General features: G+C 46.6%; 40 protein-coding genes (1 of these 40 cut by a window edge). 27 read left to right on the top strand and 13 right to left on the bottom strand.

Translation table 11 applies throughout. The features are described from left to right. Nucleotides 1-983, top strand: the 3' portion of a protein-coding gene (nusA, locus tag BM367_RS05400; protein ID WP_092458711.1) for a transcription termination factor NusA. It extends 271 nt beyond the left edge of the window; only the last 983 of its 1,254 coding nucleotides appear in the window; the start codon falls outside the window, past its left edge; it ends in the stop codon at nt 981-983. 159 nt (nt 984-1,142) lie between these two features. Next, on the top strand, nt 1,143-3,866 hold the full coding sequence (gene infB, locus BM367_RS05395; protein WP_092458709.1) for a translation initiation factor IF-2: 2,724 nt from the start codon (nt 1,143-1,145) through the stop codon (nt 3,864-3,866). Here infB and BM367_RS05390 read toward each other — a convergent pair. Both BM367_RS05390 and BM367_RS12160 read right to left on the bottom strand, forming a co-directional pair. Further along, nucleotides 3,863-5,119, bottom strand: a complete 1,257-nt coding sequence (locus tag BM367_RS05390; protein ID WP_092458707.1) for an MFS transporter — start codon at nt 5,117-5,119, stop codon at nt 3,863-3,865. The two genes, infB and BM367_RS05390, sit on opposite strands and share 4 nt — an antisense overlap. A 43-nt stretch (nt 5,120-5,162) precedes the next feature. Then, nucleotides 5,163-5,300 carry a hypothetical protein gene (locus tag BM367_RS12160; RefSeq protein WP_177224114.1) on the bottom strand — a complete coding sequence of 46 codons (138 nt, stop codon included), beginning with the start codon at nt 5,298-5,300 and terminating at the stop codon, nt 5,163-5,165. On the opposite strand from BM367_RS12160, the gene BM367_RS05385 reads away from it, so the two are divergent. The 4 genes from BM367_RS05385 (at nt 5,299) to BM367_RS05370 (ending at nt 14,864) form a co-directional block, all read left to right on the top strand. Next, nucleotides 5,299-6,708, top strand: coding sequence for a peptidylprolyl isomerase (locus BM367_RS05385; protein ID WP_245759906.1), 1,410 nt, complete (start codon nt 5,299-5,301; stop codon nt 6,706-6,708). The genes BM367_RS12160 and BM367_RS05385 overlap by 2 nt on opposite strands. 12 nt (nt 6,709-6,720) lie before the next feature. Then, complete coding sequence (locus BM367_RS05380; protein ID WP_092458705.1) at nt 6,721-8,574, top strand: amidophosphoribosyltransferase; 1,854 nt, start codon at nt 6,721-6,723, stop codon at nt 8,572-8,574. A gap of 205 nt (nt 8,575-8,779) precedes the next feature. After that, nucleotides 8,780-13,342, top strand: a complete 4,563-nt coding sequence (gene gltB, locus BM367_RS05375) for a glutamate synthase large subunit (protein ID WP_092458703.1) — start codon at nt 8,780-8,782, stop codon at nt 13,340-13,342. 43 nt (nt 13,343-13,385) lie between these two features. Beyond that, a complete protein-coding gene (locus BM367_RS05370) occupies nt 13,386-14,864 on the top strand; it encodes a glutamate synthase subunit beta (RefSeq protein WP_092458701.1) in 1,479 nt (492 codons plus the stop codon). Nucleotides 14,865-14,956: 92 nt separating this feature from the next. Here the strand turns inward: BM367_RS05370 and BM367_RS05365 are convergent, their stop codons facing one another. The 9 genes from BM367_RS05365 to gcvT all read right to left on the bottom strand — a co-directional run bounded on the left by BM367_RS05365 (nt 14,957) and on the right by gcvT (nt 26,226). Further along, nucleotides 14,957-15,463: a DUF2480 family protein gene (locus BM367_RS05365; RefSeq protein ID WP_092458699.1), complete on the bottom strand. Its 507-nt coding sequence runs from the start codon at nt 15,461-15,463 to the stop codon at nt 14,957-14,959. Nucleotides 15,464-15,587: 124 nt separating this feature from the next. After that, on the bottom strand, nt 15,588-17,534 hold the full coding sequence (locus BM367_RS05360) for a M1 family metallopeptidase (RefSeq protein WP_245759905.1): 1,947 nt from the start codon (nt 17,532-17,534) through the stop codon (nt 15,588-15,590). 161 nt (nt 17,535-17,695) lie between these two features. Further along, the gene (locus BM367_RS05355; RefSeq protein WP_092458695.1) at nt 17,696-21,418 is read right to left on the bottom strand and encodes a DEAD/DEAH box helicase; all 3,723 of its coding nucleotides are present in this window, start codon (nt 21,416-21,418) and stop codon (nt 17,696-17,698) included. 71 nt (nt 21,419-21,489) lie between these two features. Next, complete coding sequence (locus BM367_RS05350) at nt 21,490-22,215, bottom strand: 2-phosphosulfolactate phosphatase (RefSeq protein WP_092458693.1); 726 nt, start codon at nt 22,213-22,215, stop codon at nt 21,490-21,492. A gap of 43 nt (nt 22,216-22,258) precedes the next feature. Beyond that, nucleotides 22,259-23,362 (bottom strand): ACR3 family arsenite efflux transporter, encoded by a 1,104-nt coding sequence (gene arsB / locus BM367_RS05345; protein WP_092458691.1) that lies wholly within the window; start codon nt 23,360-23,362, stop codon nt 22,259-22,261. Between the two features lie 5 nt (nt 23,363-23,367). Next, complete coding sequence (locus BM367_RS05340) at nt 23,368-23,811, bottom strand: arsenate reductase ArsC (protein ID WP_092460923.1); 444 nt, start codon at nt 23,809-23,811, stop codon at nt 23,368-23,370. 20 nt (nt 23,812-23,831) lie between these two features. Next, complete coding sequence (locus BM367_RS05335) at nt 23,832-24,674, bottom strand: arsenite methyltransferase (RefSeq protein WP_092458689.1); 843 nt, start codon at nt 24,672-24,674, stop codon at nt 23,832-23,834. Nucleotides 24,675-24,742: 68 nt separating this feature from the next. Next, nucleotides 24,743-25,072 (bottom strand): ArsR/SmtB family transcription factor, encoded by a 330-nt coding sequence (locus tag BM367_RS05330; protein WP_092458687.1) that lies wholly within the window; start codon nt 25,070-25,072, stop codon nt 24,743-24,745. Nucleotides 25,073-25,128: 56 nt separating this feature from the next. Then, nucleotides 25,129-26,226, bottom strand: coding sequence for a glycine cleavage system aminomethyltransferase GcvT (gene gcvT, locus BM367_RS05325; protein WP_092458684.1), 1,098 nt, complete (start codon nt 26,224-26,226; stop codon nt 25,129-25,131). A gap of 103 nt (nt 26,227-26,329) precedes the next feature. Between gcvT and BM367_RS05320 the strand changes: the two genes are divergently transcribed. Beyond that, the gene (locus BM367_RS05320; RefSeq protein ID WP_092458682.1) at nt 26,330-27,469 is read left to right on the top strand and encodes a hypothetical protein; all 1,140 of its coding nucleotides are present in this window, start codon (nt 26,330-26,332) and stop codon (nt 27,467-27,469) included. On the opposite strand, the gene BM367_RS05315 is transcribed toward BM367_RS05320, so the two are convergent. Together BM367_RS05315 and BM367_RS05310 are read right to left on the bottom strand one after the other, a co-directional pair. Beyond that, the gene (locus BM367_RS05315; RefSeq protein WP_092458680.1) at nt 27,466-28,143 is read right to left on the bottom strand and encodes a type 1 glutamine amidotransferase; all 678 of its coding nucleotides are present in this window, start codon (nt 28,141-28,143) and stop codon (nt 27,466-27,468) included. The genes BM367_RS05320 and BM367_RS05315 overlap by 4 nt on opposite strands. Nucleotides 28,144-28,195: 52 nt before the next feature. Further along, nucleotides 28,196-28,672, bottom strand: coding sequence for a heme-binding domain-containing protein (locus BM367_RS05310; protein ID WP_092460922.1), 477 nt, complete (start codon nt 28,670-28,672; stop codon nt 28,196-28,198). Nucleotides 28,673-28,859: 187 nt separating this feature from the next. Between BM367_RS05310 and BM367_RS05305 the strand changes: the two genes are divergently transcribed. From BM367_RS05305 to BM367_RS05200, 20 genes are all read left to right on the top strand, one after another. Beyond that, nucleotides 28,860-31,451 carry a M1 family metallopeptidase gene (locus BM367_RS05305; RefSeq protein ID WP_177224113.1) on the top strand — a complete coding sequence of 864 codons (2,592 nt, stop codon included), beginning with the start codon at nt 28,860-28,862 and terminating at the stop codon, nt 31,449-31,451. Between the two features lie 232 nt (nt 31,452-31,683). Beyond that, nucleotides 31,684-32,856, top strand: coding sequence for a chromate efflux transporter (gene chrA / locus BM367_RS05300; RefSeq protein ID WP_092458678.1), 1,173 nt, complete (start codon nt 31,684-31,686; stop codon nt 32,854-32,856). Between the two features lie 532 nt (nt 32,857-33,388). Beyond that, nucleotides 33,389-33,892, top strand: a complete 504-nt coding sequence (locus tag BM367_RS05290) for a UpxY family transcription antiterminator (RefSeq protein ID WP_092458674.1) — start codon at nt 33,389-33,391, stop codon at nt 33,890-33,892. 232 nt (nt 33,893-34,124) lie between these two features. Beyond that, nucleotides 34,125-34,994, top strand: a complete 870-nt coding sequence (locus tag BM367_RS05285) for a polysaccharide biosynthesis/export family protein (protein ID WP_092458672.1) — start codon at nt 34,125-34,127, stop codon at nt 34,992-34,994. A 10-nt stretch (nt 34,995-35,004) separates the two neighbouring features. Then, the gene (locus BM367_RS05280) at nt 35,005-37,386 is read left to right on the top strand and encodes a GumC family protein (RefSeq protein ID WP_092458670.1); all 2,382 of its coding nucleotides are present in this window, start codon (nt 35,005-35,007) and stop codon (nt 37,384-37,386) included. Between the two features lie 499 nt (nt 37,387-37,885). Beyond that, nucleotides 37,886-39,772 carry an asparagine synthase (glutamine-hydrolyzing) gene (gene asnB, locus BM367_RS05275; RefSeq protein WP_092458668.1) on the top strand — a complete coding sequence of 629 codons (1,887 nt, stop codon included), beginning with the start codon at nt 37,886-37,888 and terminating at the stop codon, nt 39,770-39,772. A 328-nt stretch (nt 39,773-40,100) separates the two neighbouring features. Next, nucleotides 40,101-41,354, top strand: a complete 1,254-nt coding sequence (locus BM367_RS05270; RefSeq protein ID WP_177224111.1) for a glycosyltransferase family 9 protein — start codon at nt 40,101-40,103, stop codon at nt 41,352-41,354. An 82-nt stretch (nt 41,355-41,436) separates the two neighbouring features. Then, nucleotides 41,437-42,927, top strand: a complete 1,491-nt coding sequence (locus BM367_RS05265; RefSeq protein ID WP_092458664.1) for an MOP flippase family protein — start codon at nt 41,437-41,439, stop codon at nt 42,925-42,927. A gap of 19 nt (nt 42,928-42,946) precedes the next feature. Next, a complete protein-coding gene (locus BM367_RS05260; protein ID WP_092458662.1) occupies nt 42,947-43,816 on the top strand; it encodes a class I SAM-dependent methyltransferase in 870 nt (289 codons plus the stop codon). Between the two features lie 193 nt (nt 43,817-44,009). Continuing rightward, on the top strand, nt 44,010-45,227 hold the full coding sequence (locus BM367_RS05255; RefSeq protein WP_092458660.1) for a glycosyltransferase family protein: 1,218 nt from the start codon (nt 44,010-44,012) through the stop codon (nt 45,225-45,227). After that, a complete protein-coding gene (locus BM367_RS05250; protein WP_143103958.1) occupies nt 45,224-46,507 on the top strand; it encodes a glycosyltransferase family protein in 1,284 nt (427 codons plus the stop codon). The genes BM367_RS05255 and BM367_RS05250 overlap by 4 nt, the downstream gene beginning before the upstream one ends. Nucleotides 46,508-46,640: 133 nt before the next feature. After that, nucleotides 46,641-47,957, top strand: coding sequence for a glycosyltransferase family 4 protein (locus BM367_RS05245; protein ID WP_245759904.1), 1,317 nt, complete (start codon nt 46,641-46,643; stop codon nt 47,955-47,957). Further along, on the top strand, nt 47,947-49,071 hold the full coding sequence (locus BM367_RS05240) for a glycosyltransferase family 4 protein (protein ID WP_092458656.1): 1,125 nt from the start codon (nt 47,947-47,949) through the stop codon (nt 49,069-49,071). Before BM367_RS05245 ends, BM367_RS05240 begins: the two co-directional genes overlap by 11 nt. 54 nt (nt 49,072-49,125) lie before the next feature. After that, nucleotides 49,126-49,719, top strand: coding sequence for a class I SAM-dependent methyltransferase (locus tag BM367_RS05235; RefSeq protein WP_092458653.1), 594 nt, complete (start codon nt 49,126-49,128; stop codon nt 49,717-49,719). Between the two features lie 162 nt (nt 49,720-49,881). Further along, nucleotides 49,882-51,348, top strand: coding sequence for a hypothetical protein (locus tag BM367_RS05230; protein WP_092458651.1), 1,467 nt, complete (start codon nt 49,882-49,884; stop codon nt 51,346-51,348). Nucleotides 51,349-51,353: 5 nt separating this feature from the next. Beyond that, the gene (locus BM367_RS05225) at nt 51,354-52,571 is read left to right on the top strand and encodes a glycosyltransferase (protein ID WP_177224110.1); all 1,218 of its coding nucleotides are present in this window, start codon (nt 51,354-51,356) and stop codon (nt 52,569-52,571) included. An 11-nt stretch (nt 52,572-52,582) separates the two neighbouring features. Beyond that, complete coding sequence (locus tag BM367_RS05220) at nt 52,583-53,206, top strand: class I SAM-dependent methyltransferase (RefSeq protein WP_092458647.1); 624 nt, start codon at nt 52,583-52,585, stop codon at nt 53,204-53,206. Nucleotides 53,207-53,624: 418 nt separating this feature from the next. Further along, complete coding sequence (locus BM367_RS05210) at nt 53,625-54,482, top strand: glycosyltransferase family 2 protein (protein WP_092458643.1); 858 nt, start codon at nt 53,625-53,627, stop codon at nt 54,480-54,482. A 219-nt stretch (nt 54,483-54,701) separates the two neighbouring features. Then, complete coding sequence (locus BM367_RS05205; RefSeq protein ID WP_092458641.1) at nt 54,702-56,450, top strand: carbamoyltransferase family protein; 1,749 nt, start codon at nt 54,702-54,704, stop codon at nt 56,448-56,450. A 282-nt stretch (nt 56,451-56,732) separates the two neighbouring features. After that, a complete protein-coding gene (locus BM367_RS05200; protein ID WP_092458639.1) occupies nt 56,733-57,641 on the top strand; it encodes a glycosyltransferase family 2 protein in 909 nt (302 codons plus the stop codon). Nucleotides 57,642-57,671: the final 30 nt, after the last annotated feature.

Here is a 57,671-nt window from a genome sequence, read left to right as displayed (position 1 = left end):
AAGTAGGGGAAGAATTGTATGAAGAAGTAAATATCCAGGATTTTGGCCGGAGGGCTATCCTGGCAGCCAAACAAACGCTTGCCGCCCGCATCAGTGATTTGAAGAAAAATGTGCTGCTGAAAAAATATGCAGAGCGCATCGGAGACATTGTTACGGTAGAAGTATATCAGGTGTGGAAAAAAGAAGTATTGCTGCTCGATGATGAAGGCAATGAATTGATTCTGCCAAAATCAGAGCAGATTCCATCCGATTACTTCAAAAAAGGTGAAACCATCCGGGCGGTGGTGAAAAAGGTGGAAATGAAAAACAATACCCCCTTGATCATCCTTTCACGCACCCATCCTTCATTCTTGGCCAAATTGCTGGAAATAGAGGTGCCTGAGATATTTGATGGGTTGATTGTCATTCGCAAAATTGTGCGTGAACCGGGTGAAAGAGCCAAGGTGGCTGTAGAATCGTATGACGATCGCATTGATCCGGTGGGAGCCTGTGTGGGCATGAAAGGAAGCCGTATTCATGGCATCGTTCGCGAACTCAGAAATGAAAACATTGACATCATCAATTATACCAACAACATTCAGCTCTTCATTCAACGTGCGCTCACGCCGGCCAAGGTTTCCAGAATGGAAGTAGATACGGAAAACAAACGGGCGTCCGTGTATTTGAAACCTGATCAGGTTTCGCTGGCCATTGGCAAAAGAGGCGTAAACATCAGGCTGGCCTGTGAACTTACGGGTTACAACATCGATGTGTATCGCGATAGCGATGGTACCGAAGAATACGATATTGACCTGGATGAATTTGCAGATGAAATTGACGAATGGATCATTGATGAATTAAAGCGCATCGGTTGTGATACAGCCCTGAGTGTGCTTGATTTGTCAGTAGAAGAACTCGTGCGGCGTACTGATCTCGAAGAAGAAACCATCCGGGAGGTGCGACGGATCATCGAAGAGGAATTTAAAAAAGACGAAACAGAATAAGCCGCCCCAAAGCTTTGTGAGCAGCTAAACCTACTCCGGTATTCACCGGGTTTGCCGTATATGATTTTTCCTGGTTGATCCATCAACTGAGGAAAAAATCGTTCATTCGCTATGAGCTTAGTACCTTTGTAAAACTGTTGAAAAACTGAGGATTCACGCATGCCGGAAAAAAGCAATACACCCAGATTATTGGCAGCCGCCAAAGAATTTAATATCGGAAGGGAAACCCTGATCGAATTCCTGACCTCAAAGGGATTCGACATGTCCGACATGTCAGCCAATTCTCGTCTGACGGAAGAAATGTACCTGGCCCTCCAGGAAGAGTTTCAACAGGATAAGGTGAACAAGAAAAAAAGCGAACAAATTGACCTTCCCCGGGGTATTGCTTCAGATATTTTACCAAAGAAAGAAAACCTGGAAACACCGGTCCCTGAAATACAAAGTAAAACCCAGCCAGAGCAGGTTGATGCAGATGCAGAGGTGATAACCACAGAAGCACCCAAACTGGAAGGGCCTAAGATTGTGGGCAAAATTGATCCTGAAATGCTTGCCCCGGCGCCCAAAGCCAAAAAAACAGGCAAAGCTCCGGGCAAGAAAACAAAAGAAGCCGAACAACCCCAGCCCGAACCGATTCCTGAAGTTGAAGAACAAAAAAGTACGCTTCCAGAGCCAACCCCAGCACCTCCTGCACCTGCTTCCGAGCCTGAAAAATCGCCGGAGCCCATTATTGAAAATATTGAAGCAGAACGGCTGACCGGCCCGAAGATTGTCGGAAAAATTGAGCTCCCCGTTGAGCCTGAGCGCAAGGAAAAGGAAAGCCGTTCAACAGCCCATCCGAAGGAAAAAAGGAAGAGAAAAAGAATACCCATCGAGAAGAAAGTTGAGGAAAATACCCGCGACAAAGAAAAGGAAGATAAGTCCAGAAAAGAACGGAAAGACCACCGGCATCGCGATCGCAGGCATCATGTACCGGAAAAGGAAATCATCGATGAGAAAGAGATTCAGGAAAAAATCAAAGATACACTGGCCAAACTAAGCGCAACCTCCCATAGCAAAACTGCCAAATCCAAATATCGTCGGGCCAGAAGAGAAGAACAAAGCCAGCAATCCGCCGAAACATCGGAAAATAAGGTATTGCAGGTAACCGAATTTGTATCGGTGAGCGAACTAGCCAATCTCATGGATGTAAGCTATGCCGATGTCATCAGCAAATGCATGAACCTGGGGCTGATGGTTTCCATTAACCAGCGCCTGGACGCTGAGGTTATTGAGCTGGTAGCCAACGAGTTTGGTTATGAGGTAGAATTCATTGGACTGGATGAACACGAGGCCGAAGCAGAGGAAGAAGAAATCGTAGATGATGAAAAACATCTGGTGCCCCGTCCACCTATTGTTACCATCATGGGGCATGTGGATCACGGTAAAACCTCACTGCTCGACTACATTCGCAATACCAACGTGATTGCAGGTGAGGCGGGTGGCATTACCCAGCATATCGGTGCTTATGAGGTGAGTCTGCCCAACGGCAAAAAAATTACATTTCTGGACACACCCGGTCATGAGGCTTTCACGGCTATGCGTGCCCGCGGTGCTACGGTGGGCGATATTGCGGTGATTGTAATTGCGGCTGATGATGCTGTGATGCCCCAAACCCGGGAAGCTATTTCACATGCCCAGGCAGCAGGCCTGCCCATGATCTTTGCCATCAATAAAATTGATAAAGAAGGGGCCAATCCAGATAAAATCAAGGAACAACTGGCAGCCATGAACCTGCTGGTAGAAGATTGGGGAGGTAAATACCAGAGTCAGGAAATATCCGCCAAACAGGGATTACATGTGGATTTGTTGCTTGAAAAGATTTTGTTGGAAGCAGAGTTGCTTGATCTGAAAGCCAATCCAAACCGTCCGGCCGTGGGCACCGTCATTGAAGCTTCTCTTGACAAAGGAAGAGGATATGTGGCTACCCTGTTGGTACAAAATGGTACCCTTCATCCCGGCGATGTGATTGTGGCCGGAGCACATTACGGTCGGGTCAAGGCTATGTTCAATGAACGGGGACAAAGAATACAGGCTGCCGGCCCCTCTACTCCCGTACAGGTACTTGGGCTGGATGGGGCACCCCAGGCTGGCGAAAAGTTTAAAGTATATGCTGATGAAAGCGAAGCCAAGGAAATTGCTACCCGCCGGGCCCAGATCCTGCGCGAACAGGGCATGCGGGCACGCAAGCATATTACGCTCGACGAAATTGGCCGACGGCTTGCCCTTGGCACATTCAAGGAGTTGAACCTGATTATCAAAGGCGATGTGGATGGTTCCGTAGAAGCACTCAGCGATGCCCTCCAGAAACTTTCCACCGAAGAAATCGTGGTAAATGTGGTTCACAAAGCCGTGGGACAGATTACAGAATCCGACGTACTGTTGGCCAGTGCTTCAGATGCGATTATCGTAGGCTTCCAGGTACGCCCGTCCATGCAGGCTGCCCGCCTGGCTGAAAGAGAAAATATTGAAATCCGCACCTATTCCGTGATTTACGATGCTATTGAGGAAATCAAGAGCGCTATGGAGGGCATGCTGGAGCCCAAGATTGAAGAAAAGGTAACCTGCCGGGTTGAAGTCAAACAAATCTTCAAATTCGAGAAAAATACCGTTGCAGGCTGTCAGGTTCTGGAAGGAAAACTCACCCGTAATACCCGGGTGCATCTGATCCGCGATGGTATTGTGATTTACACGGGTGAGCTGGGTTCACTGAAACGCTTCAAGGAGGATGTAAAAGAAGTGCCCGCAGGCATGGAATGTGGCCTTACCATCAAAAACTACAACGACATCAAGGTGGGCGATATGCTGGAAGGATTTGAAGAAGTGAGTGTCAAACGCACACTCTAACTTGTTTCCGTCTCTTCTTCTGGCCGAACGTCGAGTGTAGCCGCCCGGGCTTCTTTACCCAAGGCCGTAACCACAGACAAACAGATAGCCACACCGATCACCGTCCAGCTCAGTACGGCTGCGTAGTTGTTGCCGTGTTGTTCAGCCAGTCCAGCCTGAATGGGAGCCATTTTTGACATCACCAGATTCCCTATCTGATAGGCAAATCCTGGCAGAATGGCCCGCGCTGACGGGGGAGAAAGCTCATTCAGATGTGCGGGTACAATACCCCATGCACCCTGTACCATAAACTGCATCAGAAAGGCACCCAGGGCAAATCCACCCAGCGTATGGGCATGAACCCAAAGAGGAATCATGGGGATAGCCAGCAAAGCAGCCAGAATGATAGCGCTGCGTCGACCTATTCGTTCAGACAAAGCACCAAAACACATGCCTCCCATCAGCGCACCCATATTCATCCAGATGGCAATCATACCCGTGCTTCCGGGATTGAATTTTTCCTGTACCTGCAGGAAGGTTGGGTACAAATCCTGTGTACCATGTGAAAAGGCATTGAAAAAACTCATCAAAACGATCAGGAAAAGCAGCCTCCCCCAGTATTTGCGGATCACGTTTTTCCATTCTTGCTTCTGTCCCAACCCGGATTTTCTGTGCATGCCTGCCAGCCAGGCGGGAGATTCAGATACTTTTGATCGGATGTAAATGACCAGCAATGCCGGTATAATGCCTACCATAAACATGCCCCGCCAGCCAATGTGAGTAAAGAAAAACGCAAACACCACGGAGGCCAGCAGATAACCCAGCACATAGCCCTCCTGTAGCAGTCCGGAAAAAAAGCCTCTTCCTTTTGCCGGCAGGGATTCCAGCACAAGAGCCGCGCCCACGCCCCATTCCCCACCCATGGCAAAACCAAACAAAGCCCTCAACACCAGCAATGTCGTCAGATTCGGTGCAAAGGCACAGAGAAACTCAATCACCGAATAGCTGATAATATTTATCATCAACACCTGCCTGCGGCCGTAGCGCTCGGCCAGCCAACCGAAAAACAAAGCTCCCAGAGGCCGGAAAGCCAGCGTGAGGAATATACCCTCAGATACCCGTTGCACATCACTATGGAAATCCTGGCTGATGGCTTTCAAACAAAACACGTAGAGAAAAAAATCAAAGGCATCCAGAGCCCATCCCCCCAGACCTGCAAAAAACGTATGTCGCTGATCAGCCGTAAGAGATTGAAATGGTTTCCAAAAAGGCATTTCTCCTGATCTTAGAAAGATTGGCGGTTAATACAGCCCAAAACTAACAGAATCCCGTGATTTTCCGTATGCCGCTGCTATGGCGTGGAATTTTGTTAAATTCGCCGCAGATGATATCCCTTCCGTTAAGCTTACCTACCTTTGCAGCGATGCGGCTTAAGCCCAAATGCATGCGTTTCATGAGAATCAGTTTTCCTGTTCTGGCTATGTTCCAATTGCTGGCTTTTAGCCTCTATGCCCAGCAAAACCTGAGCAGTGCGGAATTACAAAAATTCCCCGTAGCCGATAAAATTGTGGCCGTCATCGGTGACAACATCATTCTTCAGTCTGATATCCAGGCCCAGATTGATCAGCTGCAGCGGGAATCATCCCGGCCACTTCCGCCGGACGCCGGTTGTGCTATCCTGGAACAGATGATTGCCCAGAAAGCTCTGGTTATTCAAGCCCAGCGCGATAGTTTGCCGGTGAGCGATGATGATGTGGAAGGGCAGCTTGAAAATCAAATCCGGGGATTCATCAACATGTATGGTTCCCAGAAAAAACTGGAAGAAGTAGCCGGCATGAGCATCTACCAGATCCGGGAAAAATTCCGTGAACCTATCCGTGAGCGTATTCTGGCAGAGGAGGAAAGGAAAAAAATTGTGGACGCAGTCAAAATCACACCCACAGAAGTACAGGAGTACTTTAACCGGATTCCCAAAGACAGCCTGAAATTTTTCCCTTCCGAAGTGCAGGTAGGCCAGATTGTGATCTATCCCAAAGCCAGTCCAGAAGTAGAACAATACACCCTGCAACAGCTCCAAAACTTTAAAAAACAAATTGAGTCGGGGCAACAAGATTTCGTCACGCTCATGAATTTGTATTCTCAAGACCCTGGTAGCCGGCAGAACAATGGCATTTTTACCATTTCCCGGACTGACAAAAACATTGATCCTAATTTTCTGGCTGCGGCTTTTCGGTTACAGGACGGTGAAATTTCAGACCCGGTAAAATCAAAATTCGGATATCATCTCATTCAAATGGTGCATCGCCAGGGCGACAATGCCGAAGTGCGCGATTTGCTGATGATTCCACCGGTTACCTCTTCCGACATGCGGGCAGCCATGAAGAAATTGGATTCCGTGCGGGCCGAGATCATAGCCGGTAAAATTAGTTTCGGAGAGGCTGCCGTCAAATACAGTGATGATCCGTCGGCCAAACTCTATGCTGGTATGATTACTGCTCCGGATGGATCCACCTATCTAACAGTCGATCAGCTGGATCCGGGCATTGTGCTTACACTTGATTCTCTGAAACCTGGCGATATTTCCCAGCCAGCTGAATTTACGGACCCCTACGGGAAAAAGGCGGTCAGGATCATTTACCTGAAATCCAGAACCCAGCCTCATCAGGAAAACCTGCGGGATGACTATAACAAAATTCAGCAGGAGGCTTTGCAGGAAAAACAGTATGAGGCGTTGGACAAATGGTTCCGGGAAAAAATGCCCACTTTCTACATCTGGGTAGATCCGGATTACCAGCATTGCAAAAATGTGGAGCAATGGGCTGAAGCCAGTCAGCAAGCCAATCATTACCAGCCCGGCGAATAAACCCGGCATCACATGAGTGACGATATCAAACATGAATGCGGATTGGCCTATATCAGATTGCTGAAACCTTTCCGCTATTATCAGCAGAAATATGGCTCGGCATTTTATGGCCTGAATAAGCTCTACCTGCTCATGGAAAAACAGCACAATCGCGGGCAGGACGGCGCAGGCATTGCCACGGTGAAGCTGCATACACCCCCGGGCTATCCTATGTTGCATCGGATTCGCAGCAACGCTCCCCTGCCCATACCCGAGCTGTTTCAAACTATCTTCCGGGAAATCGAAGAAGTATCCCGCTATCAGCCGGATATCCAGGATAACCCTGAACTGCTGAAGGGACATGTGCGATTTATGGGAGAATTGCTCCTGGGTCATTTGCGTTATGGTACGCAAGGGAAAAACCATATTGAACTCTGTCATCCTTTTGTGCGTATCCATGCCCAGCCCGAGCTCAATCTGGCCATGGCAGGTAATTTCAACCTGATCAACACCGACGAGCTGTTTGAATTTGTTGGGGTGCAGCCCGACGAATTGTATCGCCGCTCGGACCTGGCTGCCATGATGGAAGTAGTGTATTATTTCCTCCGTCAGCAGGTTCATACAAAACAGGGAGAATCATCATTGTCCCTCGCCCATATTCTTTGCCAGGCCTTTTCTCTTTTTGACGGAGGCTATACTGCTGCCGGGCTCATTGGAACAGGCGACAGTTTTGTGATTCGTGATCCTTATGGCATTCGGCCAGCCTATTACTACGCTGATGACGAAATTGTGGTGGCCGCTTCAGAACGTGCCGCGATCCGCACCTGTTTTAACCTGGAAGAAGACATGGTCAGGGAGTTGATGCCTGGCAAGGCATTGCTGGTAAGCAGCAACGGCAATGTGGAAGAAAAGCAGATCCTGCCAGCCCGCCAGCGGAGAGCTTGCAGCTTCGAACGCATTTATTTTTCCAGGGGAAATGATGAAAAAATCTATCAGGAGCGGAAAAAATTAGGCTATACTCTCTCTGAGACTGTGCTGAAGGCCATTGACTATGATTTAAAGAATACCATTTTTTCCTTTATTCCCAATACCGCTGAAGTAGCCTTCTATGGCCTGATTCAGGGACTGGAAGATTATCTGAACCGAATCAAGGTACAACGTATCCTGTCCTGGGGCAATCAAATCGATCCGGAAAAACTGAGCGAGCTAATTTCTCGCCGAGTAAGAATTGAAAAAATTGCCATTAAAGACGTAAAACTTCGCACCTTCATCGCTGCCGATCAGGGTCGTACAGAAATGGTGCAGCATGTGTACGATATAACCTATGGCACCGTGCGAAAAGGTGTGGACACGCTGGTGGTGATTGACGATTCCATAGTGCGCGGTACCACCCTGAGGGAGAGTATCATCAAAATGCTTGACAGGCTGCAGCCGCGCCGGATCATTATCGTGTCATCGGCTCCTCAGATCCGTTATCCAGACTGCTATGGCATTGATATGAGCAAACTGGGTGATTTTGTGGCCTTTAGGGCAGCTGTGCAGCTGCTGAAAGAAAATCAAAAGACTTATATTCTGGAAGAAGCTTACAGCTTGTGCAAGCAGCTGCAGCGCAGCAACAGCCTGCATGCCCAGAACGTAGTGAAACAGGTGTACAAACCGTTTACTGTGGAGGAAATTTCTGCCCAGATTGCCCGCCTGATTACACCTCCCGGAACCCGTGCCGAAGTGAGCGTGATTTATCAGTCCATCGAAAACCTCCACCTTTCCTGCCCCAACAACCTGGGCGACTGGTATTTTACCGGCAATTATCCCACGCCGCTTGGCAACCGCGTGGTAAATCAGGCTTTCATGAATTTCATGGAAGGGAAAAACGAAAGAGGATATTAAAAAGCCATCCCAAACTCCCTTTACAGGTAAGTTAACTGCTTACTTCTGGTTAAATATTTTTCTTTAAAAAAGTCGTATTTTTTAAAAATTTCTAAATTTTTTTCTTACCTCATAGAAAATCGATAAAGTTTTTCCTACATGTTGTAATTTTAACAAACAATTTCCATCCGGAAATTTTCAGATTGAGTTGTAAAACGGGAAGTGCATGACAGAAGAACAGTCCAGAATGGATTTATACTCGCCGGAGTTTGAGCATGATGCTTGCGGGATAGGATTTGTAGCCCATATCAAGGGGGTGAAATCGCATCAGATCATAGCAGATGCGCTCACTGTCCTCGAAAATATGGAGCATCGGGGTGCCTGTGGTTGCGAAAACAACACTGGCGATGGTGCGGGTATTTTGATTCAGATGCCCGATGCCTTTTTGCGGGAAGTTGCGATGGATTTGCAAATTCAGTTGCCTCCGTTTGGTGCATATGGGGTGGGTATGACTTTTTTCCCGCGTGATCCCAAAATCAGTCAGGAGTGTAAAGGAATCATTCAGCGTTGTGCTGACCAGCTGGGCATCCCTATTCTGGGCTACCGGCCCGTGCCAACGGATAACAGCATGATTGGCGAAACGGCACGCAGTGCTGAACCGGTTATGGAACAGCTTTTTGTGGGAAGGCCTGCCGGAGTAGAAGATGCTGATGCATTTGAACGGAAGCTTTTTGTGCTGAGAAATTACATCTCGCATACCATCCGGAATACCCTGGGCGATGAGGCTAAACTGTTTTATTTTGCCTCCTTTTCCTACAAAACGCTGGTGTACAAAGGGCAGCTCACTTCTTCCCAGCTTAGAAGCTATTTCCCCGATTTAAGCGACCCTCGGGTGGTTTCGGCCTTTGGGCTGATACATTCCCGCTTTGCCACCAATACCTTTCCATCCTGGAAACTGGCTCAGCCTTTCCGGTACATTGCCCACAACGGTGAAATCAATACGTTAAAGGGAAATCTCAACTGGCTGCGGAGCAACGAAGCCAATATGCGGTCGAAGTATTTCACCCGGGAAGAAATGGAAATGCTTTTACCCATTGTGGAAGAGGGCCTTTCTGATTCCGGGTGTCTCGATAATATGATTGAATTGCTGACGTTGGCCGGTCGCTCACTCCCGCATGTGATGATGATGCTGATTCCCGAAGCCTGGGATGGTCATGAAGAAATGGATCCGCTCAAGAAAGCTTTTTATGAATACCACGCTTCCATCATGGAGCCATGGGACGGTCCGGCTTCCATTTCATTCACCGATGGCCAGATCATAGGGGCTACGCTCGACAGAAACGGGTTAAGGCCTTCGCGTTATGTAGTAACCAGCGACGACCGGGTGATTATGGCCTCTGAAGCTGGGGTATTGCCCGTGGATCCGGAACTTGTAGTAGAAAAGGGACGTTTGCAGCCGGGGAAAATGTTCATTGTGGATTTGCAGAAAGGTCGTATCATCAGTGATGAGGAGCTGAAACGGGATATTTGTTCACGCCAGCCTTACAGTGAGTGGCTGAATAAGTATAAAATTCGCCTGGAAGAACTGCCTGAACCCAGGGTCGTATTTACTGAACTGCAGCACGACGCTATTTTCAAATATCAGCAGGTATTTGGTTATACCAGCGAAGACCTGGAAAAGGTAATTGCCCCCATGGCTACCGAAGGCAAGGAGCCTGTGGGTTCGATGGGATCTGATATACCTCTGGCGGTGCTATCGGATCAACCTCAACACCTGAGCAGTTATTTCAAGCAATTGTTTGCGCAAGTTACCAACCCTCCCATTGATCCGATCCGGGAGCGGCTGGTGATGAGCCTGGCTACTTATGTGGGCAACAGCGGCAATCTGCTGGAAGAAGATCCCATGCATTGCCATACGGTGGCACTCAAGCATCCGGTGTTGACCGACATAGAGCTGGAGAAATTGCGCAGCATTGATACGGGCATGTTTCAGGCCAAGACCCTGCAAACCTATTTTCGTGCCGATGGCAAACCAGGTTCTCTGGAAAAAGGTTTGCAGCGGCTGTGTCGCTATGCGGTAGATGCGGTGGAAGACGGTTTTGAAGTGCTGGTGCTTTCGGATAGGGCGATTGACTCTGAGCATGCTGCTATTCCTTCTCTGCTTGCTGTTTCGGCTGTTCATCATCACCTGATCCGCAAAGGCTACCGCGGCCAGGTGGGCCTGGTAGTAGAAGCCGGCGATATCTGGGAAGTGCATCATTTTGCCTGTCTGCTGGGATTTGGTGCAACGGCCATCAATCCCTATCTGGCTTTTGCTACCATCCGCGATATGAAGGAGTCGGGCAAGCTGCAAACTGAACTTTCAACAGAAGAACTGATTCAGAATTATATCCATGCCGTAAATGAAGGCTTGCTGAAGGTATTTTCCAAAATGGGTATTTCCACCCTGCAATCCTATCAGGGAGCACAGATTTTTGAAATCCTGGGTATCAACCAGTCGGTGGTTGACAAGTATTTCACCGGAGCCATTTCCCGGATTCAGGGCATGGGGCTGGATGATATTGCCCGGGAAACACTGGCCAAACACTGGATGGGATTTTCCAGAAAAGAAATTCCCGTGCAGCGCCTCCTTACCGGAGGAGTTTATCAATGGAAACGAAAAGGCGAATTTCATCTGTTCAATCCGCAAACGGTTCACCTGCTGCAGCACGCCACCCGTACAGGCAGTTATGAGGTGTATAAAAAATATGCCCGGCTGATCAACGATCAGAGCGCAAAAGCCTGTACGTTGCGGAGCCTGTTTACGTTCAAAAAAACCCGACCTTCCATTCCGATTGAAGAAGTAGAGCCTGCAGAAAACATTTATCGCCGGTTTGCCACTGGTGCTATGAGCTTTGGATCGATATCCTACGAAGCCCACACCACTTTGGCCATTGCCATGAACCGGCTGGGAGGAAAAAGCAATACGGGTGAAGGGGGTGAAGATGATTCACGCTATGAGCCATTACCCAATGGCGACAGTGCCCGGTCGGCCATCAAACAGGTGGCTTCGGCCCGATTTGGAGTAACCAGTTATTATCTCACCAACGCCGACGAACTGCAAATCAAAATGGCACAGGGAGCTAAGCCCGGTGAAGGGGGCCAGCTGCCCGGCCACAAGGTGGATGAATGGATTGCTCGGGTGCGCCATTCCACACCGGGTGTGGGATTGATTTCACCTCCCCCGCATCACGATATTTATTCCATCGAAGATTTGGCTCAATTGATTTTTGATTTAAAAAATGCCAATCCCGAGGCCCGAATCAGTGTGAAGCTGGTTTCCAAGGCCGGCGTAGGTACCATTGCAGCTGGTGTAACCAAAGCCCATGCCGATGTGGTGCTGATCTCCGGCCACGATGGTGGAACCGGCGCATCGCCTATCAGCTCAATCCGGCACGCCGGACTGCCCTGGGAACTGGGTCTGGCCGAAACCCATCAAACCTTGGTCAGGAACAAACTGCGTAGCCGGGTCATCGTCCAGACTGACGGGCAGATCCGCACTGGCCGCGATGTGGCTATTGCCGCTCTGCTGGGCGCCGAAGAATGGGGCATTGCCACAGCGGCGCTTGTAGCTGAAGGTTGTATCCTGATGCGCAAATGCCACCTGAATACTTGCCCCGTAGGCGTGGCTACCCAGGATCCCGTGCTACGCGAAAGGTTTACCGGGAAACCGGAGTATGTGGAAAATCTCTTTAAATTCATTACCCAGGAACTCCGGGAAATCATGGCCGAATTGGGCTTCCGTACCGTAGATGAAATGATTGGCCATACCGAATGCCTGGCCGTGCGGGAAGATATCCATCACTGGAAATATAAAAAACTGGATCTTTCTCCCATCCTGCAAAAACCGGATGTTGACGAATCTACCCCTCTGTATTGTTGCGAAAAGCAAGATCATGGCTTGGCTGGCGTGCTCGACTGGAAATTGATAGAAGTGGCCAAGCCGGCTCTGGAGCAAGGTATCGCTGTGCGTGCAGAATTTCTCATCAAAAACACCGATCGCACAACTGGTACCATGCTCTCTCATGAAATTACCAAGAGGTATAAAAAAGAAGGTTTGCCGGAAGACACCATCTGGTTGAAATTCCGTGGGTCGGCCGGGCAGAGCTTTGGGGCTTTTGCTGCGCCGGGCCTCACCCTGGAATTGGAGGGAGAAGCCAACGATTATTTTGGCAAAGGGCTGAGTGGCGCCAAACTAATTCTTTATCCCGACCGGCAAAGCCGTTTTGTGCCTGAGGAAAATATCATTATTGGCAATGTGGCCTTCTATGGTGCTACTTCCGGCGAGGCTTATATCCGCGGCAAAGCTGGAGAACGCTTCTGTGTACGAAACTCCGGGCTGCACGCCGTGGTGGAAGGTGTGGGCGATCATGGCTGTGAATACATGACGGGTGGCCGGGTCGTGATTTTAGGTGAAACAGGACGAAATTTTGCTGCGGGTATGAGTGGTGGTATTGCTTATGTGTATGATGTAAACAACCTGCTGCCACAGCGCTATAACCCGGAGATGGTGGACCTGGATCCAATTGAGGAGGAAGATGAAACTTTGCTCCATCGCCTGATTAGTCGGCATTATGAATATACCCGGAGTAAGGTTGCTGAATTTTTGCTGAACGACTGGGAAAATCAGCTCAGGAATTTCGTAAAGGTATTTCCGAAAGATTACAAAAAAGTTTTGCAACAACAGAAACAAAAGGTTGCCAGTGGCTTGGCAGGTGTAAATCCATCATTGTCCAGACAGAAAGACTAATTGGGATGGTGGTTAATATGGTTTGAATCTCAACAGAGGAAAAATGGGAAAGATTACTGGATTTCTGGAATATACGCGGGAGTTGCCTCCGAAGGCTGATCCGAAAGAGCGGATTCAACACTTCAGGGAATTTGTAGCTCGTTTTACCGAAGAAAAACTCAATGAGCAGGCTGCGCGATGCATGAATTGTGGTATTCCTTTCTGCCACAGCTCGTATGGTTGTCCGCTGGGAAATGTGATTCCGGAATTCAATGATGCTGTATATCGGAAAAATTGGGTGGAAGCATATGAAATCCTCAGCAGTACGAATAATTTTCCGGAATTCACCGGCCGCATCTGTCCGGCTCCCTGTGAAAGTGCCTGCGTGCTGGGCATCAACCAACCTCCGGTAACCATTGAAGAGATTGAAAAACATATCATTGAGATTGCTTACGAAAAAGGCCTGGTAAAGCCCCGCATTCCCCGGGTGCGAACCGGCAAAAAAGTGGCTGTTGTGGGGTCTGGCCCGGCTGGGTTGGCAGCAGCTGCGCAGTTGAATTATGCCGGACATCTGGTTACCGTTTTCGAACGCGACGATGCACCAGGAGGACTATTGCGATATGGCATTCCGGATTTTAAGCTGGAAAAATGGGTGGTGGATCGCCGTATTCGCCTGATGCAGGAAGAGGGGGTCGTGTTTGTGTGCAATGCGCATGTAGGCGTAAATGTGCCCCTCAGTGAATTGCTTGAGGAATATGATGCAATTGTACTGGCGGGAGGTTCAACGGTACCCCGGGATCTGCCTGTACCAGGGCGAGAGCTGAAGGGTATTCACTTTGCCATGGAATTTTTGAAACAACAAAATAAAAGGGTAAGCCGCAAACCCATCCAGGGGGAAGAAATCCTGGCTACAGGCAAAAACGTGATTATCATTGGTGGTGGAGACACGGGATCGGATTGCCTGGGCACTTCCCTGCGGCAGAAAGCGGCTTCCGTTACCCAATTTGAGTTGCTTCCGCAGCCACCGGCAGCCCGCACGCCCTTCATGCCCTGGCCTACTTATCCCATGATATTAAAGACCTCAACTTCACACGAAGAAGGTGGCAAGCGCCAATGGGCTATAGCTACCAAAGCATTTCTGGGCGATGAAAACGGACGGCTGCGAGCTGTGCAGGTTGTGGATCTGAAATGGACCCTGAATGAAGAACAACGCCCGGTGGGTTTTGAGGAAATACCCGATTCGCAACGGGAAATTCCGGCCGAACTGGTGCTGCTGGCAATGGGTTTTGTGCATCCCGAACATACGATATTAGATCAGCTGGGTATTGCTAAAGATGAGCGTGGCAATGTAAAAGCATCTGAAAAAGATTACAGGACTTCTGTGGAAAAAATATTTGCAGCTGGGGATATGCGGCGGGGGCAATCGCTGGTGGTCTGGGCTATTTCTGAAGGTCGTGAGTGTGCCCGCCAGGTAGACGAGTATTTAATGGGATATTCCTTGCTGGAAAGAAAAGATCATTCCTTGCTGGAGCTTTGTGCATAACGAGCTTTGGCCCATAAAGAGGCTTTTTTCATAAGCAGGCTTAGATTTTGTAGTGACTATGACCCGGGTTAGGTGTTTACCTGACCCGCTTTTTATTTTTGTTTGTAGATCGGGATGTGGCTGCAGGCTTCTCCATACATGAGGCTTTTTACATGGGGCAGCAACTTTCGAGTAATAGCCAGATATAAGGGAGGAGGAATCTGTTCATCACCGCAGCCTTTAACCAATACCCGCTGACCTTGAAAATTTTCAACCGGCAATGCCTGAATCCGATCCAGCGCTACTTGCAGCCGAACGGTTGCAAAATCACCATGGTAAATTTCGCGGGCTATTGTTTGCAGATATTTCACCGGAAGCATATAAGCCCAAAGCGGAATGATGGCATCGGCGCTGCAGGTAATCCCAGCATAACGATTCTGAAATGCACTCCAATCTTGCTGCTCAAGAGCCTGCCGGTAGTCCTTTTCACGCAATATCAATCCCTGAAACAGATAATCTTTGATGTCCAGGATCGCAATTTCATCAGGAGAGGGAATATAATCGGCCAGGTCAATGGTAACCAGTCCACTCTGTGCTATTCGGTTGACAATCTCTTCCATACACCATGCTTTTTAAAATTTCGAGCCAACACTGGTGAAATACGAATCTACCAAAATTTTCTGCAGCAGGTAGAAGAAATTAATGCTACCTGCTGCAGAAAATGACGCGAGCATGAATGAAAGGCTATCTTGGCCACTGGTTGTTGCTTCGGTTCACATCCGGAAACTGGTCATCGGGATCCAGCACTACCGAGCGCACCTGGGAGGTAGTCGGATAAAAGAATGTCCATTTCCCGCCACGCTGCCAGATTTCCACCGGCAATTGCAGGAAATGCGACTGGCCATTGCTTTCCTGAATCTGGATAAGCACGGGAAGGGCCATCTGTTGCAGGTTGCTGATGGTAATGTAACAACCTTGTGCCGGATTATTGTTGACATACACGACCGTATCTACCGCCTGATCAAGCGTCCAGGTGGTATAAAACCATTCTTTCCAGAACCAACCCAGGTCTTCTCCGCCTGCATTTTCCATGGTGCGGAAAAAGTCTTCTGGTTGCGGATGTTTAAAGGCCCAGCGCTGGATATAAGTTCGGAAAGCGTAATCAAATCGGTCAGGTCCTAATACCCAGTTGCGCAGGATGTCCAATGCCAGGGCTGTTTTGGAATAATACAATCCATATTCATTCAGGCTCATGGCTTCAGGAGGGGTCATCAAAGGGTCTTGTTCCCGTTGCATTTCACGGGCCATGTACAAGGCAAGCCGCTCATTAGCGTTGTAGTATTCGCCATGGTTAAACATGCGCGTGGAGTATTCATTGATGAACGTATTAAAACCTTCATCCTGCCACATATAGCGACGTTCATTCGACCCTACAATCATGGGGAACCAGTTATGGCCAATTTCATGGGTGATATCATCCCATAACTGACCATTGTGTAAATCATGTCTGCAAAAGATAATGCCCGGATATTCCATGCCCAGGGCCACGCCTGCCACACTCACAGCCGAATTCCAGGGATATTCAAAATAAGCCTTTGAATAAATTTCAATGCTGTGTTTCAAATATTCAGTAGAACGGCCATAGGCATCGCGGCCTGCACTTTCCACCGGATAAGCCGACATGGCTATAGCCTTTCTGCCACTGGGCAGGTTCACCCGGGCTGCATCCCAGATGAAAGCTCTGGAGGCTGCCCAGGATACATCGCGGGTATTGAGCATGCGGAAATGCCAGGTGAGCGTACCAGTGTGCACAGGACGGGTATCGGGTTTCCCTACTTCATCTTCGCGGATGATCATAATGGTGCTATCACTCTGCCGGGCTTTTTGCAGCCTGTCTATTTCGGTGCGGGTTAATACCTGTTCCGGATTCATCAGATCACCCGACCCCACCACAATCATATCGGCTGGAGCGGTGATGTAATAATCAAAATTTCCGTATTCACAGTAAAATTCTCCCAATCCCATGTATGGCAATGTATTCCAGCCCATCACATCATCATACACTTCCATCCGCGGGTACCATTGAGCAATTTCATACACCACGCCGTTTCGGGTGTACAGGCGTCCCATGCGATCGGCTCCATATTCGGGAATAGCAAAATCGTAGTTTACTTGAATGGTAATGCTATCGCCTTTGGGCCTGATGGGCTGATCTAAGCGGATTTGCATGCGTGTGTCGGAAATAATGGGCTGAACCGTTTGCTTTTTACCGTGATAAGTAATGCTAACCTGATGGATATGATATCCACCGCGTTTGAATCCTTTTACATCGAAACGATCGCCTCCGACGGGCGTGGTAGCGGCTCCCCGGGAATCAGGCGAGAAAAGATTCTGATCCAGCTGAAGCCATAGAAATCCGAGGGAATCCGGGCTATTATTGCGATAACGAATGGTTACTTCGCCCCTGATGGTGGTATCTTTTTCACTCAATGTGGCATGAATTTCATAATCAGCCCGGTTTTGCCAGTATTGCGGACCGGGAGAACCATCGGCACTGCGGTACACATTGCCATTATGGGTGTAAAAGAACGGATTAAACAATGCAAGGGGATCGTACGATTGCTGGGCAAAGCTTACCTGGCAGATCAGGATGCCCAACATCCAGAAAGAAAAGTGGCTTAGATGTTTCATAACGAACATGTTAAAAAATCAGGCGCCTAAGCTATTAAGGAATCTTTAATCATGCAAATGAAAATGAAGAGCGGATAAAGCTCATGATTTCCTTTCGGTTAAACCGCAAGTGGGTGGATCTATTTGTTGTTTTCATATCTGGTTTAATCACAAACTGATGATTAGCTGAATAAATACAGCACATCTTCGCGGGTAAGTTTTTTGACAAAGGCTGCATCATCAGCAATGATATCTTTCACCAGTGATTTTTTCTTTTCCTGCAGCACCATGATTTTATCTTCCACGGTGTCTTTGCAGATCAGCCGATAGGCAAAGATTTTTTTATCCTGGCCAATACGATGTGTTCGGTCAATAGCTTGTTGTTCTACAGCCGGATTCCACCATGGATCCACGATATACACATAATCAGCTGCAGTAAGATTCAATCCTACACCGCCTGCTTTCAAAGAAATCAGAAACACGCGGCAATTATCATCTTCCTGAAATTGACGAATGGCTTGTTCTCGTTCGTGTGTAGGTGTGCTTCCATCGAAATAGGCAAAAGGTATATCCAGGCGGATCAGTTGCTGGCGAATCAAATCAAGCATACCCAGAAACTGCGAAAACACCAGCGCTTTGTGATCGCCTACATTTTCTGAGAGTTCACGCATAAGCTCTTCCAGTTTTACCGATACATTCGGATGGGAAGCTTGTTTTAAAATGGCCGGCGAATCGCAAATCTGCCTCAAGAGGGTAAGCCCCTGTAAAATGGTAAATTGAGAACGTTCAATTCCCATCTCATCCACACTGTCCAGGATACGCGATCTGTAGAGCATGCGGTAATGATCGTAGATACTTCTTTGTTCGGATGACATTTCACAATGAAGCACGATCTCTGTTTTTTCCGGCAAATCAGGCGCTACCTGTTCTTTTGTTCTTCGCAGGATAAAAGGATAGATCAGTTTGCGCAAATGTTGTTTGCGTTCGTCATCCTGAAATTTATCAATGGGTATGGCAAATTCGTTTTTGAAAAAATCAATGCTACCCAGCATGCCAGGATTCAGAAAATGCATTTGTGCATATATATCGAATGTATTGTTTTGCATAGGCGTGCCGCTGAGCGCCAGGCGATTTCTGGTTTTCAGCAGCATGGCAGCCTTTGCTACTTTGCTGTGTGGATTTTTGATGGCCTGTGATTCGTCCAGAATCACATAATCAAATTGCAGTTCAAGCAACATTTTGATGTCCATGCGCAAGGTGCCATACGTGCTGATGACCAGATCATAGGCCTGCAAGTCAGATGCATGGCGTGTGCGCAAGGGACCATGATGAATGTGATAGCTTAATTCAGGTGTAAACTTGCGGATTTCATTTTCCCAGTTGTAAATTAAGGTGGTTGGACAAATGACCAGCGTAAAGCATTTGCCTCTTTTGTGTTTCAGATGCAAAATAAAAGTCAATGCCTGCACGGTTTTCCCCAAACCCATATCATCGGCCAAAATACCTCCCCATCCTATACGATCCAGATAATTCAGCCATTGAAAGCCTGCCTGTTGATAAGGCCGTAAAACAGATTGCAGCCTTTCGGGTATGGGTTCCAGCTCATCTTCATCATATTTCAGCAATCTTTTCTTCTTTTCTTCAAGTTCCCACAGCAGTTTATCATCGTCAATGTACTCGTACAATTCATCAATGACTGCAAAATTGTAGGATGATAACTTTAATCCCTGCCGGTGTTCTTCACTCATTTTAAACAGCAGAGCATATTTTTTCATCCATTCGTCGGGCAGCACACCCAGTGTACCATCGGCAAGTGGAATAATGTTTTGATCTTTCAGCAAAGCTTTTTTGATATCGCGTACATCCACTTTTTGATTGCCAAAACTCACTTCCACCTGTGCATCAAACCAGTCAATATTCGATGAAATACGGAGTTGTGTAACCGGTGCATGAGGATTGAACCGGAAGTGCTTTAATTGTTCCATACCCAGTACGGGTACATGATGTTGTTTCAGTTGTTGCAGGAAATACAAAATCCAGCCCTTTCTGGTAAGTTCATTCGATTTCAGATAAAAATAATAATGCTGTGAATGACGGCTGAATTGAGGATGCAGGCTTTGCAGAAAACTGATAAACTGTGCTTCTGCTTCTTTGTTGCGTTTGATTTGAATTAGTTTTCCATCTTGCTGGGATAAGTAAACATTTTGTTCATTCCATTCTATGCGCACACCTGCATAATCAAACAAAGGTTGTATGATGAAAAGTTCATCGAGTTCTTTCAGCTGCACGAGAGGGGAAGGTGAAATATTTTCTTTTGATTCACAAATTGTTTCATCAAAATGAATCTGAAGTTGTTCGAAATGCGGAATGATTTCTTTTTGCAGATAGGTTGGCCATTCATCATAGCCAATCTGTATTGTTTTTTGTTCCATCAGTTGAGCTGCAAACAGAATGGTTTCATAATTAGGCCATAGGTACAGATGGTTTTGATACAAAAAACCCATTGGTGAGGGCCATTGATTATCATGTACAGGAATGCGTTGCTCGTGCAGGTACACAAATCCTTCAATGCGGATATAATCGGCATGGTGGGTGATGTGCAGATGCAAAGGCAAAGGATTTGTATGCACCCGCAGGGGAATGAGATGGGAGGTTTGAAAAGAATGTCCTGGAGGCAGCCAGAAGTGACGATTGCTGAATTCTTCAGCTGCGACCAGTTTCTGAAGTTTGGGATGTAAATATTCTGCAATCAGTTTACGATTTTCTGCTGAATCTGCTAATGTTTCATCCAGTTCATGGCTGTCTGTAAGGATATCCCATATTCCCCGGAAAGGCGTGTTTTTATGCAGGTATTTCAGGATTTCGGAACGTTGTGTTTTTTTTAAAACAGGCAACCATTTTCTGTCTTCTTCTGTCAGGGTGTATTCATCTGCAAAACGATCCAGGCGCATGTGTTCAAGCGTTCCGATTAGGTCGCCTTCTTCCGTGCATTCACCTGTAACCACTTCTAATCTGCAATAGGGGAAAGCCTGTTCGTGGGTATTCCAGACCAGCCCGATATGTTTTTGCGTACGCTGTGGTGCTGAAGTAGCAGTTGAAACAGGAGCAGAAGTTTGTATTCTTTTTACCTGAGGGTCCAGTACCCGCAAATAAGGTTTGCCATTTACGTAATGAAATTCAAATTTATCCTGCCAGTCATCCTGCAGCGAATATCCGTAAGCAGCCAGCAGTTTGCTTTTTTCCTTATCCCAATTGCGCAGGGTATCAAAATAATGAGGTCCGTGATGATCGAGCAGGTGCAGAAATACGGCTAATTTATGCACACAGATGGGGTAGCGGTGTTCATCGCAGTTGCACGATGTATCAAAATATTTCTCTTCATTGCGTTTGATGCCGACCTGAAAAGATTGAAAGTTATGAATCACTTCAGCGCGCACGGTTTCATCGGCTGCGTGCAGCAGCAGGGGCGGGTGTTGGCGTATGAGTTGCTCGGCTTCATCAAAGATTTCCTGAGAGGTAAGAAGCTTCAGGATTTTCAGGTCAATGGATTTTATTTTCACCACCGTGTGATGCTGTTGATAGTTGGGCTGGTGATAATGAAAATGTTGTTTGTCAATCAGGTCTTGCAGTTGAAAAAGCGCTGCGGCTTCATGGCGGCAGATTTCCCCGAGGTTGTAGGGGCACTGGCAGCGCACCTGCAAAGCACCCGGCTCTGCAAATTTGTTTACAACCACTTTGTAATAAACCTCATGTGAATCGTTCCTTACCCGAAAAGATGCTGTATGCAAAACGGGATCTGCATCCAGCAGGGTTACCCCTCCGGTTGCGTAAATCCGTTTCCCCCGGCGGATCACTTCATCCGTTCCGTTGTTGTAGATAAATTTCAGGATCTCAGGCAATGGCATAAGCCATGCAATTTTGCGAAAAGGGCAAACCGCAAATTTACCAAATTATTGCCTGAAAAGAAAGAAGCATATTAGGCCAGCTCTATCGCTCCGTCGCGATATACGGGCAAAACAGCCGCACCATCGATAGTCAAACAATATGCAATATCTTTTTCGAAGCCATGCCGGATAAGGCGTTTGTAATGGGAGGCTTGCTGCATGTGATGCATCAGATGTTTGTGTGTGCCCTCATAAAGCTTTTCAGCGATCAGAGCCGCATCACACTGAATATCGAAATGTGTTTTGATACGATGGATGATAGCTCCCGCCAGCAGGGTATCTTCCAGGTTGATGCGGTCTTTCCATCCGGCACAGGCCAGCATGACCGGTCGCTTGCGGGAAATCAGATATTCACACACCAACGTGAGATTTAAGAATGAACCGATGATAATTTCCTCCGCATCCTTGGCCATGTGTAGCAGGCGTGTGCCATTGGTGGTGGTGAGCACCAGGATTTTATCGCGGATGAAAGAAGCAGGATATTCCAGCGGGGAATTGCCATGCTCCAGCCCGGGTGCAATATGTCCATCCCGTTCGCCTGCTGTTACCGCACCCAGCTGACGGCCAATTTCCATGCATTTTTCCACTGAATCTACCGGGATCACTTTTTGTGCTCCGTGATACAACGCCGTGCAAATAGTAGATGTGGCACGCAATACATCTATGACTACAACTATTTTCTGGGAAAGATCATATAAATGCAATAACGCCGGGGATAAACACACTTCCAGTGTAGGATGTTCGGTTGGTTCTGCCATCTCCATTCATTTTGCGCAAGTCGCAAAGGTAAAGAATGCGCCATTATTCTTGTTCTACTTGTGCTTCGATCATCTCCTGTTGGGGTTGAGCATACCATTTGCTTTCCAGTACTCTTGCCACTTGTACCAGTAGTATTAATACCGGAACTTCAATCAGTGGACCGATCACACCCGCAAAGGCTTCTCCGGAATGAAGTCCGAAAACGGCCACAGATACAGCAATGGCGAGTTCAAAATTATTTCCGGTTGCGGTAAATGATATGGCCGTATTTTTTGCATAATCAGCACCCAACCATTGGCCAATCGCAAAACTCAGGAAAAACATGATCACAAAATAAAAGACCAGTGGAACGGCTACACGCACCACATCGAGCGGAATACTCAGGATCATATCTCCTTTCAGGCTAAACATAATCACAATGGTAAATAACAAAGCCACCAATGAAATAGGTGAAATCACAGGTAAAAAATGATGTGCGTACCATTCTCGGCCCTTCCATCGTGTAAGCAGCCACTGGGTAAGCCCTCCGGCAGCAAATGGAATGCCCAGATAAATCAGTACACTGTGCGCGATTTCTTTCATTGATACCTGGACTATGGCATGCTGAAGACCCAGCCATTGCGGAAGATAGGTAATAAAAATCCAGGCATAAAAGCCATAAAAGAACACCTGAAACAAACTATTCAATGCCACCAGTCCGGCTGCATATTCCCGATGCCCACCGGCCAGATCATTCCAAACAATTACCATAGCTATGCAACGAGCCAGTCCAATTAAAATGATACCGATCATGTAATCAGGATGATTCCGTAAAAACAAGATTGCCAGACCAAACATCAACAAAGGTCCTATCACCCAATTGAACAGCAGCGAAATGGACAATATGCGTAAATCCCGGAAGATATAGGGTAATTCCCGATAACGCACCTTGGCCAGTGGAGGATACATCATCAAAATTAAGCCTATGGCTAAGGGCAGATTGGTGGTGCCGGAAGAATAGGATTCGAGGGTATGAGCCATACCCGGAAATAAACGCCCCATCAAAACACCTGTTGCCATGGCTGCAAAAATCCACAGGGTTAGATAGCGGTTCAGGAAATTCAGCCGTCGTGCTTGTCCGGGTTGGAAATAAGTGGTTTTTTGCATAAGGATTAGGATTTTTCTGCTGATGAAAGCCCATACTGTTTCACAAAATCCAGGCAAAACGATTTGATCTGATCGCGCACCTTGCGGAACTGCTGCATCACAGCTTCTTCATTGCCTTGCGCCCGTGCGGGATCAGGAAAACTGTGATGGATAATTTTAACCCGTGCAGGGAAATAGGGACAATGTTCACGTGCATGATCGCATACGGTGATCACATAATCAAACACCTTATCCCGATATTCATCCACATGATTGGATGTATGATGGGAAATATCGATGCCGTCTTCCTGCATCACCTGTACTGCCTTTGGATTTAATCCATGCACTTCTATGCCCGCGCTGTATACTTCGGCTCTTTGACCAGCAAAATGCTGCAGATAACCCTGTGCCATCTGGCTTCTGCAGCTGTTGCCCGTGCATAAGACCAGAATTTTTACTTTTTCATTCATGGCTTCCATTTTGAAAAAATTCATGCACAGCCCCCACAACCGCAAGTCTGTTTCACAGGTTTTTCGGCATACACGGTGATGCTCCAAATGCCTGCCCCGGACTCCTGATAAGCCTGAAGTCCACTTTCCCCTGCTTCGCGAAGCAAGATATCGTCGGGAATATGAATAGGTTTTTGCTGCTGGATGGTGATCTGCTCAAATCCCTGTTCCCGCATCAATTGCAGATAAGCTTCTTTTTGCATAGCCCCCGATACGCATCCGGCATACATTTCGGCTGATCGGCGAATGGCTTCCCGCAAAGTTCCTTCGAGAACAACGTCTGATATTGAAAAATGCCCGCCAGGCTTCAACACCCGATAGATTTCGCGAAATACCTGTTGCTTGTTGGGTACGAGGTTAAGCACGCAGTTGCTGATCACCACATCGGCCGTTGCATCTTCCAGGGGCATTTGTTCGATGTCGCCCAGGATGAATTGCACATTCTGAAAGCCCAGTTTTTGCGCATTGGCCCGGGCTTTTTCAATCATTTCGGGTGTGAAGTCAAGGCCGATTACTTTTCCTGTTTCACCGGTTTGGTGACGCGCCACAAAACAATCATTGCCGGCTCCACTACCCAGATCAACAACCACATCACCGGGTTGAATCCGGGCAAAGCGGGTAGGCAATCCGCATCCCAAGCCCAGATCGGCTTCGGGCTGATAGCCATCCAGGGTGCTGTAATCGTCGCTCATGATACGCGTAACTTCATTTGAACAACCACAGGATCCGCAACAGGATGCTTCGTTTTCCTGTTTGTCCTGCCGCGCAATCTGGCTGTATTTTTCACGCACGATTGATTTAAGATCTTTTTCTTTTGCTTCCATAGATATTCTGTTTTTTATTTTTTACATTGAAATATTGCGATATAACGATTAGATAGAAGAAAATTTTTTTAGCACTCACAGCTGGTTTCGTCTAATTCCTGGAACAGTTGCATGAAGCTTTCGCGGTATTTTTTCCAGGTTTTCGGATTGAGGCAATAGCATACGCTGGGCCCTTCGATGGTTCCCTGGATGAGGCCTGCCAGCCGAAGCTCTTTCAGGTGTTGCGAAATAGTAGCCTGAGCCAATCCTAATTCATCGACCAGGTCGCCGCAGATACAGGCATTCTTTTTTAACAGGTACTGCAATATGGCAATACGGGCTGGATGTGCCAGCACACGGGCCATGGCAGCCAGCTCGTTTTGTTTTCGCGTAAATAAATCGGATTTGATTGCCCCCATCGTTTTATTGCTTTATCGCAATATTACGATGAATCATTTTCCAGGCAAAATTTTTTTCAGGATTTTTTTAAAAAAGGCAGGGATGTAACCACTGCTTTCACGTTCTGGTTGCGAATCCGAATCTGGATGGGCGTATCGGGCTGTGCATAGGCTGTTTCCACATAACCCAGGCCAATAGGTTGGTTCAGCGAAGGCGAAAAACTTCCGGAAGTAACATGTCCAATGGGGCGGCCTTCCATGTCGAGGATGGAATAGTCTTGACGGGGAATGCCTTTTTCGATCAGGCGAAACCCTACCAGCTTGCGGGCGATGCCTTGTTCTTTTTGCTGAAGCAGGGCGGGTTTACCAATGAAGTCTTTATTCCATTTCACGATCCAGCCCAAGCCTGCTTCCAGTGGGGTGATATCCGGATTCAGCTCATGACCGTACAGGCAATAGCCCATTTCGAGGCGCAGGGTATCGCGGGCGCCCAGGCCAGCCAGTTTCATGTCGTATGGCTTTCCGGCTTCAGTTAAGGCTTGCCAGATGGTTTCGGCAGCTTGATCTTTGTTTTCAAAATACAATTCCACCCCGCCGGCTCCGGTATAGCCGGTGGCGCTGATCAGCACGGGCTTGAAGCCCAGCAGGCTGGTTTTTACAAACCGGTAGTAGGGTAATTTGATCAAATCCACGTCGGTGAAGGGTTGTAAAATATTCAAGGCAGCAGGACCCTGCAGGGCCAGTAAACAGGTTTTTTCGGAAATATCCACCACTTCTGCATCGAAGGCGTTATGCTGGATAATCCATTCCCGGTCTGCAGCAATATTGGCTGCATTGACCACCAGCATATAGACTTTTTGTTTTTCAATGCAATACACAATCAAATCGTCGAGCACGCCACCCCGTTCATGGGTCATGCAGCTGTATTGCGCCTGTCCGTCGCTCAGTTTCGCTGCATCGTTGGTGGTTACGAGCTGCACCAGATCCAATGCCTGGGGGCCACGAATGATGAATTCGCCCATATGGCTCACGTCAAACAGGCCGGCCCGTTGCCTCACGGCCAGATGTTCTTCCTGGATGCTGGTGTAATAAATGGGCATTTCATATCCGGCAAAAGCGGCCATGTGTGCACCAGCGGCACGATGAAAGGCATGAAAAGGAGTGACTTTTATCATAAGCAGCTAATGGAAAAGCAACTGATCGGGCAAAAATAATTCTTTCTTTTTCCACATGAATTGGTCTGATCATTGATGGAGAAATTCACGCAATTTGCGGCTTATGAAATCAGGTTTACTCATCCTTTGCGTGGTTTGGGGTTTGCTTATTTTTTCCGCTGGCACAGCACAACGAAAATGGCGCAATGCCTGGGAAAAAGCCTGGCAGCAAGCGGCTTCATGCCGGGATAGCAATGCAGTGTTTTCATGTTTGCAGCAATATGGTTTTGCGGATAGTTTGCATACCTATGAATGGGCGGTGAAAGTGGGAAGAACTGCAAAAGCGGAAACAAACATGCAGTTGAACGGAAAAGATTTGAATCTGGGAACAGATTTTTTTCCGCTTCCCTGCAGTGGAGAAGGCGATTGGGATGCGAGTGTATTGGCTGGTATTCAGGAATTAAACAAGCCCTGGCTGGTAAATTTGCAAGCCCTCTACACATCCGATAGCCTGACCGATACTTTGCAGGTCATGTATGTTTCGGCCAGACAGGCAGAACAAAACGGGGCGCAGGCCTGGATAGCGTATGGCAAGTTGCCGGAGAAATGGATGCAAATCTGCGACAGCACACGATTTCCCAGGCTTTCCATTCCGGTGATTTATCTGCAGTACGTGATGCTGCAAGATGGGCAGAGTGTGCGGTCAACTGCGCATATCCGCATGAAGGATAGCCTGCTTACGACTTCATTGACAGCAGTCTGCAAACAAAGTTCATCACCTGTGCTGTACATCATCTGCAGGAAGGGCGATTTGCAGGCCTGCTGGCTGGGAATGTTGAGTTATGCTTTTTTAAATCGGACAACCCAAACACCTGTCAGCCTTTGTGTGATAGGCATTCCGGACCATTTCCCGCCTGTCTTTTCAAAAACATTAGCAGAATGTTTGTTATCCAAAAACGAATCTGCTGTGCCGCCGATATTGGAAATCAGTACAGATGCTACCATATCGCATCCTCATGTATATATCTGCAGCCAGGAAGCATACTGGCAGTCTTTGTTGCAGTCCGCGTTCAGCAACAAATGGAATATTAGTCGGCAGTCTTGTGAAGCACTATTTCAGCAAATGCCGGCACAGATTCCTATCGCACATCTGCAAATTCCGGTGGTTTCAGCTTCATTGAGCAAAGAGGAATTATCCATGCATCAGCAGGTTTACCAATTTATCAGGCAGATGGCTGAAGCAAAACGATCCATCGAACATTAAACGTCTTTTGTAAAAATATCCAGCAGGCTTTGCAGGCATTGATGGCATGCTGCTGCATGCAGGGATGTCTGAGCAAGTATGTATTCAGGCTGTTGAACAAAAGAGGCTTTGGGCTGCCTGGCAAGTGCTTCATTCACTTCTGCATGGCCGGCCCTGAGCATTTGCTCGACATTTTCTTTTCCTACTTCCAGATGAAACTGCAAACCCATTACATGGTTCGACCAGGTAAACATTTGGTGACGACAGGCTGAAGAACTGGCGAGGTTAATCGCTCCCGAAGGCAGATCAAATGTGTCTCCATGCCAATGGAATACCGTTAAGCGGGGCATAAACAATGCTGCATACGGATTTTCTGCCGGATTTGTGTTTTCGGGATACACCGGAAACCATCCAATTTCTTTTTCCTCATGCGGATACACTCTTGCTCCCAGCACGTTGGCTATCAGCTGGGCACCCAGGCAAACACCCAATACTTTTTTACCGGCCTGAATAGCTTTCTCTATCCCATATTTTTCGGCCTTCATCCAGGGATATTGGTTTTCTTCATACACGCCCATGGGCCCGCCCATAATTACCAGCATATCGGTTTCCGATAGGTCAGGGAATGATTGTCCGGCATAAGGATGGACAATGCTAAATGCATGACGATGAGTCAAGGCCCATGTTTCAATCATGCCTGGCTTTTCAAACGGCACATGTTGAATGCAAGAGATTCTCAAGCGTCTATTAATTTGTGCTATCAGTTATCAATTGAGGATTCCGGCTCATTTGCAGCGCCCACTCGGCTACTTGTTTGTATTGTTCATCTGTGAGGCGGGCTTCTTTATGCATCCACAGGTAAGAAGGAATGGGCATGGTATGGTCGCGCATCACTTCATACATATCATGAAATTTCTTCCGAGCCACATCGGGTGAATACTTGGCAAATTCAGAAAAATTCAAGTGGTGCTTGCCTTCCTGAATATGGCCGTTCATCCACCAACCCACGGGTTGAATATGAAAATACCAGGGATAATGGGTATAGTTAGAATGACAATCATAGCAAGCCGTGTTCAAATCCATTAAAATGTTCATAGGAACTTGATATTTTTCAGCAATATCATTGGAAGAAGACTGTGCTGCCTGATTTCTGGCCGGCCTGAAAAATTGAATTAGCAGGAATATTGCCAGCAGAATCCACAAAATGCTTTTAACTTTTTTCATTGGAAACGTATGATCTCGAAAATAATCAATTCTTTTTATAAGCAGATCCGTTATCAAATCATTAAGATACATCTGATACTGATAGGGAAAATATTTCCTACTTTTGAGCCTTGCGTGTTTTTATTATTCACACAAAATATCCTGCTATATGACACTGCGAAAATGTAAAGTTCTGTACTTTTTTTTGATGGCGGTTGCTGGTTTTTTTCTTCCGGCCGGAGCTCAGCAGATGGGCACGGAATCCATCTACGACCAGCATGAAGTATGGAATCCGGTATTTTATACCTACAATGGGAATGAGTTCCGTAGCGCCACCGGAGCTCCAGGACCTAAATACTGGCAAAACCGGGCCGATTATGTGATTCATGCCACACTCGATACCACCAACCACACCATAACCGGCGATGTAGTAATCACTTATCGCAACAACAGCCCGGATGCATTGCCTTTTTTGTGGCTGCAGTTAGACCAGAATATTTACCGGAAAGATTCTCGGGGTGAAGCCACCAGCCCGGTTACCGGCGGCCGCTTTGCAAATAAGTCTTTTACGCAGGGATATGAAATCAAAAGCGTAGAAATTATCCAGGATGGTAAAACCGAGAAGGCCGATTATTTGGTAAACGATACCCGGATGCAGATTCGTCTTCATACACCTCTCAAAGCGCAGGGGGGCAGTTTGCAGATCCATATCCGATATGCATTTGAGGTACCTCAGTATGGAACCGATCGCATGGGTCGGCTGCTTACCAAAAACGGTTGGATATACGAGATAGCACAATGGTACCCGCGAATGGAAGTATATGATGATGTATTGGGATGGAATACCATTCCTTATTTAGGTGCTGGTGAATTTTATTTAGAATATGGCGATTTTGATTATTACATCACTGCACCGGCCAATATGATCGTGGTAGGATCGGGTGAGTTGCAAAACCCCACTCAGGTGCTCACACCAACCGAAATTGCCCGCTTGAACAAGGCCCGCAACAGCGATGAAACGGTGATGATTCATGATTCTACAGATGTTATCAATCCGAATTTCCGCCCCATGAAAGGCAATCTCACCTGGCATTTCAAAATGTTCAATGCCCGCGATGTATCGTGGGCTGCATCGAAAGCCTTCATGTGGGATGCAGCAAGAATCAATTTGCCAAATGGTAAACATGCACTGGCTCAATCCGTGTACCCCGTGGAAAGTGCCGGCCACGATGCCTGGAGCCGCTCTACGGAATTTGTCAAAGGCTGTATCGAACTGTATTCGCAGGAGTGGTATCCTTACACATATCCCGTGGCAACCAATGTAGCCGGTATCGTGAATGGCATGGAATACCCGGGCATCGTGTTTTGCTCATACAGGTCACGTGGCCGAGGGTTATGGGGTGTGACCAATCATGAATTTGGGCACAACTGGTTTCCCATGATTGTGGGTTCCAACGAACGCAAATATCCCTGGATGGATGAAGGTTTTAATACGTTCATTAACGACGTAGATACTAAAGTCTTTAACCACGGCGAGTTTTACCGGAAAACCGATGCAGAAAGGGAAGCTCAGTATATGTTCGGGGAAAATGCAGAACCTATCATGACTATTCCCGATGTGATTCAGGCCAATTATCTGGGCGTGGCAGCCTATTCCAAACCTGCCATGGGCCTGCATATCCTCCGGAAATATATTCTCGGACCCGATCGTTTTGACTATGGTTTCCGCACCTATATCCGGCGCTGGGCATTTAAACATCCTACGCCCTGGGATTTCTTCCATACCATGGAGAATGCAGGCGGAGAGGATCTTTCCTGGTTTTTCCGTGAATGGTTTTTCACCACGTGGAAATTAGATCAGGCCGTAGAAGGCGTGAAATATGTGGATGATGATACCACCAAGGGCGCGCTGATCACCCTCGCAAACCTGCAGAAAATGGCACTGCCTGTGGTAATGGCTATTCAATTGACAGATGGCAGCACAGATACGGTGCAGCTTCCGGCTGAAATTTGGCAAAGAGGGGGAGAGTGGACTTTCAAATATGATTGCAACCGGCGTATTGCGAGCATCGTCATTGACCCGGAACACGATTTCCCGGATATTAACCCCGATAACAACGTCTGGCGCATGAAAGAAGAAAAACCCGTGCCACCCGGCGTGAGCGCCACAGACATTATTCAAAAATATATTCAAGCATTGGGCGGAGCTGATAAACTCAATGCCGTACAAGACCTGTCTATCACTTCCGTAGCCTCATTTGGTGATGAAGATGTAACCTTCATCAACCGGTATAAAAAGCCCCATGATTACCTGATGGAGGTCACGGCTCCATCCCTGCAGCAGCCAGCTGTCCACATTGTGGTGAAAGGTGATAGCGTGCGCGTGCAGCAAATGGGCAATGAAATGTCGCTGAGTCCTGATCGCAAAAAAATATTTCAGCGGGAGGCAGTGATGTTTCCGGTTTTATCCTATCTGAAAAATGATTACCAGAAGACACTTGCCCCGCAGATGGAATATCTGGATTCCACGTGGGTGTATGTGGTTACCATTCACACACCCGATGGACAGGAAATTAAAAACTATTATTCGGCCAATTCCGGATTGTTGCTGAAATCCGTGACCACAACCCAGGGGCCTATGGGCAGTGTGAGTACCGAACAAATCACTACCGATTACCGTCCGGTGAATGGCATCCTGTTTCCTTTTACCATTGTGAGCAACAGCATGGGTCAGGATATCAAAATGCAGGTCAAGGAAATCAAGGTGAACAGCGGCCTCACCGATGCTGATTTCAAATAGACGCTGAAAAAGTTTGGGATCGAATTATTCCGGAAACAGCCAAGGTCTTTGCTTTAAGGACTTTGGCTGTTTTTCATGTTGGGGTATTCTGTTTGCGTTTTTGGGATGCGATTTACCCAAGCAGCATATTTTGAATAAATCTGCAAATGCCGGGATTCATCAATAGAAACGCTGTATTTTTCAGATAGGTTTTTTATTTTGCTGCAAAACCTGGTTCAAACCGCGATTCACCTTGTTACTCCGGCACATACCTTTTTTAAAGGCTGTATTTTTCTACAGCATCACGGCATTTGGCGGGCCCCAGGGTCATCTGGCCATGATGATCAAAACCTTTGTGGAAAAGCGCCGTGACGTGACCCTCGAAGAGCTCATGGAATATACGGCCTTTTGCCAGTTGCTGCCAGGAGCTTCTTCCACGCAGACTATTACATTGATTGGTTATAAACGCGGTGGCTTGCCCCTGGCCATTCTCACCTTGCTCATCTGGATCACACCGGCTTGCGTGCTGATGGGTTTGCTTTCGTTTGTGGTCGCGTATTTTCATGAGGATTTGAAAGTGTTTCGTTTTGTACAGCCCATGGCCGTAGGCTTTCTGGGTTATGCGGGTTTTAAGGCGTTTAAGATCAGCGTGAAAAACTATGCCACGGCCGGCATCATGGTGGGTGCCTTGTTGCTTACGGTATTGTTTCGCTCGCCCTGGGTATTTCCGTCGGTCATTATAGCCGGTGGAGTGGTATCTAATTTCAGCAATAAACGCATTCCCGACATTCCCGGCAAGCGGCGCAAGATTCAGTGGGCCAACCTGTGGTTATTTGCCCTGATTTTTGTGGTAGCAGGTGTGCTGAGCGAGGTAACGAAAGCCCGTCCGTTCCGGTTGTTTGAAAATTTTTACCGGTTTGGCAGCCTGGTGTTTGGTGGCGGACAGGTGTTGATTGCAGCCATGCTCGATCAATATGTGGTGCGCAAAAACCGTGTACCGCTGATGACTCCGCAGGAGTTTCTGACGGGTGCCGGTATGGTGCAGGCCATTCCCGGGCCTACGTTTTCTGTTGCCTCGTTTGTGGGAGGCATGGTTATGCGCGATATGGGTAAGGGATATCAGCTGCTGGGCTGTATCATTGGATCTGTGGCCATTTTCCTACCCAGTTTGCTGCTATTGCTTTTTTTCTTTCCCATCTGGGAAAATCTGAAGCGTCATGTGTACATTTTCCGTGCGCTGGAAGGCATCAACGCCGCCGTGGTGGGCATCATGTGGGCGGCTACGATGATTTTACTCAGCTCACTGGGCATTGAATGGATGAATGTAGTAGTTGTGATAGCTACCTTCTGTTTGCTGCAGTTTACCCGCATTCCGGCTCCCATCATTGTGGTGGGTTGCCTGCTGCTGGGTTGGTTCTTGCCTTGATACTCAACTGCGCACATACATTGCATTTTCATATCTGAATTTTGTCCACTGCAGCAGGATATGCTACGATACTCCTTCACTGTAAATTTTATGCTGTTGGCTAAATGAGTTGTATTTTTTACACAATTTTCAAATGCATCTCAGTATGCATTTTTTAAATTTAGTTTTCATATTAGAAAATAGCAAAAATATCTATACAGCATGCAACAAAGGGAGAACAGGCTGAAATATCCATGGCTTTTCTGGCAAATACGCGACCACTGGAAGGGTAGTAGGCGTTCGTTTTCCGGTTTATAGTCATCTGATTTGCATACTTGAATGTCATGCGTTCATTCACAATGTGAAAGAACGCTGTTGAATCTTCCATCCTATTGAAAAACGGCCGGCTGCAGGCCATGATGTAGCGAGGAATTGTTGTTTCAAAATCACTCGTGGGGGTGAGGTGGCGAAGCCCTGCCTGGATGCAGCTTTCGTGGTTTCAGCTGGCTTACCAGACAGACAAATCATATCTTTGTTTAACACCCTTCCACGTATGCATACATCTAAGCACTGGTATGCCGTGTACACCCGCCCGCGCTGGGAAAAGAAAATTGTGGCCCAGTTTCAACTTCGGCAAATCGAACATTATTGCCCCCTGCAAAAGACCCGGCGCCAGTGGAGCGATCGGATGAAAATTGTCGAAGAACCGTTGTTTCGTTCCTATGTATTTGTGCGGATTTGTTTGCTGCAGGAACAGACGGCGGTGCGCATGGTGCCGGGAGTTATCAATTTCGTGTACTGGAATGGCAAGCCAGCCGTGGTTCGCGATGAAGAAATCCTCACCATTAAACGTTTCTTGCGCGATTATACAGAAGTCAGAGCCTATCCGCTCCAGCCCGGACAGAAAGTGAGGATCATCGATGGGGTGATGATGGACCAGGAAGGGGTGGTGGAAAAAGTCCAGGGACGAAAAGTATATGTGGTGCTCGACAGCATTGGCTATGCACTGGTAGCCGAGTTCAATCAAAGCAGCCTGGAGCCGGTAGATGAAAAATAAAGATCCGGACTCTGAATGACGGTATCCAATCAACGTCCCCATCCCGAGCGCAGCGAAGGATCTCCTAGGGCTGCATGGGATTCCTGCCTGCCGGCAGGCAGGCCTCGCTGGTGCTCGGAATGACGACGGTGCATAGGATTCCCTTCCGCTCAGCGGCACATCGGCATAACAGATGAAAGGAAAAGTTAAAGGATCGCTTAGCTTTATTCATTTATCGCATATACCATAGCATATGTGGATACAGAACTTCAGGATCCGGATGGGATGGATTATGTTACTCTGGAGCTGGCTAGCTATAGGTTGCATTAGCCAGCGCAAGCTCATGGAGCAAACCGTGTATTTGAACAAGGGCATCGATACGGCAGCCGTGAGCCGTTATGTGCTTCAGGAGCCGGTCATTCAACCGGGCGATCTGTTGCAGATTCAAATTATTTCCACCAGCTCTGCCACCAATGCCCTGTTCAATGCCACCTACGGCGAGCCGTTTTCTACCGGCCAGCCGATGATAAATCCCATGAACACACTGCAGCAGCTCACGGCCAGCCAGGCCAATGCCACGGTCTCGCCCGCCATGGGCAGTTATCAGGTGAGCCTGCAAACAGGTACCCTGCAATTGCCCTGGCTGGGAACATTCGACGCGGCCGGAAAAACCAAATCGGAGTTGGAAAAAGAAATCCAACAACGCGCCAAGCAATACTTAAAGGAAGAACCCATCGTCAATATTCGCTTCCTCAATTATCGGGTTACCTTTGTGGGTGATGTACGCACGCCTGGATCTTTTGTGTTGCCTTCAGAACGCATGACCCTTTTAGACGGTATGGGCCTGGCCGGAGGATTGATTCCCGGTGCCGATGTTCAGCATGTTCTTTTGATTCGGGAAGAAAATGGCCAGCGCCGCTTTTATCAGGTAGATCTTACCCGGGGCGATATCTTCAATCAGCCGTATTATTATTTGAAACAAAACGATGTAATTTATGTGCCGCCCACCGGGCGTGAGCTGGCCAGCCAGGATCAGCTCACTGCACGGCGTTTTCAGCTTGTTCAGATCGGATTGACGGCTATCAACATTCTGGTGATCATCCTTCAGCATGTGAAATTTTAACCTCTCAGCCATGGCAGCAGAAAACGGACAATCTCTTGTGCAGCTTACATATCGCGATCAGGGGCCTCATTTCAAAGAAACATTATTTAAGTATCTCTCACACTGGCCGCTTTTTGCCATATCTGTAGCAATCAGCATCGTGCTGGCCTGGCTATACCTTCGTTATCAGGCACCGGTATATGAAATTCGTTCCACCATGATTGTGAAAAACCAGCCCAACACCATGCTCAGCGACGCCACCGGCAACAACCCGCAAACTCCCTTTAGCAACCTGATGTTTCCGGGTGAAAACATCAACCTGGATGATGAGATCGCCCTGATGAAATCGGAGTATTTTCTGAATCGGGTGGTGAATCGTTTGGATCTGAACGAAGTGTACACGATAGATGGCCGTTTTCGGGAATCCCGGCTGTTCGATAGTCTGCCGTTTCGTATTCAGGTTGTGCATATTGCCGACAGCCAGCGCAGCTATCGATTTGAGATTCGTTTTCCGGATTCTTCCCATTTTCTTATCAACCAGGATAATCGGCCCTATCCGTTTGCCAGTTTAATTTTTGTGAAAGGGTCCATTTTTCGCATCAGCCGAATACCGGTGCCGGTGGCTTCAGGCGCTCGCTACAGCTACAGCTGGATACCGGTACGCGAAGCTGCCCGCGACCTTGCCCGTGACTTGAATATCCTGCAAAAAAATACGAGTTCCAGTGTCCTTGATTTTACCTATCAAACGCCTTACCCGGCAGCAGGAGTGAGAATATTAAACACCATCATGGACGAATATATTCGCTACAGCATAGAAGAAAAAAGCCAGATTGCGCAGCATACCTACGAATTCGTGAATCAGCGTATAGAGTTGTTGGAGCGGGGGCTGGGTGATATTGAAAGCAATCTGCAGCAGTTTCGCAAGCAAAACCAATTGCTGGATCTTTCCCAACAATCCACCCAGTATCTCTCCAGTTTAGGTACGCTGCAGGATCAACTGCAGAAAGTGGATTTGCAATTGCAATTGCTTCAGCTGCTCGAAAACGATATTCGCAGCCATTTGCATAGCTATACCCTTACGCCCACCAACCTAGGTATTGAAGACATGACCCTCACAGCCCTCATTGCCCAGTATAACGAACTGGCCCTGCGCCGCCAAAGCGAGCTGCAACAAACCACGCCCGATAACCCCGTGATCCGCAAGCTGGAATCGAGTCTCGACCAGCTGCAAACCGCCATGTTGCAGGATCTGCAGACGCTTCGCCATTCTTATGAGCTCACGCGCAGCCAGCTCATGAACCAGTGGAAAGCTATTCAGAATACGGCTCTGCAGCTTCCCGAAAAAGAAGATCAGCTGAACAATATCCAGCAGGAGCAGCTCATCAAAAACGCCCTGTACACCTATTTGTTGCAGAAGCGGGAGGAAATTGGCATTCAGCTGGCGTCAATTGCCCCCGACGGTAAAGTATTTTCTGAGGCCAATGCAGGCAGGTTTCCCATCTCGCCCCGCAAACGCAATGTGGCTATTCTGGCCTTACTGGCAGCACTGGCACTGCCGATGGGCATCATCTATCTCAAGGATCTGCTCAATGATAAAATTGTGACCCATGCGGATATCAGGCGATTGAGTGAGTTAAGTATAATCGGTGAAATAGGCCACAGCCGGGAGCCACAGGCGCTGGTGGTATTGCCCGACAGCCGTCATGTGATAGCCGAACAGTTTCGTATCCTGCGGGCCAACCTGATCCGCGAGCTTTCCACCGTGCCGCATGCTCCCCTGTTGATGATCAGTTCGGCCATGTCGGGCGAGGGTAAGTCGTTTCTCAGTATCAACCTGGCGGCTTCGTTTGCACTGAGGGGCCAGCGGGTTTTGATCATGGAGTTTGACCTGCGCAAACCCAAGCTCATCGAGCATTTGCAAATGGCCCCCCGCAAAGGCATTGCCGATGTGCTCAAAGGGGAGCTGAGCTTGCGGGATGCTGTGCAGCCGCTGCCCCAGGTCAATAACCTGTGGGTAATATCGGCGGGAACCCTCCCATCGAACCCCGCAGAGCTGATTCTATCGCCTGCCATGCCCGATCTCGTAAAAGAACTGCGGGCCTCTTTCGATTTGGTGGTGATGGATACTCCGCCGGTTGGGCTGGTCAGCGATGCGCTCATCCTGGGAGAATATGCAGATCTTACCTTGCTGGTGGTGCGCCAGCGTTACACCCTGCGCCAGCAGGTGGAAATGTTGAATGAGCTTTGCCTGCGCAAGCGCTTTGTGCGTCCCTTCCTGGTGGTCAACGATGTAAAATGGGGTGGCTATCAGGGTTATTACGGGTATGGAAACAGCTACTACGGCTATAACGGATATGGTTATTATACCACAACCTCTCACCGGAAAGGTATCCGAAGCTGGCTGTCATTCTGAAGTTAGGCTATGATGGAAGGCTGTTGGTGATTCCCGATGGTGGAAGACCGTCGTGCCGACTCCCCTCTTCGTCATTCCGAGCATCAGCGAGGCCTGCCTGCCGGCAGGCAGGAATCCCATTCGTTTCGGTTAGATCCTTCGCTGCGCTCAGGATAGGGACGAAGGGGGGCGAATCAGGATGAGGACGAAGGATGGATAACATCATTCCAAGTGAATGCGAGGCATCCTTCGTCATCGTCATGCAGAACTCCTTTTCCCGTCCCAATCCGCTTTTTCTCGTCCCAATCCCGAACGAAGTGAGGGATCTCCTGAGCAGCGTGCATACGATTCGGCAGGTTCCTGCCGGCAGGCAGGAATCCCATGCAGCCTGGAAGATCCCTCGGCAGGCTTGGGATAGGGACGCTGGATAAGCAAGCTCCGGATGAGGACGAGGAAGAAGGGTAAGCCGCAAGGCTCGGGATAGAGACAATGGATAAATCATCATGATTTCATTAACTCGATGTGTCGCATTGCCGGATTATATGATCCTGAATCGCCCGATGTAGCGGGCAAGCTGTTGCGCATGCGTGATGCCATGCATCGGGGTGGGCCCGACGATGCAGGCATGTATCTGTCGCCCCACCTCCCGCTGGGACTTGCCCATCGTCGTTTGTCGGTAATCGACCTCAGCCAGGCGGGCCATCAACCCATGTGCCACGATATGCGGCCCCTGGTCATCACCTTCAATGGAGAGATCTACAATTACCGGGAGCTGCGGCAGAATCTCATGGATGCTGGCGAGCATTTTCATACAGCTACCGATACCGAAGTCATCCTCAGGGGATATGCCCGCATGGGCATGGATATCCTCCCCCGCTTGCGGGGCATGTTTGCTTTTGCCATCTGGGATGAAGAGCAGCGTGAGCTCTTGCTGGTTCGCGACCGGATGGGCATCAAGCCGCTGTACTACGGGTTGCAGGGGACCCGATTTTTCTTTGCTTCTGAGCTGAAAGCCTTTCGGCAAGCGGGTTTTCCCTTACCGGTTTCCCTGGAGGCGGCGGCTGCCTTCCTGCAAACGGGTTCGATACCGGTTCCGCTCACGCTCTATGAAAATGTGTGGGCGCTGCCGCCCGGCCATTATGTTCGGGTACAATGGCGACAAGACCAGCCGGTGGTGGATGAGCCCACATGTTGGTGGTGTTTCACCGATCTGCTTGCAACTGCACAGGTGAGGGCGGGCAGCCAAGGCTATACACCCGAAGCACGGGAAGCTGTTCGACAGGCCCTGATCGACAGCCTGCAGGTCCATCTGGTAGCCGATGTGGAAGTGGGAGCTTTTCTCTCGGGAGGGATCGACTCCACGGCCATCGTTTCTTTATTGCGCCAGATTGGTGTGCCCGATATCCGGACTGTTTCGGTGGTGTTTCCCGGACATGAGCTGGATGAATCAAATTATGCCCGGCTGGCGGCTTCGCATTTCCATACCCGGCATGAAGAGGTGGTGGTAACGCTTCCGGATTTGCTGGGTCAATGGGAGGATATGCTTGGGGTTATGGATCAGCCAACGATCGACGGGCTGAATGTGTATATGGTATCGCAGGCAGCCCGTAAGGCCGGCCTCAAGGTGGTGCTTTCAGGCCTGGGAGGCGATGAGCTTTTTGGCGGATATCCGTCGTTTCGCTGGGTGCCGCGCTTGCGACGCTGGCAAGCGAGTCGCTGGCTTCCCCTGGCCGTGCAGATAGCTGCATGGCGGGCCAGATCGGTTGATCGACGGCGGCGGTTGCAGGCTTTTGTGCAACAGCGGCAGGATCCCCGGGCAGCGTATCGGCTGGTGAGGGGATTGTTTACCGATGCTGAGCTGCAAGAAATGCGCTGGCCCTCCCCGCTGCCTGCAAATCCTTATGCTGATCTCACGGATGCCCCGGCACGCAAGACCCCTGCCAGCCCGGGACATGATAGAAAGGATGATAAAATAGAGCAGGTGCTGACGCCATTGCAATATGTCTCATACCTGGAGAGCAGGTATTACATGCGCAATCAATTGTTGCGCGATGCTGACGTGTTTAGCATGGCTCATGGTTTGGAGCTACGCGTGCCTTTTGTGGATCATCATCTCTATGCAGCTGTGTGGCCTTATCTCGATGCGGCCTATCGGCACGGTTATCCCAAACGCTTGCTCGTAGAGGCTACAGGTAGCTTGCCTCTGGCCATCATCCATCGGCCGAAGCAGGGTTTTACCTTTCCATTTGCCGACTGGATCAGGCAGGAACCGCTTTGCGGGCAGATTGCCGATGGCCTGCATCGGTTGTCGAAAACGCTGGACTTGCGGCTGGAAGGGCTTTGTTTGCCAGATTCGCACTGGTCAAGGACCTGGGCCTTGTTTGTATTAAGCCAGTTTGTGGTATGAAGGCTGGCTTGAAGGACCTCAGTCTGGGTGCATCCTCACCCTGTATCCCTCTCCTTGGGAAGGAGAGGGAGGAAAGGGATGTTTATTCGTCATCGGAATTCTGCCCTTTTTACCGTCCCAATCCTGACCCCGGCTCAGCCGGGGGAAGGATCCCCTGAGTAATGGCACCGTCATTCCGATGCACCAGCGAGGCCTGCCGGCCGGCAGGCAGGAATCTCATTCGTTTCGGTTAGATCCTTCGCTGCGCTCAGGATTAGGACGTTGGAGGGTTGCCGTCATTCCGATCCGCCGGTGGGCGGAGAGGAATCTGCCAAAAAACATTTTTCAAATGAATCATCGCATAGCTGTGCAACACCCAACATCCTTAGGCCGGCACAACGGCGGAGAGTCCATACAGACAGCTATTCCCAGCTCCATGCACAGCAATTCTTCCTTTCGCCGACAACCAAAAATCAAGTGGATAATCTGGCTGCTGAAAGCCCATTACCGAATCCAAAACGGAGTATTGTGGTTATGCCAACGGTTGTTTTTTCGGCCCGTGAAAAAAAACAAATATCCGATACGACGCATCCTGATTTTTCGTACTGGTTCCCTGGGTGATAGCATTTGCGCCTTGCCGGCTATGTATGCGATTCGCCGAAATTTTCCCGATGCCCAGATTGATGTTTTGACCAATGCCGGAGCTGAAAACCTTGTTTCCCTGGGGGCTTTGATTGACAGCAGCCTGGTGAATGAAATCCTGAATTATTACAACATCCCCAAAATAGCGTTATTCAAACTGCTGAAACTAAAGAAGTATGATGTATTCATACAATTGCCGCAGTATGATGCGGGGTTGTTCAGGCAAATCAGAGATATATTCATTGCCAGAGCCCTGGGCATACGACATGCGTTTGGATGGCAGGTTGCATCTACCCGGTTTTTAGCCTGTTATCAGGCAAAATACATTCGGTTTAAAAATGAGCGGGATCGGTTGTTGGAAATCCTGGAACGAAACGGATTGCAAACTTTTGGCTGTGTGTTTCCATTGGGTATTACCCCGGAAGTGAAGCAAAAGGTTGAGCAGATGATGCGAGAAAACAGGTTGCATGACAAGAGCAAAAACGTGGGTATGGTGGTAGGTGCCAAGCGCTCACAGAATCGCTGGCCATTAGCCTATTTTCAGGAGCTGGCCGACATACTTTTAGCAAGTCATGATTGTGTGTTGCTGTTTGGTGGTCCTGAAGATGCTGATCTTGCCGGGCAAATACAAGGGCAGGGGGTGTGGAATTTTTGTGGCAAACTCACGCCATTGGAAACAGCTGAAATGATGAAGTATTGCCGGCTTGTGATATCAAACGATACCGGTCCCATGCATTTGGCTTATGCTGTGGGCACGCCGGTGATCGCTTTGTTCAGCAGTCGTGATTATCCAGGCAAGTGGTATCCACCAGCCGATGGGAAAAATATAGTGCTACGAAATGACAGGCTGTTTTGCAAAAATTGTTTTCATGATGAAGTGCAGGGAAATATGTGTTTGAAGAGGATTGGTGTGAGAAGAGTAATGGAAAGTATAAAATCGATGTTGAAATTAGATAAGTAAAAATCCAATTGAATAATATTTATAAAACCTGTAAATATTTTTGTTGCACAATACATAATTTGTTTATTCATTTTAGATACTTATGGGGTCGCTAACGAATAAAGTAGTCAAAGGTGTATTATGGAATGGATTCGGAAATATAGTTGCTCAGGTATTACAATTTGCTACATCCATCATTTTAATGCGATTATTACACCCATCAGATTATGGATTACTGAGTATGGCTATGATTTGTACAGGGTTTGCGGGAATATTCAATGAATTTGGATTAGGGACAGCAATAGTGCAGAGAAATAAGATTAGCGAAAGAGAGCTTTCGAGTATTTTTTGGATGAATTTAATCAATGGGTTTTTATTTACTTTACTGCTCTATCTTGCTTCTAATTCGATTAGTTATTTTTTTCATGCTCCTGAGCTAAAGCCAGTATTGAAGGGTTTATCATTTAATTTTTTGATTGGGGGATTGGGGATAGTGCCAGGAGCGTTACTTCAAAAAAGCATGCGATTTGACTGGATTAGTAAAATAACCATTATTAGTACTATAACCGGAGGGTTCACAGGAATATGGTTGGCTTTACACGGATGGAAAGCCATGAGTCTAGTGGGACAAAGCCTTTCTTCATTAGTTGTTATCGTTTTGCTGAGATTTTTAATAACAAAATGGTATCCAGGATTTATTTTTTGTTGGAAAGATTTAAAAAGTTTTATCTCTTTCAGTTTATTTTTAACTGCATATAATACCATCGATTATTGGAGTAGAAGATTTGATGATTTGATTGTGGGTAAGTTTATTGGGGCGAATGCTTTGGGAATTTATTCGAGAGCATATTATTTAATGCTAATGCCTATAGCTCAATTATTTTCCATAGTAGGTGGTGCAATTCTTCCTGCTTTTTCATCATTACAATCTGATAAAAACAAGGTAAAACAATCGTTTATACAATCAATCCGGATATTGGGATTTTTTTGTTTTCCTATTATTTCGTTCTTAATATTTGCCTCAGATAATTTCATTCTTGGATTATTAGGCAAAAAATGGGGAAACGCCATACCTATACTCAGAATTCTTGGATTTGCTGGTTTTCCACTAATGCTCACTGTATCCACTTCATGGATATTTGTATCACTAGGGGAAACAAAACAACTCTTTAAATGGGGAATCATCAATTCAGTAACTATTATATTAGCTGTGCTTATTGGCTTCTCATTTGGAAGCGTTAAAGCTATAAGCTGGTCGTATGTTTTTGCAAATTTCTTTCTTGTTTATCCAGTGATTAGGATTTTGAGAGCTTTAATTGATATTACATTTAATGAGATAATTAAAAATATCATCATTTCATGTTTAATATCATTGTGCATGGGGGCAATCATATTTATGGTCGGAAATTTTCTTCCCTCTTCACTTAGTAGTATTGCTAAGCTTATTGTTCAATTTTTGGTAGGTTTTGCAACATATTTGTCGTTATCTAAAATTTTATCTAATAAATTATTTGATCAAGTATTACATCTTTTGGTAAGTAATTTTAAAATTAATTTTATTAAATCTATTCTTTTAAAGAATAAAGTTAGTTAAATTCAAAATTTAATTATACATGGCCTTTACAACTCGTGTAAAAGAAACATTGAATGCTTGTCTAAGAAAGTTTAACCTTAAGATTGATACACTGACTGCTGAACGTATTGAGAATGAAAGAATATCCTGTTTGTCTCGTAAGGGCATTTTTGATGAGCCAGTTTATGACCTTTCTCCATTACTGAGTGAATATGACCCTTATGTTCTTTTAGATACATTAAAATATTATCAAAATAGATTTTCGTCTTTCGAAGATGAAGGTATGAATGAGGTCGGATATAGCTTTAAGAATGGGTATTATACAACTCCTGATGCCGAGGTCTTGTATTCCATGGTCAGATCAAATAAACCAGGATTAGTTATAGAAATAGGATCAGGTAATAGTACAAAAATTATCAGACAGGCAATAGTTGATGAGAAAATTAGTTGTAAAATTATTTCTATAGATCCACATCCAAGGTCCGATATTGATAATTTATCTGATCATATTTACAGGAAAAGAATAGAAGAAGTATATCTGGAAAATCATTTAATTTTTGATGAACTAAAATCCAATGATATTCTATTTATTGATTCAAGTCACCACATAAAAGTGGCTAATGACGTTGTTTTCCTGTATAACTTAATTATACCTCATTTATCGCCTGGAGTAGTTATTCATATGCATGATATTTATCTACCCTATGAATATCCTTTATATTTGGTGAAAAAAGGATGGAGATTTGTGGAGCAATATTTATTACATGCATTATTAACCCAAAATATGAATTTTCGGATTTTGTGGGCAGGATATTACACATATCGAACATTAGGAGATTTTGACAGGTTCTTCCCATCAAATAAGGAACATTTACCTGCATTAAGTTTTTGGATGAGGAAGATAACATAATGTTCACGATTGATAACAAACATTCGCTGCAAATTATGGAGTTGTTTTTTTATAATTCGAGTTATGAGAAACGTATCATGTTATTGCTTTATGAAAATAGTTGAATAAATAATTTTTTATCTTTTTACTAAGGTTTGTTTTAGGTAATATTCATCAAAGCTATATAGCATGATGTAGGGAATTAAGGTTTTCTATGCGCGTGTTAATCCTTACTACGGCAAGCTTAAGCACCAACCCAAGATTGGTAAAAGAATTATACATATTGCATCTACAACATAGTGTGCAGGTAATAGTTTTCGGAATCGGGGGGTGGGCGGATGCTGTGGATGAACAATTTTTAGAAGTTTTTCAGCAGAAACAGGTGATCCGACTGTCGGCTAACCGAAAGCCTTTGTTGCCCTGGCTGTTCAGTACTGTTGTGCAGCAGTTTGCAATTATGCTTTCGAGTTTGTTAAGTGACTCACTCTTGTTACAAGCTTTATCGCACAACAAACGGAGCACACTGCTCATATTTTTTTTGCTTTTGAAAAGAAAGGAATTTCGTTTCGACCTTATCATTTGCCATACACTTGGCGCTTTATATCCCGGATATATTCTTGCCAGAAAAACCGGAGCAAAACTGGCTTTCGATATGGAAGACTATCATCCTGGTGAAGCGATACCAACAAAAAGGGCGGACGCTGAAAGACGTCGCCGGGAATATTTGCTCAAAAAAATGCTGCCTCATTGTGCGTATGTATCGTTTGCCGCAGATGGGTATGTGGAGCTTACAAAAAAATATATCACAGCCAATATTCCCCAGCCTGTGGTGGTATATAACTCCTTTCCTTCCAATGAATTCACGACACCTCAACCTGCGCAGGATAAGAAAATTCGGTTTATCTGGTTTTCACAAACCATTGGTCGGGGACGTGGCCTGGAATTGTTTTTCCAGGCCGTCAGGCAGGCAGGTGTAGATTATGAAATTACGCTAATTGGGCAATTGAATGATCGAACTTTTGAAGCCATGCTCAGGCAGGAAAATCATCTAACCTTATTGCCCCCCATGCCTCAACAGCCACTGCATCATTTGCTCAGCCAATACGATGTTGGCCTTTCGCTTGAATTGAGTTGCGTTGACATGAATAAAAACTATGCTTTATCCAACAAACTCTTTGCCTATTTGCAGGCTGGCCTATTTGTGTTGGCTACGGATACTCCGGGTCAGAAACAATTTCTGCAAAGGTTTCCCATGCATCATCTGCTGTGTAAACAAGAGGTAGAGGATATGTGTAAAGCTATTCAGATAATAGCAAGTGCATTATCGCAAATACGGGAACAATGCTTGACACGCTATCATGCTGCCCGATGCATAGCATGGGAGCATGAGCAAAGAAAGTTGCAAGAAGCATGGAACAAAATCCTGGCATGAGAAAAATTCTCATTATCAGTCCTCATTTTCCGCCTTCCAATCTGGCAGGTGTGCATCGTGCTCGTTTGTTTGCCCATCATTTGCCGGCATTTGGCTGGCAGCCTATTATTCTCACAGTACATGAAAAATATTATGAAGAAAAGCTCGACTGGAATTTGGTGAAATTATTGCCTTCGCACTTGCAAATTGAAAAGGTAAGGGCTATTCCCGTGAAACCCTTGCGGATTGTGGGCGATATTGGGATCCGCGGGTTTGTACCCATGTTGCAAAAAGCCATTCAACTGATTCGAAAGGAGCATATAGACTTTTTGTACATTCCCATTCCCTCGAATTATGCGGCGTTGATTGGCCGTTTGGCGCACGAGTTTACGGGCATTCCTTATGGTATTGATTATATGGATCCCTGGATTTATCGACCTTCTCATTCGTTGCGATGGTTTTCCAAAGCTTGGTTCTCATTGCGATTAGCTCATGTGCTGGAACCTATTGCTGTGAAAAAAGCTGCCTTGATTACAGGTGTAGCGCTCGGATATTACGAAGGCGTTATTCGTCGCAATCCTCATTTGCAAAAAAATTGTGTGCTGGCTGCTATGCCCTTAGGTGGTGAACAAGATGACCATGAATGTATCGGAACGCTGCATTCGAGGCCCTATTTGTTTCATAAACGGGAAGATAAATTTCAACTGGTGTATGCGGGAGTCATGTGGCCCCCTGCATTTCAGCCACTGGAAAGGGTTTGTGCTGGCATTGCGCACGACGAAAGCATTCGGCGTCAGATTGAAATACATTTTATCGGCACTGGAAAAACACCCGATGATCCACAAGGCTATCAGATCAGACCCATCGCAGAAAAATGGGGCTTATGGCAGCAATGCGTGTTTGAATATCCTGCACGCATCCCCTACTTAGATGTGCTGGTACATTTGCAGGCTGCAGATGGCATATTTATTTTGGGCGGCACGGAACCGCATTATACTCCTTCGAAAGTATATCAGGCCATATTATCGAAAAAGCCAATCCTGGCGGTTTTGCATCAAGCCAGCACGGCTGTGCAGGTAATTCGGGAAAGCGGTGCAGGCATAGTACTGGGTTTTAATGGAGAAGCAGGTTTGACTCAGATTGAGCAGCAATTTGCAAGCAGTTGTGCTGATTTTTTGGCATTTGCTCGACAGTTTAATCCCAATCAGGTAAATCGGACCGTGTTTGAACGCTATTCTGCCCGGGAAGTGACCCGTCAACTGGCGTTAGCTTTGGAGGAAGTTTTTCGAAGGAAGACATAATGTATTGCATTTCCTGTTCATCACGGGGCAACCCTTCCGCTCGTCCCGAGCCTGCCGAGGGATCTCCCGGGCTGCATGGGATTCCTGCCTGCCGGCAGGCAGGAATCGCTGGTGCTCGGAATGACGACGCTGCATGAGATTCCTCTCCGCCAACTGGCGGATCGGAATGACGGGAAGGGAGGCGTCGGATGACGACGGTGCATGGGATTCCATGCAGGCACTCGTTATTGAAAAAACAATCATGCACAAAGCTATGTGTAGGCGATTGGCTGTAGTCATTACCCATCCTATTCAATATTACGCACCATTGTTTCGGTTGTTGAGTCAACATAGTGGCGTGCAGCTGAAAGTATTTTACACCTGGTCGCAAACGCAGCACCGGATATTTGATATCGGATTTCGGCAAGAAGTAGCCTGGGATATTCCGTTGTTGGAAGGATACGATTACACCTTTATTCCAAATGTATCGCGCAAGCCGGGATGCCATCATTTCATGGGCATTCGCAATCCATCCCTGATACCCGCAATCGAACAATGGAAGCCCGATGCACTGCTGGTTTTTGGATGGAATTACTGGAGTCATCTGCAGGTAATGCGTACTTTCAAACACCGGATACCCATTTATTTTCGTGGCGATTCCACATTAATCGATGAACAACTGGGTATGCGCAAGCTGATGCGCAGGCTGTTTCTGCGATGGGTGTACCGGCACATAGATTTCGCATTGTATGTAGGCCAGCACAATCGTGATTATTTTTTAGCACACGGATTAAAAGCAAGTCAGCTTATTTACGCACCACATGCGGTGGACAACGAACGGTTTGCCGATCCGGATGGTGAATATGCAACGCAAGCCATGTCCTGGCGCGCACAATTGAGCATATCCAGAGAGGCATGTGTGTTTTTATTTGCGGGCAAGCTCATTCCCAAAAAAAATCCGCTGTTGTTGCTACAGGCTTTTCAGGACTTGCAGCCAACAAATGCCCATCTGTTGTATGTAGGCAACGGGGAGCTGGAACATGCACTAAAACAACGGGTGAGCGGACATAGTTGGCTCAGCAGCCATGTGCATTTCCTCCCCTTTCAAAACCAAAGCCGCATGCCAGTGGTGTATCGGTTGGGAGATGTGATGGTGCTGCCTTCTTCATACAACGAAACCTGGGGACTGGCTGTGAATGAGGCCATGGCTTGCGGCCGGCCGATAATCGTGAGCAATCGGGTGGGCTGCGCACCCGATCTGGTTCAGCCAGGCGTTACCGGATGGATCTTTGAAGCAGGCAATAAGGATGAGTTGAAAGAGATATTGCGGCAGGTTGTGGATATGCATCAGCAGATACCCGAGCAACTGCAGCAAATAGGAATGCAAGCTTATCAATACATACAAAATTTTTCTTTTAACCAATTGCAAAACATTATCGCAAAAATTACCCCCGAATACCATGAAGCCTAAGCGAGTCCTGGTTATACCCACTTCATTTAATGTATTTGGTGCTGAAACCAATATGCTCACTTTGATTAAAGCATTGCACGCATCAGACGATTTTCAGATGCACATCATCATCAGCGGATGGAGCAACGGGCAATTTGAAAAGGAGTTGAAAACTGCAGGTATCTTTTGCTATTCGAAAATCAAACTCGGGTGGTTTTACATCACAAAACCCACGTGGACATTAGATAGCCTTGTTCATCTTCCTGGTGCTTATACACAATTTTTGAAAATATATCGAACGTTTAAACCTGATGTTATTTTTACCAATATATATCGCTATCTGTTTTTGTTGTATCCATTTATAAAATGTAAGATTCTGTATAGAGTACAGGATCAGTTATCAGCGGATTGGAAAGCTCGATGGATTTTGCCAAGAATAGATCGAAAAATTTCCAGGTATTATGTTGTTTCTGATTTTATTCGGAGAGATTTGATGAGCATCGGGATTGATGGTAAAAAGGTCTCTGTAATATATAATGGAATAGATGTATCAGAAAACAATCCTCACCCGAGAAATACAGAAAAGAAAGAAATCATGCGACTGGGAATAGTGGGGCAAATTATCCCTCGAAAGGGACATCATGTGCTCATAGCAGCATTGGGTAAGTTAAAGGCTGCGGGCTATGCCACTTTGCTTGAAATCTGGGGAACGGGCGATGACGATTACATGCAACAGCTTAAAAAGCAAATTCAGGAGTTGCAACTTGAAGATGCAGTGATCTGGAAAGGATATGAAAGGGACCGGAACAAGATATATCAAAGTATCGATGTGCTCATTGCTCCTACTACCTATCCTCAGGAGCCTTTTGGACTTATCGTTGTGGAAGCACTTGCTCGTGGGATACCCGTTATTGCTTCCAATGGTGGTGGTTTTCCGGAGATCATTGAACAGGGGAAGAATGGTTTTTTATTCGATACGGGCAATGCAGAAGAGCTTGCCCAATGTATTGAACAGATTTATCTACACCCGGATTTAAGAAAAAAAATGGGAGAAGAGGGAAGGAAAAAAGTAGAGCAATGTTTTACAAAACAAAAAATGATTCATGAATTTTTCAAATTATTAGAAAGCTTTTAAAAAAATTTTATTGTTAAAGATAGATTAACGTTCTATTCCAAAAGTAGTGAATATATGATGAAGGGAAAGGCATTTGTTCACTATGTGCGCATTAAATTAGGGTTTGATAGGCCCCATACACAAACAACGTGGAGAGAACAACAAAAGATTAAGCAGTATAGCAAAGGAGCTAATCTGGCTGCAGAGATTGGAGTATATGAGGGTGTGAATACATTAAATATTGCGTTGTCGATGAGCGAAAAAGGAACATTGTACGCAATAGATCCTTTCTTCCCTGGGATATTGGGTATCTGCTGGTCTAAATTAATAGCTCGTCATACTATTCAATTAAATGGATTCATGAACAAGGTAATTTGGATTGAAGATTTAAGTTCTGCCGTTGCTTCTATGATTCCGGAAAATCTGGATTTTATATTTATAGATGGCGATCATACCTGGAATGGGATAGAAGCTGATTGGTTGAATTATTCAAAAAAAGTTTCTATTGGAGGTTATATTGCGTTACATGATACGCATTGCAAGCAAGGCGAAGATGTATCACATAAACTTGATACCTATAAATATTATCGGGAGGTGATTGCAAAGGATGAAAGGTTTGAAGAGATTGACAGTATAGATTCATTGTCTGTTTTGAGAAGAAAGGCCTAAACAAGCGAAGGATCTCCCGGGCTGCATGAGATTCCTGCCTGTCGGCAGGCAGGCCTCGCTGGTGCTCGGAATGACGGGAAGGGAGGCGTCGGAATAGTGAAACCAGGTTGATGCCAGAAGCATGAAAGCAAATGAAATAGCAAACAGAAGATAACCCATTGCATGAGCCAGATAATCAATGCACCCAAAACGGTATCCCTTCAATCCCAACCGGTATATCTCTCGCCGGGTGTGTGGATGGTAGGAGTGCTGTTTGTGGTCTATCGCATGTTTACTTCGATTAACCCGTTGGAAGAATTGTATGCTTATCTGACGGCTGCAATCATTCTACGTTTATTGTGGAGGCAAGGTTATCCTTCTGTCTTTTTATTCATCGCACTAATTCATTGGCTGCAGATTTTCATGTTCATTGTGTGGAATAACTTTTATGGATGGTCGGTGAACACATATTACTATACTGGCGGAGAGGCTTACTGGTGGAGCATGACAGGTGTATTATGCATGACAATTGTATTGCATCGGGTTTTGCAAAAAACACCATGGGCAAACATCCTGCAGGCTGTTCGTGAGGCTCCTCATTTTTCTTCTTCGAGGATCTTTTGGACCTATATGTTGTTGACGTTGATCAATGGAACCCTGTTTCGCTGGGCAGTAACCTTGCCGACAGTGGGACAGATTTTGTTCTGGATCATTGATTTGCGCGAAATGGTATTGTTGCTATATGCCTGGATTGTGGTTGTCCGAAAACAACCCAAATGGGGTTTGATGTTGCTATGTGCCATTCATTTTAGCTTATCGCTGTTCAATTACTTTGGTGGATATAAATCCATTTTTATTGTTCTGGGTTTACTGCTGTTGATGTTTATTCGGTATGTCAATCTTTTTCGATTGCTTATTCTGCTGGTAGGTGGTTCCGTAGTATTGTTTCTGAGCATTGTTTGGATTTCCGTTCGGGGTACCTATCGGGAATTTCTGAGCCAGGGCACGCAACAGCAGGTAATTAAGGTAAGCCGGCAGGAGGCCATGCAACAACTGTATATGCTGGTTACGCAACTTACACCGCACCAATTGTATAAAGGATTTGAAAATTTCATTTATCGGGTTCAATATCTGCAGTTTTTTAGCATGGCCATGGAACAGGTACCCGAAAAAATTCCCTATCAACAAGGGAAGCTTACGCTTTCAAATCTGGAATTTGTATTAATGCCCCGTATCCTGGATCCCCATAAACCTATACTCGATCCTTCAAGTAAAACCAATCTATATACGGGTGCACAGGTAGCAACTGTGCAACAGGGTACCTCCATCTCGATGGGCTATTTCGTGGATTTTTACATTGATTTCGGACCGGTAGGAATCCTTTTTTCTTTAATTATTTTGTGGATGTTGATCGGATGGGTTTATCGGTATTTTGTGATGCATTTGTCTTCTTCTCTGGCTGTGAATATTATGGTGTTGACCATTTTTTTGAAAAGGTTTTATTTGTTTGAAACCGATGCCATTGGCGTGTTGGGAAGTTTATATACCATGACGGTAACATTGTTTTTGTTGAAATGGTTGCTGTTACCTGTTGTGCTTCGTTTCTGGAAGAGGCAAGTACAGTATTCTCTCATTCAGGTAGCCGTATAAAGCTCATGCGTATCCTTCACATTTCCCCTTCTTACTATCCGGCTCAGGAGTTTGGTGGGCCGGTGTTTTCCGTGCACCAGTTAAACCGGGCATTGGTTGATCAGCATGTGCAGGTGGATGTAATTACAACATGGGCTGGATTGGCAGAATGCAACAGGAGCTCAGCAGTTGATTCATACGTGCAGGAAAACGATTGGTACCTGGTTGATGGCGTGCGCGTGAGGTATTTGCCCTATATCGGATATGTGCATTTCACCTTTTGTCGATCATTGATCCCTGTGTTGAAGGCCTGCATGCGCAATTATGATCTGGTGCATATTACGGCGTTGTGGAATTATCCATCGTGGATGGGTGCCCTGATGGCATATCGGTATCAGATTCCTTATATCATCAGTTTTCGCGGGACGTTGTATCCTTTTGCGATGCGCCTGAAATCATTTCGCAAAAAGCAAATGGTCTATTATCTCATTGGGAAAAAAGTATTGCAACGGGCCGCAGCTGTGCATTTTACCAGTGAAGATGAAAAAACCAAAACTTTACAATGGTTAAAGCTTCATGTACCTGCTGTGGTAGTGCCCAATGGTATGGATGTAAGTCCTTGTGAAAAGACCTATGCTCGTGCGATGCTTCATGTCATGCATATTCCCGACAACAGGCCTTATGTGCTGATCTTAGGTCGGCTGCATCGAATAAAAGGATTTGACTTGCTCATTCCGGCTTTTGCGCAACTGCAAGAACAGATTCCACATGTGCTGGTGATTGCCGGCAATACGCATACCGATGATGCCGAATGGGTACGCCAGTTGGTGCAACAATATGGACTAAGAGAGCGGGTCATTTTTACGGGTGAAGTTTCGGGTGATGCGAAGTGGGCATTGTATCAACATGCGGATATGTTTGTATTGCCTTCTTACAGTGAAAATTTTGCCATGTCGGTAGTAGAAGCCATGGCCTGCGGATGTCCGGTGATTGTGTCGGATCAGGTGGGGATTCATAGCGAAATTGCAGCCCGGCAAGCGGGCATCGTTCACCGCTTGCATATTTCTGATTTGCGGGAAGCCATGCTGCAGATTGTTTCTCAACCAGCCCTGCGTGCACAATTATCCCAGCGAGGTCGTGATTTGGTCAAAGAAAAATATGAAATCCGTAATGTAGCATGTCAGATGAAAAGGGAATATGAAAAAATAATCAACTTACATGTGCATAAAAGAATAAAAACATAAAACCCTAATTTATGGAATCCTACACGGAATATCCCTATTTTGATTCACATCTGGGAGAAGTACATAAATACTTAAGAAATCCTGTTTTGAATTTTTTGAAAAAAGTGAAAGCAAAAACCATTCTCGATATAGGATGTGGAAATGGGGCCTTTGCTATGGAATTGTTGAAGGAAGGATATGATGTTTATGGCATCGATGCCTCTCGCAGTGGTATTGCAATTGCGAAACAATTGTATCCTAAACGATTTTTTTTGCAAAATGTACATGAGTCGTGTTTACCTGAAGAGATTCGTGATATAAAATTTGATACAATTATTTCCACTGAGGTTATTGAACATTTATATGACCCTGTATCTTTTATCCAATTCTGCAAACACATTTTATCATCTGCCTCAGGCGGATCAATTATTATATCCACTCCGTATCATGGGTATTTAAAGAATCTATGTTTATCGTTAGCAAATAAATGGGATGCCCATTTAGATCCATTTTGGACTGGGGGTCATATTAAGTTCTGGTCAAAGGATACCCTAAGGAAACTTTTAATATTGAATGGCTTTCAAGATATTGAATTTGCAGGAGCAGGAAGAATGCCCTTTTTATGGAAAAGTTTGGTTGTAAAAGGAAGAATTTAAAATTACTAAAGTTGTTTTATGAGGCAGGTATAAGCGATTTAGGTGAGATGAATGGTAGAAAACTAAAACAACTTCCATTATTCTAACGTAAGCCCCTGTTTTTATCTTTCGTGCGGTAAAGCATCTCCCAGGCTACATGGGATTCCTGCCTGTTGGCAGGCAGGCCTCTCCGCTCACCGGTGGAGAGAAATGGCGGGAAGCAGCTGATCACTATCTAAATGAAATCAGTATATACACAAGATATGGTATGAATAAAAAGGGTTCAATAATCTCCATCATGCTCACTACAAATGAGCTGGAATATTCAAAAATTAGGATAGTTCGATAAAATAAAGGTGAGCTGAAGTAAATAAAATAAAGATACATAAACAGTAATGATAGGTGGACAGTTTTTAAAGAAAGAATATTCAAGGAATGTATGAAGTTGCCAATTACCTGTATTATACTCACCTTCAATGAAGAAAATAACATAGAAAACTGTTTGAAAAGTGTATTTCATCTTTGTGATGAAATTATGATCGTGGATTCTGGGTCTACGGACAAAACAATTGAGATTGCAAAAAATTACACTGACTGTATTTTTTATCATGAATTTGAAAATTATGCTTCGCAGAGAAATTGGGCTTTAGATAATTTACCGATTCATAATAATTGGATATTTAATCTGGATGCAGATCACAGAATCACAGAAGAGTTGGAAACTGAGTTATTAAGATTGTTTCAAGAGGGCATTCCCGATGAGGTAAGTGGATTTTTGATCAGTCGAAGAACTATTTTTTTGGGTAGGTGGATTCGTTATGGTGGGCATTATCCTACTTATCATTCCTGCCTTTTCAAAAAAGGATTTGGTAGATGTGAAGACAAACTTTATGATCAGCATTTTGTTGTCACTGGTAAACTGATTAAGGTTAAAGGAGATATAGAAGATATCATTACAGATTCCATTTCGAGATTTATTGCACGACATAATCAATGGTCAACTTTAGAAGCGAGATTTATCACTGAAAAACAAAAAAGTCGGAAAAATCACGAGTTAATTAGAGGGAATCCAGCTGGTAATCCGATTGAAAAAAGAAGAGCTTTTCGGGATTTATATTATTGTTTCCCCCTTTTCCTTCGTCCGTTTGTGTATTTCTTTTATCGATATGTGATTCGATTGGGTTTTTTAGATGGCAAGGAGGGATTGATATTCCATGTTCTACAGGGCTTTTGGTTTCGCTTTTTGGTGGATGTGAAGATATGGGAGCTTAGACGCAGTTCGTCCGGTCTGGAATGACGGCAATCCATCCATCGTCCCCATCCTGAGCGTCAGCGAAGGATCTCCCCCGCTGCATGGGATTCCTGCCTGTCGGCAGGCAGGCCTCTCCGCCTGTCGGTGGCTCGGAATGGCGAAAAGGGGAGACGTCGGCATGACGGAAATAACTACATTTCATAAAACACCCTCACATCGTTTGCACAAAGCAGTTTTGATTCATTCACCCCAATAAACATTCTTATGTATATCCTGGGCATCAATGCCTTTCATGGCGATTCGGCAGCTTGCTTGGTAAAAGATGGCATATTGTTGAATGCAGTAGAAGAGGAACGCATTCGTCGAATCAAGCACTGGGCGGGATTTCCGGAAGAAGCCATCCGGTTTTGTTTACAAGATGCAGGTATTTCCATTCAGGATGTAGATTACATTACCATCGGTCGTAACCCTTCTGCACATTTGCTAAAGAAGGCAGCAGGTGCCCTCTTTCGTTGGCCTGATCGCCAATATCTACAGGATCGGTTGTATAACATGCGGCAGGTGGTTTCCGTGAAAACCCATATCGCCCGGATGTTTCAATTACCCGAAGCCCGCTTGCGTCCGCAAATTCGGCATATTGAGCATCATCGCAGCCATCTGGCATCTGCTTTTTATGCATCTCCATTTGAGGAAGCGGCGCTGATTTCCATCGATGGATTTGGCGATTATACTTCTGTGATGATGGGTGTGGGACGGGGGCGTGAAATTCGCGTGCTGCAAAGCATCACGTATCCCCATTCGTTAGGGATTTTCTACACGGCATTCACGCAGTTTCTGGGTTTTCCGCATTATGGCGATGAATACAAGGTGATGGGCCTGGCTCCTTACGGGGAGCCGCGATTGATACCGGTTTTGCGTCGGGTGATCAAACCACTGCCCCATGGCCGGTTTGTGTTGCAGACTGCCTATTTCGGGCACACCCGTACGGGCGTGAAAATGACCAGGAACAACGGTGCTCCTACACTGGGTTGTTTGTACACCGAAGCGCTGGAGGCGTTGCTTTCGCCTTACGGAAAACCACGTCGGCCCGATGAACCCATTCAAGCATTTCACCGTGATCTGGCCGCTTCAGTACAACAAATGACGGAAGACATCATCTTTCATTTGCTGCGCGATCTCTATCATCGCACCCACATCAAAAACCTATGTGTGGCGGGCGGGGTGGCGCAAAACTCAGTAGCCATGGGCAAAATCAGGCTGATGACCGATTTTGAAAACATTTACCTGCCTCCGGCGGCCTATGATGCCGGTACTTCGTTTGGCTCGGCGTTGTGGTGCTATCATCAGCAATTGCAGCAGAATCACCGGGCTTATGTGCGCTCGGCCAGCCTGGGTCCGCAGTTTAGCGATGACCAGATCGAAGCCTTCCTCCAAAAAAGACAAATCCCCTATCAGCGCATGCAGGATAAAGACCAAACGGTGGCTGTAACGGCCCATTGGCTGGCCGAAGGCAAGGTGGTGGGATGGTTTCAGGGCAGGACAGAGTTTGGTCCCCGGGCGCTGGGCAATCGTTCGGTGCTGGTACATCCCGGTCGTCCCGATGCCAAAGAGCTGCTCAACAGCAAAATCAAGCGCAGGGAATCTTTCCGTCCATTCGCGCCTTCTATTCTCAAAGAATACGTGCCGGAATATTTCGAACAGGACGATGACGTTTATTTCATGGAAAAAGTGTTTCGCATCAAACCGGAGAAAAGGGCTTTGATTCCTGCCGTGACCCATGTGGATGGCACCGGGCGCCTGCAAACCGTGCACCGCGATGTGGCGCCTCTCTATTATGCTTTAATTGATAAGTTTCGCCAGATCACCGGCTTGCCCATTTTGCTGAATACCTCGTTTAACGAGAATGAGCCCATTGTGAATGCACCCGAACAGGCACTGGATTGCTTCCTGCGCACCGAAATGGATGCGCTGGTGATGGGCAATTGTGTAGTGGCTCGGGAAAACTTGCACTGATGATGTGGCCTCGGCTTAATCGGAATGACGCCAACCCTCCAACGTCCCAATCCTGAGCGCAGCGAAGGATCTCCCGGGCTGCATGGGATTCCTGCCTGCCGGCAGGCAGGCCTCGCTGGTGCTCGGAATGACGGTTGAACCCGGGCGGAGTGGCGCAAAGGGGGTAAGCCGGGAAGGCATGATAAACCGTCATTTCTACTGGTGCTCATTGCCTGCCACTCAAAACTTGAAGCGATATCCGCCTGATCACCTGTTTTTCTTAAATCCTTCAAATCAACCTGTATGCTTTTCACAATCATCACCGTTACCCGCAACGGCGCAAAGACCCTGATGCGCACCCTGCAAAGTGTAGCCAATCAACGGTTCACCGATTATGAGCACCTGGTCATTGATGGAGGATCTACCGACAACACGGTGGAACTGCTGAGCCAGTTTGCCATTCAGCATCCTGCATTGCGTTATATCAGCGAGCCCGACAGGGGCACTTATGATGCCATCAACAAGGGCATTCGCATGGCCTGCGGGGAAATCATTGCTCTCCTGCACGCCGATGATTTTTATGCAGATAATTATGTGCTGCAGCGCTATGCGCGGGTTTTTGAAGCACATCCCGTGGATGCCGTGTACAGTGATCTGGTATATGTTGGCAATAGTCAGATCTTTCGCGAAAAAACCGATGTGGTCATTCGTTATCTTCCCCGACGGCTGAAGCCTGCCCTTCCGTATCAGCAAATGGGTTTTTCCCTTTCTGTGTATGGTGGGCAATGGAAAAAACGACATTTCATTCAGGGTTATCCGATTATCCGCAACTGGGTTACCCATCGGCTGGCACAGCCCGATCGTGCGCACCTGTTGCGGCTTTTGCATCAGGGCTGGATGCCTCCCCATCCTACGCTTCTGGTGAAACGGGAAGTGCTGCAACATGCAGGGGGCTATCGGACCGACAAAAAGATTGCTTCGGATTATGAAATGATTTTGCGGTTGTTTTTGCAAGAGCAGATCCGAACTTATTATCTGCCGGTTACTACCTATTGCATGACAGTGGGGGGACTAAGCAACGGATCCTGGAAAAATATCCTACGTAAGAGCCGGGAAGATTATCAAACCATGAAACAATACCATTTTCCGCATCCCATGCTTGCCCTGGCCTGGAAGAATATCTCGAAGATTCCCCAGTTTTTCCGGAGATAATGAATTAGACTTTAGGCCAATTCATTTCTG

Origin of the sequence: Thermoflavifilum thermophilum (assembly GCF_900116565.1) — a bacterium.
In the GTDB taxonomy this organism is placed as follows: Bacteria; Bacteroidota; Bacteroidia; order Chitinophagales; family Chitinophagaceae; genus Thermoflavifilum; species Thermoflavifilum thermophilum.
The sequence above is the reverse complement of the archived record's forward strand: the minus strand, read 5'-3'. Positions and strand labels throughout refer to the sequence as shown.

What these genes read in the sequence shown, in the direction of transcription:
- infB (WP_092458709.1), top strand. Translation starts at nt 1,143, where the DNA reads ATGCCGGAAAAAAGCAATACACCCAGATTATTGGCAGCCGCCAAAGAA.
- BM367_RS05390 (WP_092458707.1), bottom strand. Translation starts at nt 5,119, where the DNA reads ATGCCTTTTTGGAAACCATTTCAATCTCTTACGGCTGATCAGCGACAT.
- BM367_RS05385 (WP_245759906.1), top strand. Translation starts at nt 5,299, where the DNA reads ATGAGAATCAGTTTTCCTGTTCTGGCTATGTTCCAATTGCTGGCTTTT.
- BM367_RS12160 (WP_177224114.1), bottom strand. Translation starts at nt 5,300, where the DNA reads ATGAAACGCATGCATTTGGGCTTAAGCCGCATCGCTGCAAAGGTAGGT.
- BM367_RS05380 (WP_092458705.1), top strand. Translation starts at nt 6,721, where the DNA reads ATGAGTGACGATATCAAACATGAATGCGGATTGGCCTATATCAGATTG.
- gltB (WP_092458703.1), top strand. Translation starts at nt 8,780, where the DNA reads ATGACAGAAGAACAGTCCAGAATGGATTTATACTCGCCGGAGTTTGAG.
- BM367_RS05370 (WP_092458701.1), top strand. Translation starts at nt 13,386, where the DNA reads ATGGGAAAGATTACTGGATTTCTGGAATATACGCGGGAGTTGCCTCCG.
- BM367_RS05365 (WP_092458699.1), bottom strand. Translation starts at nt 15,463, where the DNA reads ATGGAAGAGATTGTCAACCGAATAGCACAGAGTGGACTGGTTACCATT.
- BM367_RS05360 (WP_245759905.1), bottom strand. Translation starts at nt 17,534, where the DNA reads ATGAAACATCTAAGCCACTTTTCTTTCTGGATGTTGGGCATCCTGATC.
- BM367_RS05355 (WP_092458695.1), bottom strand. Translation starts at nt 21,418, where the DNA reads ATGCCATTGCCTGAGATCCTGAAATTTATCTACAACAACGGAACGGAT.
- BM367_RS05350 (WP_092458693.1), bottom strand. Translation starts at nt 22,215, where the DNA reads ATGGCAGAACCAACCGAACATCCTACACTGGAAGTGTGTTTATCCCCG.
- arsB (WP_092458691.1), bottom strand. Translation starts at nt 23,362, where the DNA reads ATGCAAAAAACCACTTATTTCCAACCCGGACAAGCACGACGGCTGAAT.
- BM367_RS05340 (WP_092460923.1), bottom strand. Translation starts at nt 23,811, where the DNA reads ATGAATGAAAAAGTAAAAATTCTGGTCTTATGCACGGGCAACAGCTGC.
- BM367_RS05335 (WP_092458689.1), bottom strand. Translation starts at nt 24,674, where the DNA reads ATGGAAGCAAAAGAAAAAGATCTTAAATCAATCGTGCGTGAAAAATAC.
- BM367_RS05330 (WP_092458687.1), bottom strand. Translation starts at nt 25,072, where the DNA reads ATGGGGGCAATCAAATCCGATTTATTTACGCGAAAACAAAACGAGCTG.
- gcvT (WP_092458684.1), bottom strand. Translation starts at nt 26,226, where the DNA reads ATGATAAAAGTCACTCCTTTTCATGCCTTTCATCGTGCCGCTGGTGCA.
- BM367_RS05320 (WP_092458682.1), top strand. Translation starts at nt 26,330, where the DNA reads ATGAAATCAGGTTTACTCATCCTTTGCGTGGTTTGGGGTTTGCTTATT.
- BM367_RS05315 (WP_092458680.1), bottom strand. Translation starts at nt 28,143, where the DNA reads ATGATTGAAACATGGGCCTTGACTCATCGTCATGCATTTAGCATTGTC.
- BM367_RS05310 (WP_092460922.1), bottom strand. Translation starts at nt 28,672, where the DNA reads ATGAAAAAAGTTAAAAGCATTTTGTGGATTCTGCTGGCAATATTCCTG.
- BM367_RS05305 (WP_177224113.1), top strand. Translation starts at nt 28,860, where the DNA reads ATGGCGGTTGCTGGTTTTTTTCTTCCGGCCGGAGCTCAGCAGATGGGC.
- BM367_RS05290 (WP_092458674.1), top strand. Translation starts at nt 33,389, where the DNA reads ATGCATACATCTAAGCACTGGTATGCCGTGTACACCCGCCCGCGCTGG.
- BM367_RS05285 (WP_092458672.1), top strand. Translation starts at nt 34,125, where the DNA reads ATGTGGATACAGAACTTCAGGATCCGGATGGGATGGATTATGTTACTC.
- BM367_RS05280 (WP_092458670.1), top strand. Translation starts at nt 35,005, where the DNA reads ATGGCAGCAGAAAACGGACAATCTCTTGTGCAGCTTACATATCGCGAT.
- asnB (WP_092458668.1), top strand. Translation starts at nt 37,886, where the DNA reads ATGTGTCGCATTGCCGGATTATATGATCCTGAATCGCCCGATGTAGCG.
- BM367_RS05270 (WP_177224111.1), top strand. Translation starts at nt 40,101, where the DNA reads ATGAATCATCGCATAGCTGTGCAACACCCAACATCCTTAGGCCGGCAC.
- BM367_RS05265 (WP_092458664.1), top strand. Translation starts at nt 41,437, where the DNA reads ATGGGGTCGCTAACGAATAAAGTAGTCAAAGGTGTATTATGGAATGGA.
- BM367_RS05260 (WP_092458662.1), top strand. Translation starts at nt 42,947, where the DNA reads ATGGCCTTTACAACTCGTGTAAAAGAAACATTGAATGCTTGTCTAAGA.
- BM367_RS05255 (WP_092458660.1), top strand. Translation starts at nt 44,010, where the DNA reads ATGCGCGTGTTAATCCTTACTACGGCAAGCTTAAGCACCAACCCAAGA.
- BM367_RS05250 (WP_143103958.1), top strand. Translation starts at nt 45,224, where the DNA reads ATGAGAAAAATTCTCATTATCAGTCCTCATTTTCCGCCTTCCAATCTG.
- BM367_RS05245 (WP_245759904.1), top strand. Translation starts at nt 46,641, where the DNA reads ATGAGATTCCTCTCCGCCAACTGGCGGATCGGAATGACGGGAAGGGAG.
- BM367_RS05240 (WP_092458656.1), top strand. Translation starts at nt 47,947, where the DNA reads ATGAAGCCTAAGCGAGTCCTGGTTATACCCACTTCATTTAATGTATTT.
- BM367_RS05235 (WP_092458653.1), top strand. Translation starts at nt 49,126, where the DNA reads ATGATGAAGGGAAAGGCATTTGTTCACTATGTGCGCATTAAATTAGGG.
- BM367_RS05230 (WP_092458651.1), top strand. Translation starts at nt 49,882, where the DNA reads ATGAGCCAGATAATCAATGCACCCAAAACGGTATCCCTTCAATCCCAA.
- BM367_RS05225 (WP_177224110.1), top strand. Translation starts at nt 51,354, where the DNA reads ATGCGTATCCTTCACATTTCCCCTTCTTACTATCCGGCTCAGGAGTTT.
- BM367_RS05220 (WP_092458647.1), top strand. Translation starts at nt 52,583, where the DNA reads ATGGAATCCTACACGGAATATCCCTATTTTGATTCACATCTGGGAGAA.
- BM367_RS05210 (WP_092458643.1), top strand. Translation starts at nt 53,625, where the DNA reads ATGAAGTTGCCAATTACCTGTATTATACTCACCTTCAATGAAGAAAAT.
- BM367_RS05205 (WP_092458641.1), top strand. Translation starts at nt 54,702, where the DNA reads ATGTATATCCTGGGCATCAATGCCTTTCATGGCGATTCGGCAGCTTGC.
- BM367_RS05200 (WP_092458639.1), top strand. Translation starts at nt 56,733, where the DNA reads ATGCTTTTCACAATCATCACCGTTACCCGCAACGGCGCAAAGACCCTG.